This is a genomic window from Lunatibacter salilacus, from assembly GCF_009797935.1.
GTDB lineage: Bacteria > Bacteroidota > Bacteroidia > Cytophagales > Cyclobacteriaceae > Lunatibacter > Lunatibacter salilacus.
The window spans coordinates 59349-117019 of the sequence record NZ_VOLC01000011.1; the positions used below are offsets into that span (position 1 = coordinate 59349).

44 protein-coding genes and 1 pseudogene (2 of these 45 cut by a window edge) are annotated in these 57671 nt (G+C 42.1%); 18 read left to right on the top strand and 27 right to left on the bottom strand.

Features of this window, described 5'->3' with window-relative positions; translation table 11 throughout:
• Both FQ608_RS15495 and FQ608_RS15500 read left to right on the top strand, forming a co-directional pair.
• Window positions 1-63 carry the 3' end of an alanine racemase gene (locus FQ608_RS15495; RefSeq protein ID WP_158859149.1) on the top strand. 1008 nt of this gene lie to the left of the window's left edge, so only the last 63 of its 1071 coding nucleotides appear in the window; the start codon falls outside the window, past its left edge; the stop codon is at window positions 61-63.
• Window positions 64-292: 229 nt separating this feature from the next.
• Entirely contained in the window at window positions 293-1324 is a 1032-nt protein-coding gene (locus FQ608_RS15500) for a chemotaxis protein CheB (protein ID WP_158859150.1), read from the top strand.
• Between the two features lie 166 nt (window positions 1325-1490).
• Here the strand turns inward: FQ608_RS15500 and FQ608_RS15505 are convergent, their stop codons facing one another.
• Both FQ608_RS15505 and FQ608_RS15510 read right to left on the bottom strand, forming a co-directional pair.
• Window positions 1491-2531 (bottom strand): patatin-like phospholipase family protein, encoded by a 1041-nt coding sequence (locus tag FQ608_RS15505; RefSeq protein WP_158859151.1) that lies wholly within the window; start codon window positions 2529-2531, stop codon window positions 1491-1493.
• An 18-nt stretch (window positions 2532-2549) separates the two neighbouring features.
• Window positions 2550-3059: a hypothetical protein gene (locus FQ608_RS15510; RefSeq protein ID WP_158859152.1), complete on the bottom strand. Its 510-nt coding sequence runs from the start codon at window positions 3057-3059 to the stop codon at window positions 2550-2552.
• 431 nt (window positions 3060-3490) lie between these two features.
• Between FQ608_RS15510 and FQ608_RS15515 the strand changes: the two genes are divergently transcribed.
• Window positions 3491-4096, top strand: coding sequence for a porin family protein (locus tag FQ608_RS15515; protein ID WP_158859153.1), 606 nt, complete (start codon window positions 3491-3493; stop codon window positions 4094-4096).
• Window positions 4097-4147: 51 nt separating this feature from the next.
• Here the strand turns inward: FQ608_RS15515 and FQ608_RS15520 are convergent, their stop codons facing one another.
• The 9 genes from FQ608_RS15520 to FQ608_RS27790 all read right to left on the bottom strand — a co-directional run bounded on the left by FQ608_RS15520 (window position 4148) and on the right by FQ608_RS27790 (window position 13646).
• Complete coding sequence (locus tag FQ608_RS15520) at window positions 4148-5029, bottom strand: carbohydrate kinase family protein (RefSeq protein ID WP_158859154.1); 882 nt, start codon at window positions 5027-5029, stop codon at window positions 4148-4150.
• Window positions 5022-6365 (bottom strand): sugar porter family MFS transporter, encoded by a 1344-nt coding sequence (locus FQ608_RS15525; protein ID WP_158859155.1) that lies wholly within the window; start codon window positions 6363-6365, stop codon window positions 5022-5024. Before FQ608_RS15525 ends, FQ608_RS15520 begins: the two co-directional genes overlap by 8 nt.
• Window positions 6366-6772: 407 nt before the next feature.
• Window positions 6773-7459 (bottom strand): hypothetical protein, encoded by a 687-nt coding sequence (locus tag FQ608_RS15530; protein WP_158859156.1) that lies wholly within the window; start codon window positions 7457-7459, stop codon window positions 6773-6775.
• A gap of 261 nt (window positions 7460-7720) precedes the next feature.
• Window positions 7721-8215 carry a DUF4494 domain-containing protein gene (locus tag FQ608_RS15535; protein ID WP_158859157.1) on the bottom strand — a complete coding sequence of 165 codons (495 nt, stop codon included), beginning with the start codon at window positions 8213-8215 and terminating at the stop codon, window positions 7721-7723.
• A 126-nt stretch (window positions 8216-8341) separates the two neighbouring features.
• Entirely contained in the window at window positions 8342-9496 is a 1155-nt protein-coding gene (locus FQ608_RS15540) for a hypothetical protein (protein ID WP_158859158.1), read from the bottom strand.
• Window positions 9497-9617: 121 nt separating this feature from the next.
• Window positions 9618-10964, bottom strand: coding sequence for a CoA-disulfide reductase (locus FQ608_RS15545; RefSeq protein ID WP_158859159.1), 1347 nt, complete (start codon window positions 10962-10964; stop codon window positions 9618-9620).
• A gap of 47 nt (window positions 10965-11011) precedes the next feature.
• The gene (locus tag FQ608_RS15550) at window positions 11012-12478 is read right to left on the bottom strand and encodes a pyruvate kinase (RefSeq protein ID WP_158859160.1); all 1467 of its coding nucleotides are present in this window, start codon (window positions 12476-12478) and stop codon (window positions 11012-11014) included.
• A 156-nt stretch (window positions 12479-12634) separates the two neighbouring features.
• Window positions 12635-13303, bottom strand: coding sequence for a potassium channel family protein (locus FQ608_RS15555; protein WP_158859161.1), 669 nt, complete (start codon window positions 13301-13303; stop codon window positions 12635-12637).
• Between the two features lie 199 nt (window positions 13304-13502).
• Entirely contained in the window at window positions 13503-13646 is a 144-nt protein-coding gene (locus FQ608_RS27790; RefSeq protein ID WP_158859162.1) for a rhodanese-like domain-containing protein, read from the bottom strand.
• A gap of 146 nt (window positions 13647-13792) precedes the next feature.
• On the opposite strand from FQ608_RS27790, the gene FQ608_RS15565 reads away from it, so the two are divergent.
• From FQ608_RS15565 to FQ608_RS15580, 4 genes are all read left to right on the top strand, one after another.
• Complete coding sequence (locus tag FQ608_RS15565; protein ID WP_158859163.1) at window positions 13793-14362, top strand: uracil-DNA glycosylase family protein; 570 nt, start codon at window positions 13793-13795, stop codon at window positions 14360-14362.
• A gap of 303 nt (window positions 14363-14665) precedes the next feature.
• Window positions 14666-16018 carry an MFS transporter gene (locus FQ608_RS15570; RefSeq protein WP_158859164.1) on the top strand — a complete coding sequence of 451 codons (1353 nt, stop codon included), beginning with the start codon at window positions 14666-14668 and terminating at the stop codon, window positions 16016-16018.
• Between the two features lie 54 nt (window positions 16019-16072).
• Window positions 16073-19582: a nitrate reductase gene (locus tag FQ608_RS15575; protein WP_158859165.1), complete on the top strand. Its 3510-nt coding sequence runs from the start codon at window positions 16073-16075 to the stop codon at window positions 19580-19582.
• Window positions 19583-19610: 28 nt separating this feature from the next.
• A complete protein-coding gene (locus tag FQ608_RS15580; RefSeq protein WP_158859166.1) occupies window positions 19611-21089 on the top strand; it encodes a rubredoxin domain-containing protein in 1479 nt (492 codons plus the stop codon).
• A gap of 610 nt (window positions 21090-21699) precedes the next feature.
• Here FQ608_RS15580 and FQ608_RS27900 read toward each other — a convergent pair.
• The 3 genes and pseudogenes from FQ608_RS27900 to cobA form a co-directional block, all read right to left on the bottom strand.
• Window positions 21700-21933 (bottom strand): annotated as a pseudogene (locus FQ608_RS27900) (four helix bundle protein).
• Window positions 21934-22085: 152 nt separating this feature from the next.
• Window positions 22086-22679, bottom strand: a complete 594-nt coding sequence (locus FQ608_RS15590; RefSeq protein ID WP_158859167.1) for a DUF4202 domain-containing protein — start codon at window positions 22677-22679, stop codon at window positions 22086-22088.
• 49 nt (window positions 22680-22728) lie between these two features.
• On the bottom strand, window positions 22729-23499 hold the full coding sequence (cobA, locus tag FQ608_RS15595) for a uroporphyrinogen-III C-methyltransferase (protein ID WP_158859168.1): 771 nt from the start codon (window positions 23497-23499) through the stop codon (window positions 22729-22731).
• 176 nt (window positions 23500-23675) lie between these two features.
• Here cobA and nirB point away from each other — a divergent pair, with 176 nt between their 5' ends.
• From nirB to FQ608_RS15615, 4 genes are all read left to right on the top strand, one after another.
• Window positions 23676-26174: a nitrite reductase large subunit NirB gene (gene nirB / locus FQ608_RS15600; RefSeq protein ID WP_158859169.1), complete on the top strand. Its 2499-nt coding sequence runs from the start codon at window positions 23676-23678 to the stop codon at window positions 26172-26174.
• Between the two features lie 104 nt (window positions 26175-26278).
• Window positions 26279-26662: a nitrite reductase small subunit NirD gene (gene nirD / locus FQ608_RS15605; protein WP_158859170.1), complete on the top strand. Its 384-nt coding sequence runs from the start codon at window positions 26279-26281 to the stop codon at window positions 26660-26662.
• Window positions 26663-26808: 146 nt separating this feature from the next.
• Window positions 26809-28623, top strand: coding sequence for a sensor histidine kinase (locus FQ608_RS15610; protein ID WP_158859171.1), 1815 nt, complete (start codon window positions 26809-26811; stop codon window positions 28621-28623).
• A 9-nt stretch (window positions 28624-28632) separates the two neighbouring features.
• Entirely contained in the window at window positions 28633-29307 is a 675-nt protein-coding gene (locus FQ608_RS15615; RefSeq protein ID WP_158859282.1) for a response regulator transcription factor, read from the top strand.
• Window positions 29308-29396: 89 nt separating this feature from the next.
• Here FQ608_RS15615 and FQ608_RS15620 read toward each other — a convergent pair whose 3' ends face one another.
• Window positions 29397-31415 (bottom strand): cation:proton antiporter, encoded by a 2019-nt coding sequence (locus FQ608_RS15620; protein ID WP_158859172.1) that lies wholly within the window; start codon window positions 31413-31415, stop codon window positions 29397-29399.
• Window positions 31416-31709: 294 nt separating this feature from the next.
• Entirely contained in the window at window positions 31710-32189 is a 480-nt protein-coding gene (locus tag FQ608_RS15625; protein ID WP_158859173.1) for an Mpo1 family 2-hydroxy fatty acid dioxygenase, read from the bottom strand.
• Between the two features lie 479 nt (window positions 32190-32668).
• Between FQ608_RS15625 and nhaC the strand changes: the two genes are divergently transcribed.
• The 3 genes from nhaC (at window position 32669) to FQ608_RS15640 (ending at window position 36609) form a co-directional block, all read left to right on the top strand.
• The gene (gene nhaC / locus FQ608_RS15630) at window positions 32669-34150 is read left to right on the top strand and encodes a Na+/H+ antiporter NhaC (protein WP_158859174.1); all 1482 of its coding nucleotides are present in this window, start codon (window positions 32669-32671) and stop codon (window positions 34148-34150) included.
• Window positions 34147-34749 (top strand): 3'-5' exonuclease, encoded by a 603-nt coding sequence (locus FQ608_RS15635; RefSeq protein WP_158859175.1) that lies wholly within the window; start codon window positions 34147-34149, stop codon window positions 34747-34749. Before nhaC ends, FQ608_RS15635 begins: the two co-directional genes overlap by 4 nt.
• Before the next feature lie 696 nt (window positions 34750-35445).
• A complete protein-coding gene (locus tag FQ608_RS15640) occupies window positions 35446-36609 on the top strand; it encodes a hypothetical protein (protein WP_158859176.1) in 1164 nt (387 codons plus the stop codon).
• Here FQ608_RS15640 and FQ608_RS15645 read toward each other — a convergent pair whose 3' ends face one another.
• On the bottom strand, window positions 36610-37203 hold the full coding sequence (locus FQ608_RS15645) for an IMPACT family protein (protein WP_158859177.1): 594 nt from the start codon (window positions 37201-37203) through the stop codon (window positions 36610-36612).
• A 187-nt stretch (window positions 37204-37390) separates the two neighbouring features.
• Here FQ608_RS15645 and FQ608_RS15650 point away from each other — a divergent pair, with 187 nt between their 5' ends.
• Window positions 37391-38362, top strand: coding sequence for a glycosyltransferase family 2 protein (locus FQ608_RS15650; RefSeq protein ID WP_158859178.1), 972 nt, complete (start codon window positions 37391-37393; stop codon window positions 38360-38362).
• Here FQ608_RS15650 and FQ608_RS15655 read toward each other — a convergent pair.
• The 5 genes from FQ608_RS15655 to FQ608_RS15675 form a co-directional block, all read right to left on the bottom strand.
• A complete protein-coding gene (locus tag FQ608_RS15655; RefSeq protein ID WP_234364227.1) occupies window positions 38359-39486 on the bottom strand; it encodes a M16 family metallopeptidase in 1128 nt (375 codons plus the stop codon). The two genes, FQ608_RS15650 and FQ608_RS15655, sit on opposite strands and share 4 nt — an antisense overlap.
• Before the next feature lie 143 nt (window positions 39487-39629).
• Window positions 39630-40853 (bottom strand): type IX secretion system outer membrane channel protein PorV, encoded by a 1224-nt coding sequence (gene porV / locus FQ608_RS15660; RefSeq protein WP_158859180.1) that lies wholly within the window; start codon window positions 40851-40853, stop codon window positions 39630-39632.
• Window positions 40850-44149: a type IX secretion system sortase PorU gene (porU, locus tag FQ608_RS15665; RefSeq protein WP_158859181.1), complete on the bottom strand. Its 3300-nt coding sequence runs from the start codon at window positions 44147-44149 to the stop codon at window positions 40850-40852. The genes porV and porU overlap by 4 nt, the downstream gene beginning before the upstream one ends.
• The gene (gene pssA, locus FQ608_RS15670; protein WP_158859182.1) at window positions 44118-44822 is read right to left on the bottom strand and encodes a CDP-diacylglycerol--serine O-phosphatidyltransferase; all 705 of its coding nucleotides are present in this window, start codon (window positions 44820-44822) and stop codon (window positions 44118-44120) included. Before pssA ends, porU begins: the two co-directional genes overlap by 32 nt.
• On the bottom strand, window positions 44819-45469 hold the full coding sequence (locus tag FQ608_RS15675) for an MBL fold metallo-hydrolase (RefSeq protein ID WP_158859183.1): 651 nt from the start codon (window positions 45467-45469) through the stop codon (window positions 44819-44821). The genes pssA and FQ608_RS15675 overlap by 4 nt, the downstream gene beginning before the upstream one ends.
• A gap of 55 nt (window positions 45470-45524) precedes the next feature.
• On the opposite strand from FQ608_RS15675, the gene FQ608_RS15680 reads away from it, so the two are divergent.
• Genes FQ608_RS15680 through FQ608_RS15690 form a run of 3 tightly spaced genes read left to right on the top strand, consistent with a single transcriptional unit; the run spans window position 45525 to window position 51033 of the window.
• A complete protein-coding gene (locus tag FQ608_RS15680; protein ID WP_158859184.1) occupies window positions 45525-46580 on the top strand; it encodes an NAD(P)/FAD-dependent oxidoreductase in 1056 nt (351 codons plus the stop codon).
• Between the two features lie 28 nt (window positions 46581-46608).
• On the top strand, window positions 46609-50145 hold the full coding sequence (locus FQ608_RS15685; RefSeq protein WP_158859185.1) for a PD40 domain-containing protein: 3537 nt from the start codon (window positions 46609-46611) through the stop codon (window positions 50143-50145).
• A gap of 9 nt (window positions 50146-50154) precedes the next feature.
• Window positions 50155-51033 carry a YicC/YloC family endoribonuclease gene (locus FQ608_RS15690; protein ID WP_158859186.1) on the top strand — a complete coding sequence of 293 codons (879 nt, stop codon included), beginning with the start codon at window positions 50155-50157 and terminating at the stop codon, window positions 51031-51033.
• 2 nt (window positions 51034-51035) lie between these two features.
• Here FQ608_RS15690 and FQ608_RS15695 read toward each other — a convergent pair whose 3' ends face one another.
• From FQ608_RS15695 to sov, 5 genes are all read right to left on the bottom strand, one after another.
• Entirely contained in the window at window positions 51036-51410 is a 375-nt protein-coding gene (locus FQ608_RS15695; protein ID WP_158859187.1) for a DUF2237 family protein, read from the bottom strand.
• 161 nt (window positions 51411-51571) lie between these two features.
• Window positions 51572-52246 carry an energy transducer TonB gene (locus tag FQ608_RS15700; protein ID WP_158859188.1) on the bottom strand — a complete coding sequence of 225 codons (675 nt, stop codon included), beginning with the start codon at window positions 52244-52246 and terminating at the stop codon, window positions 51572-51574.
• A 70-nt stretch (window positions 52247-52316) separates the two neighbouring features.
• Window positions 52317-52694 carry a VanZ family protein gene (locus FQ608_RS15705; RefSeq protein ID WP_158859189.1) on the bottom strand — a complete coding sequence of 126 codons (378 nt, stop codon included), beginning with the start codon at window positions 52692-52694 and terminating at the stop codon, window positions 52317-52319.
• Window positions 52695-52696: 2 nt separating this feature from the next.
• On the bottom strand, window positions 52697-53077 hold the full coding sequence (gcvH, locus tag FQ608_RS15710; RefSeq protein ID WP_158859190.1) for a glycine cleavage system protein GcvH: 381 nt from the start codon (window positions 53075-53077) through the stop codon (window positions 52697-52699).
• Window positions 53078-53127: 50 nt separating this feature from the next.
• Window positions 53128-57671: the 3' portion of a T9SS outer membrane translocon Sov/SprA gene (gene sov / locus FQ608_RS15715; protein ID WP_158859191.1), read on the bottom strand. Its footprint extends 2569 nt past the window's final position; the window shows 4544 of its 7113 coding nt (coding positions 2570-7113); the start codon falls outside the window, past its right edge; its stop codon occupies window positions 53128-53130.

Consider the following 57671-nt stretch of genomic DNA (forward strand, 5'->3'; position numbering starts at 1 on the left):
CTGAAATATATGGGTGCCTTGGCTATTTTGAATTCCAGTTATATAGAGAAAAGGGTGGTTTAGGTTTTTTGTAAGTTTGGTAGTAACCGGTAGTTCTTTGGGTGTTTTTATCGGGGGAATTTTTTTTAGAACATTTTATTTGATTGGGCGCATTTTCTAATTTAGAATCACCACCTACACCCCCCCCCGGAAAGTTTTAATTACTGATCTTAGTCAGAATTTTTTTAAAAACGTTGAACCATTTAAAAGGTTTGTGACCCAATAGGAAATTAAAAATTGGTGAATTAAAAGAATGAAAAACAAGGAAAAGGATGATAAGCCTGAGAAAATTCCTCAGGTACTTGTAATAGGGACATCTGCTGGGGGGCTTCACGCATTGAAAAATCTAATAAGCCAACTGTCCAAAGACTTCCCACTGCCGGTATTGATAGTACGCCATATTTCTCCCGATGCTACGGGTCGTATACTTTTGGATGAGCTTAATAAGTTAGAAACGCTAAAATGTCAGCATGCTATAAGCGGAAAGGAATTAAAACCAGGGCATTTATATCTGGCCCCGTCCGATCATCACCTGTTGGTTGGGAAAAACCAAAAAATGCTGGTGACAAAAGGTGCCCATGAAAACAGGTCACGTCCTGCTATTGATCCGTTATTTCGGTCGGCAGCAGTAGCCTTTGGGGCTGGTGTTATCGGCATATTGCTTACCGGTTATCTTGATGATGGAACATCAGGGATGAAAGCCATACAAAAATGCGGCGGGATATGTATTGTGCAGGATCCAGAGGAAGCGGAGTATCCGGATATGCCAAGAAATGCGCTAAACAACGTCAAGGTAGACTATTGCCTCCCCATATCTGAAATGGGTACACTGCTATCTACGATTATTCCGCGCAACCCTCAAAAAAGCAAACCTGTTCCTGACGATGTTTTGACAGAGGCTAAAATTGCCGAACGGGTATTAAGCGACTTGTCCGCTGTAAATAAACTGGGAGATCAGGTTCCTTTTAACTGTCCAGGTTGCGGGGGTGTATTGTGGAAAGTAGGGACCGATAGTGACCTACGGTTTCGTTGCCATACCGGGCATGCGTATACGGCAGCCTACCTTTTAGCAGAACAGACAAGTAAAATTGAAGAAACGATGTGGACAGCACTTCGAATGTTTGAAGAGCGAAAAAACCTACTGACGGAAATGGCTCGGGGAAACAAAGGTGTGGGTTCTAAATCAGCTCTTGAACGGGCAGAAATGTCCCAGGTTCACATTGATCGGATAAGAGCAATTTTGAAATCGACTGAAATGGAAAATGGAGACGATTTGCCTACCTGATGTAAGCTGTAGTCCACCACAATCCTGAACACTAGTTCCTTTATTTGATTTGAGGAGGAATAAATAAGCTTTGCGGGTTAATGGAAAGACAAAAACATTCAAGATTAAAAATAATCAATGGGATAAATAAAATGTGGGATATTTGTTGATGAATCTGTTTTTAAGCTTACGCCAAATTAATATCGTCCGGCGTAAGGCCTGCAATAAATGTACTTGCTGCAATCTCTCCTTTCGACATCATGTTTTTCATTTCAGCAGGATCGAAAACTAACCCACCCGGACCGCCGCCAAGTGGTAATTCGGGCCGAATAATAAAAACTTTAAGCGGGTTTTTCCCTGTAAAAGGGTTATCCCTGCCTGGCATATTGAAAAAATTATCAATTTGATCTTGCGAGAGGCCGGCGGTACTCATCTTCTTTTTTACGTTATCGATATATTGTAAGGCTTCATTGTAAATAGCCGGAACCAACAGGTCATTCTTGCCCACATCAACCATGAAAATATCGATTGTTCGTTCTAGAATCCCGAATAAATTCCCATAGGTGTTTTGTGTAAAGTCTCCACCCTCGGGAGATAGCAGGATGGTGAAAATATGGGTTGCTCCGTTGTCTATCGCCATATTAACACCTGCATATTCCCGTACCCCACCGTCAACGTACTGAAGGTTTCTATCAGGATCACCAACAAGGTCTCTATTCACCTGTACGGGTGGCATAAACACTGGCATACAAGCAGATGCCAATACCGCCCTGCGAAAGTGCATGGGATCTTTAATCAATTTAACCTTGTAATACCTGCCATTTTTGGCTGTGATATCGTTGGTAAATACAACGAGTTCTCCGGTTTGCAGGCATGTGGTAGTAAGGTATAGTTTCTGGGCTCCTTCAAGTATTTCGATTATGAGGTCATCTGTATAGTATTTTTTCAGGAGATTCCAAAGTGGTCCAGCTTCAAATATGGAATCCTTCCCAAGCCGGTTGCCAATATTATCTTTTACAATAATATCCTCCGTTCTTACCGTTGTATACAATATCCGTAGCAAATTATACTTTCCTGCAATCGCTAAAGGTGCAATTAAGGCACCGGTACTTGTGCCTACTACGATGTCATAATTACCTATAGGTAATTCATCTAAAAGTTTCTCTATAGCTCCAACGGCAAACGCCCCCTTGGAACCTCCACCGCTTATAACCAATGCCTTATTCATAAGATATGATTTAATCAATTAAAATTCCCGTATGGTTTCTTTAGGTTTACTAAGCCTAATGGCAATAACGGATTGAATCCACCAATTTTTCCACTCATAATCATAATGTGACGTAAGCCCAAGTGCAATTCTATTGAGCACATCAGCATGAAGACCGCCGCCAACGAGCTTTTGTTTTTCCGAACCCCACAAATGTTCAAGGGATAAGTGTAGGTTGCCTACGGTTCCGTAATCTGCTGCTGCAAAGCTTTTTAGCAAAAGCGCGGCGGTTGGTCCGGCAAGTGCTTGGACCTTCTTACCGGTGTAGAAGCTACCTCCTGTCGCGCCAAGTCTAACCCGGCCAGGTACCACCCCATATTGCCAGGTGAGTTGCATTCCTCCGACGTATAAATCAGGTGCCACTGTAAGATCAGTAACCATTCCATTATGGATTTTTAGGTGGAGGATACCTTCATTTTTAAATTCCGTAACCTGTGCATGTGACTGTATGCACCAGAGTAACGCACCCAGCCAGATCAGTTTCTTCATAAATAAACTTTAGTAATCTAAAATACTCAGATAATCGCGGAAAATAAAATGATGATATAAAAATCCGCAAAAGATCCACCACGTTCGACTTTCTACAACCTCCAATTTTGGAGACATGTTTATGATTATTATGGGTATAATATACAAACACATCGTCGCATGGTGATCGAACTTGGAGTTGGTGGAATTTTGAAAGTGTAGGAAGCGGATTTTTGGAATGTCAAAATGAATATCAACTTCCGCTTTGCACCTGAAGAATTTGAAACGCCTTGTGCTCTTGTACTTCAACCAGTTAGGCTATTGAGGTATTTTAAACTGTATTTTAGCAATAGACTTAAACTGCGTGTATTCAAAATGAATTTTAGTTAAGGTATTTTATGGCATGCATTTGGTATAGGGGATACGTATTATAAACCAATTATTACTATATCATGAAAAAAATAACATTTGTAGTAGCTATTTTTCTTGGGTTTGCCATGCACGCCCAAGCTCAGATGAGTTCTCCGGCCAGTGAGCAAAACACCGGTTTTGGAGTAAGGGGAGGAGCCAATTTCTTTAACTGGGGAGGATCCGACATCAGCAGCAATGATTATACCAACCGGATAGGATTCCATGCGGGTATATTTGCGAACATGTTTGTCGTTGACAGGTTCTCAATCGAACCTGGAATTTATTATTCTGTAAAAGGAACTCAGAATGATGATTTTGTCGATTCGAGGGCAGTGTTGAATTACATCGACGTTCCAATTTTGCTTCGATTTTATGCCACGGAAGGATTGAATTTTTTCGCGGGTCCCCAAGGTTCCATATTAACAGGATCCAGTTTTGAGGCGGACGCACTGGGATCCACCTTCGACTGGCAAACAGATGCCATCAACGATATTGATGCCGGTCTTGTATTTGGAGTGGGATATAATTTGCCTGTTGGATTAAATTTGCAAGCAAGTTATGATTACGGCATGACGCCAATTTTCAAAGACTCTAATGCGGATGTGTTTAATCGAGGATTTAAACTTTCCTTAGGAGTTAGTTTCTAAACTCAAAGCTCAGACATAAAAAAGGCTTCCAATGAAAATTGGAGGCCTTTTTTATTCCTTTTTGATTTTTTCGATTTCATCCAACTCATATTTAGGTGTTCCACCGCTAAGCGTAGCAACCAATGCACCCAAGGCGCAGGCATAATCTAAGATATGTTCGGGAGATTGTTTTTCCAGGTATTTATAAATAAATCCGGCCAGAAATGCGTCCCCCGATCCTACCGTATCCACTACTGCTACCGGATAGCCTGGGTGGGAAACTATCTCATCATCAGTGAACAGTATAGCTCCTTTTGCTCCCAAAGTCACACAAATCATTTGAATGTCAAAAAGCTCCGTTAATTTTCCTAATGCTTGCGACATTTTATCAGGGAGGTTGTAATAATTGGCAAGAATGGTTAGTTCCTCTTCATTGATTTTAAGTATATCACATTTCAACAACAGCTGTTCCAACAGTTCCGGGGAATAATAGGGTTGTCTGAGATTGATGTCAAGGATCTTTAATATGTCTAAGGAAAGGAATTTGAATAGTGCCTCCCGGCTAGTAGTCTCCCGGGCAGCTAAACTCCCAAAAACTAATGCGTCAGCACGTTTCACTTGAAGAGCTGTTGCTTCGTTCCATTGAATATTGTCCCATGCCGCTGGTTTTACGATTTCATAGCGGATGTTTTCTGGATCACTGTCGTTCACCAAAACTGTTCCGGTCGGCAGGTCGGTATCAAGTTGGATAAGTTCTTGATTTAAGTGGTAGTTTCGCACGAATTTGAGCAGTTTTTTGCCCAATTTATCCTCTCCTACCCTGGAGATCATGGATACATCCAGTCCTAAGTGCCGGAGATGTAGCGCTACATTCATCGGTGCACCCCCCGCAATTTTCCCTTTGGGAAAAATATCCCAGAGCATTTCTCCAAAGCAGATTACTTTTTTAGTCATGACTTTTCATTAGATCTTGTTGAATCTCTTCCAAGGACCTTCCCTTGGTTTCGGGCATTTTTGTAGCCACCCAGATTAACTGAAGGACCATCATCACCGCAAAAAAGCCAAAAATAGAGACTGGTCCGATTTGGTTGGCAAAGAAAGGAAAAACATTTGCGATAACCGCCGCAAGAATCCAATGGGTAAAGCAGCCAATGGACTGCCCATAGGCCCGAAGTTCGTTGGGGAATACTTCTGAAATAAACACCCAAATCACTGCCCCCTGGCCGATGGCGTGGGACGCGATGAACATGAACACGAAAATTGGCAAAAGACTGACACTAATCTGACCTCCTGAGAAGGAATAAGCAATCAGAGATAAAGAAATGATATATCCCACAGACCCCATGTACATGAGTTTTTTACGGCCAATTCTATCTATCAAATATAGCCCCAGCATGGTAGCGACGAGGTTGATGGCTCCTATGCCCACAGTTGACAAAAGGGCTCCTTCCGCACTAATGCCTGCCATTTCAAATATCCTAGGGGCAAAATAGATAATGGCATTGATGCCGGAAAGTTGGTTGAACATCGCAATCACGATTGCCAGCAGGGTAATGTGCAAATACTTGGAGTTAAAGAGAGCGGAATACCCTACCTTTAACCTGTTTTGCTGCTTCTCCTCTAAAGCCATCCGAATGGCTTCTTTTACCCCATCTGGGTCAGTTCGTGTAAGGATGCGTTCTGCCTCCACAAAATCATCTTTTTTAGCTATCAACCAACGTGGGCTTTGCGGGACTTTGAATACCAACGCCGTATAAATTAGGGCAGGTATTGCCTCAACACCAAGCATCCAACGCCAACTTTCCACAGAAATAGCCATGTCGATGAGGTAATTGCTGAAATAGGCAACCAGGATTCCGAAAACAAGGTTAAACTGATAGAGGGCAACCAGTTGACCCCGATTTTTTGCGGGGGAAATTTCACTGATATACATGGGTGCCACCACCGAAGATGCGCCTACCCCCAATCCACCGATAAACCGAAAAAACATAAACGAATACACATCAGGAGCAACTGCCGAGCCCAATGCTGAAACGAAAAAGAGAATCCCTATCCAAATCAAAGATTTTTTTCTCCCGTACTTATCTGCCGGTATACCTCCAAAAAGTGCTCCGATGACAGTTCCATACAGTGCAATGGCAACCGCCAATCCATGGCTCCAGTCACTTAGATTCCATACTTGCTGTATAGCTCTTTCCGCTCCAGAGATCACCGCTGTGTCAAATCCAAAAAGAAATCCTCCCAGAGCGGCGACTAAGGAAAGAAACAGCACATACTTATTGATGTTCATAAGATAGTTAGGTTTTTTTCAGGTTATAAGCGATAAAACTAATCAGTTTGTAAGTTTTAAAAAAATATCCGTGGAAAATAACCGCTAAAATTTCAGGCCTATTTCGAAATTGGATTAAGGTCAGGGTTTTTACGGATATAACCCGGCCGGGTGTTTTTACCCACCCCATCCTGTGTAAGTATATCCAACGCCTGTCGTTATTGAAAAATATTAAAAAAAGATACAATAGAAAACCGTATCAGAAAACAGAGATTAATACCTTTTGTACAGGTTCAGCTAACGCTTGAAAATCCGATTAATCTGCAAATGTCCGGAGCCTTCATAGGCTGGTTGACCAACAATCCCATTAAATGAGAATGTTAGTCAACTATAATTTAGATATTTTGACCTGACTCCTGTTCGATTTATTAATTGCTTAAAGGAATCCGATAATAAAATTGAAATTGGGTTGCAATATCCATCTTAATCGTTCTAATGTTCAATTCATCTCCGTCAAATTCCCCGAACGGGCTAAACAGCATAGTACCTTCTAGCCCGATTTCCCCTGTATTCTTCTTTATGGACTTAAAGATACCTAGTCTAAATGGGATATAAAAGTGAGATCCTGAAGCAGAATAGGATTGATTTTCTCTACCTGAGTCATTAAATATGTATCGTTCATCGGTACGTTGAGAATGAAAAAATCCAAGTCCAATACCCGTATAAACTTTGATTAGGGAAGGGAGATATCCGCTTTGATCGGGGTTAAAATGATAAATTGGCATGATATCAGCAAAAAATAAATTACCTTTAAAACCGTAAGGAAATCCTCCCCGGGAAATCGTTTCTTTACGACCCTCATTGTAGTAGTCCCCACCGTCCATCATTTGCCAGCCCATTGTTGCCTTAATATCGAAAAATGGATGTAAAACATAACTAAAATCAACAGTAGCTACTGGCAATACATTAAATTTAAATTCGCGGTAAATTCCACCATTTCCATACAACACGGAAGGGCCCAATCCAAATCCCAACCTGTGTGATCGGTCATGCTGGGCGAAAGAATGTAGGGAAAATCCAAAAAATAGTATAACTAATACAAGAAAACTTTTCATATTTTTAACAACTGAATTGAATTCAAAGTTAAAAATAAAAACTTGTATTACAATAAAATGTCTATTTTCAACTTTTTTTATAATGTGATCGGCATTTTAAAATCAATATTGAAAACTCTAACTTATATAATACTGCCTTAGCTTAAGTGAAAATTAAACTAACCTAAAAACAACGCAGTAAAGGATTTGTTTATTAAATCATATTGGTTGTTATGAATTTTATTAGGAGCTGATTATTAGGTGTTTACCTCCCATATCCACCTACTCTTTACTTTCAGTTTCTTCCAATGGCCGTAAATTATCGGGAATTGGTGGGTTCAGGTCATCATCTTTTTCATAGGGAAAAATCTCCACTATTGGACTTTCAACAACTTCAGGGACGTTGAAAGATACCAGCATATTATTTAGACTCTCATAAATTCGGTCATACGCTTCTTTGACATTATGGGCTGTGACCAACATAAACTGGGTTACTTTTTTCTCCTTACCGCTATCTGCATCCGCCACGATATAGGTGATCTTGCACTTGTGCCAAACATCGATGTCTTCATAAAAAAACACATCGACAAAATTACTTTTGCTGATGTTGGTAACTTGAAAATCTCCACGGATCACCGACCCAAGCATGTCGTAAATCCTCGCTTCAGCTTCGGTAAAAGAAACGGCATCTACCAGATACTGCTCGGAAACATTTTTGAGCAATCCCTGCTCATTTTCTTTGGCGTATTTTACTTTACACAGAAACCAGATCCTCATGCTATTTTTTTGTTAAGATTTGCGGACACGCAAGGTACGGGTATTTCCGCAAAAGGGAAAATAGTTTAGTATATTGATTCTGTCGAATGGTTTTGCCCTTCTTTATATTTTATGGAGATTGAGGTATTATTCAGCAACGAGCTCTACCTCATAAATTATAACAAAGTCCTCCTCCTTTTCTTGGTTGAATTTTGACAGGAACCACATTTTTCCATCTTTGATCAAAAATTGACGATAATCAAGCTGTTTGGACAGCTCAAAGTCTGCCAGCGAATTTCCCTCCAAATCCATGACATGCAATCGAATGGGGTATTTCCCTTCGATCTTTTCAAAAAAGGCTCTGTAAGATTCATTGGTTAGATTTTTATATTCTTCCCTATCAGAAAAGTCAAACCCTGCGAAATAGGTAGCAATCAAATAATCTCCATATGTTTTCAACGCATGAGTTTTGCCTGCCGCGTGATCTAATGAAATTCCTCTTACATCTGCCTTTGCAGGCTCCTTTCCTTCACCGGCATAATAGTTAAGGTATGCTATTGGCTTTCTGTTAATCCTTTTAAACCCTTCATTTATGTCGTAAATGTTTAAATGCGGGTCCGTTCCTGAAATCACATATAATTTGTTGCTATGTGTGGTAAAGCTAGGCATCATCTCCGTCACATCATATGCCCTCCCATTTTTGAACAGGCTCTCTTGTTCCAAGTGAAGAAACCTTTCAAATTTCCCCTCTTGAGGTGAAATTTTAGCCAACTGAAGAAAGCTGTCATAATATTCCGGTTCTGCTTTATTGAACTCCCCCCATGCAGTTATAGCTCGGATTATAACTATGTCCTCGTGCATGGCGAACTCGTTATCGGCGGCAGCTCTTCCTCCTAAATTAGGTACATCTGTGGTTTGGTAAGGGATTTGTTTGACAAGTTCACCGTTTGGGAAAAATTCCTGATACCCTTTAAGGCCGATCATAAAGAAATTTCCATTTTCCAAAAAACGGGCTGGCAGCCAGGGGTAAGGTCCATAGCTGTCTTTGGAATCACCCCGCTTTTCCATTTCTTGTAAATGGTTACCCTCAAAATCCGTTAATAAAATAACTCCGTTTTGCATGTTATGAAATAAAATCCGCTCCTGATTGGGGGCAATATCCATCAAATCCAGCATGCCCACGTAATTGACCTGTATTGAATCATTTACTAAGAGGGTAAACGAACTATCGGCAGTCTGCTGCTGTGAGGCATTGCATGATAGCAAAATAAGGCATCCCCCTATTAGATAATTGGATTTCATAACTTCTAATTTTTGTTCCAAAAGCTATTATAGTAAAAATAACATCTGGAAAACTAAAAAGCTAAAGTTATTCTAATTTTTTCGTTTAAAGATCAATGTACTGACATCAAAATAGTTGGTGTTAGAGCAGTCTTCTTGCCGCAATCTGAACAGCGTCCCAAACACCCGAAAAAGGAGGCGCATAGGACAAATCCGAAAATGCCAAATCAAAGGGAGTAAGCTTGCCCATGATTGCTGCCGCAATGGTGTCAATACGCTTGGCTGAGCCTTCAAACCCCACTATCTGACAGCCAATTAGGCGTTTATTATCCTTTCTGGCGAGCAATTTGACATGAATGGGGGCACTTCCGGGATAGTAGCTGGCAAAATTGCTGCTTTTGATAGTTGTGGCCACATAATCCAGATTCATTTCTTTGGCCTCAGATTCTGAGAGGCCGGTTCGTGCAATTTCCAGGTCCTGGAATTTAGAAATAGCCGTACCGAGCACACCCGGGAATTCCATTTCCTTCCCACTTATATTGCTTCCGGCAAACAATCCTTGTTTGTTGGCGATGGTGCCCAAGGCACGAAAAGTTTCCGCTTCTTTTAAAATGTGGTAGGAAGTGGCACAATCTCCAGCAGCCCAGATGTGTTTTATAGATGTTTGCATCAGGCGATTAACCAAAATAGCTCCGGCTTCACCAAGTTCGATACCAGCCTCTTTAGCTAAATTAGATCGTGGAGTAATTCCAATGCCTAATATGACCACTTCTGCATCCAGATTTTTTTTATCGGTTCCAACCTTCATCACATTGCCTTTTTCGTCTGCGTAAATGTTGACCAGTGATTCGCCCACACGAACGATGACCCCTTTTTCCCGCATGTAATCTTCTAAAATTTTCGCCATTTCCGGGTCCAATGTCTGCATCAACTGACTCGATCTGTCGATTAACGTTACTTCCATATGACGGTCAAGCAGTGCTTCCGCCATCTCTATCCCCACATATCCCCCACCCACGATGATCGCTTTATTTGGTCTATTCTCGTCCATATAAGTCCTAGCTTCTATACCGCTTTGTAAGGTAGAGATGGAAAATACTCCTGCGGAATTTATTTTTGGTAAATCAGGACGAATGGGTGCGGCTCCAGTGGCTATCAATAGCTCGTCATAGATCTCCCAAAATTCGACACCATTCAAAAGGTTTCTTACTAAAATGCTGGATTTTTTCGGATCGATTTGGAGTACCTCGTGATTGACCTTTGCCTGTATATTATATTTTTTAATAAATGTTTCCGGGGTTCGGGCGATGAGTGAGTCGCTGTTTTTTACTTGGTCAGCAATATAGTATGGGATGCCACATGCCGCATATGAAGTATGAGGGCTTCTCTCAAAAACCACAATTTCCCAATCTGGGTTCTCCCTCCTAACCTTTGATGCTGCGCTCATTCCCGCGGCGTCGCCTCCGATTACTACTAGTTTTTTGTTCATAGAAAAGAATTATTTTAAGCGGAACTTTGATTCAAAATCCCGACCATTTAATTCACCAACTTCGAGAAAAACCTGCTTGCTATTTGCAGTTCGTGAAAGACAAAACGTTTCTTTATTCGCTGAGTTGCGGCTCGTTGGATTATTTCTTTTAAGATCCGCAGGACTTCTGCCGTGTTGGGGCCCTTATTGATCATAATACACTCAGCTAAAGCAGCCTGACCTGCATCAGTTATTTCTGAGCGGGTAGCAATGCCGGATTTGTGTAGGTTTTCAAGCACTTGGGTTGCCCAGATTACCGGAGTGTGTGCTGCCTCACAGATAGACAAAATTTCTTCCTGGATTTCCGCCATTTTTTCAAACCCCATTTCCACAGCCAAGTCTCCTCGGGCAATCATGACCCCAACCTGCGGATCTTTCATGCCCTCCAACAACAAGCCCGGTAGGTTTTGAAAAGAAAGCAATGTTTCTATTTTAAGTATGATGGGAAGAGGTTTGCTGGTGATTTTTGCCATTTCATCTCTCAGTTGTTGGATATCCTTTGGCTTGTTGACAAATGAATAACCTATCATGTCAGCATGCTCCAGAATAAATGGCAAAGCCAAAAGGTCATATTCCGTCAATGAAGAGATTTTAATCTTGCTGTCGGGGAAATTAATACCCTTATCAGTTTTTATCCGTTTTTTCTTTGAAAATATCTTGCGTACACGGACCCCAATACCCCTAGGTTCCGATGTTTCTATTATACCGTAAAGATTTCCATCATCAACAAAAACCCGTTCCCCTACTTTCAGGTAGGGAAGAATTGCCAATTCATTGGGACTGACAACCGTTTCATTTGAATTGAAGTTTTCCCGGGTGGCCGCCAAATAAAAAAGGTCATTTTCGGCAATGGAAATTTTTTTCTTCCCCATTTGCCTGCCTAAAAACTGTGTCCGAATTTTTGGTCCGGCCATATCCATGTAGATTTTGCATGCCAGCCCAGTAGCTATTTCAGCCACTTTGATTGTTTCTATGATCTTACTCCAGGACTTTTCCTCCTCATGAGCGCAATTGATGCGGGCCACATTCATTCCCGCCCGCAGAAAGTTCTTCATTTTTTCCGTATCAGCGGCTATTTCTGAGTCCAAGGTTACCATCAAATAGGGCATTTGTGGTAAGTCTTTTTGTGAGAATAGGTTTCGGCTGTTCTTGTCTAAAATGGCTTTTGAATTCAAGAGATTACAATCCGAAATTTCTTTTTCTGAATAATTGTGTCCCAATCGTTCACGCACGGCCTGAATCTGACGATGGATATGGCTCTCAGCATTGGACAGTGCCGAAAGTCCGTGGGTATGCAAAGCCAATTGCAGCTCACGCCTGTCGTTTTTTCTGAAGGCTAAATATTTTATCAAATTTGTGGCTGATGTCTGATGTGTCGGACGTACCTCAGCCAAAATATAATTAAGGTTTTCTGCGGCTGTTACTAGCTTGGATTCCATTGACTCCAGTTCCTTTCGGATATCATCCAATTCCATGGTGGCTTAAATAGGTTGAAATGAAAATTTTAAAGCACAGCAGATCGTTTTTGCACTGGCTAATTCAAATTACAATCTTTACGCCAATATAGCTAATATAACCTTCTATGAAAGTTCCAAATTTAATTTAGACAGATTGTTTTTTCATTCCAAAATTTAAGGGGCTTTGAAAGATATTAGCTTGGCAATGATTACTGCGGGATAGAGAATTCCAACAACCGAAAGAAAAACGGATAGCATTTTTGCCTGTATATTCACCGCATACAAATCTCCATATCCCACAGTACTTAAATTAGTAAGGCTGTAGTAGATATAATTACCATAATCCTGATCCCCTCCAAGTAATTCTATATTTCCTTCTATGGAACCACCAAGAATCAAATGGATAATCTCAAACCCAAAAGCCCCGGCCATGGCAACGGAAAGATAAACATTAATAGCTCCGATGATACGATGGGCATTCACCTGATAATCCCGAAATAAAAGTCGGATATTAATAAAGATAAAAAGCAGCAAATTGATTACTATGACAACTCGCTCCATTAAGTAATATTCATAGGGGCTGTCACTGAACCGAATAAGCCGTAGCCCAAGGTGAACAACCAGCATCGTAATGGAGGCGATGGTGATAGTGCGTTCTCTGGAAGAGAAAGTACCGATAAAAAAAAGGCCGATAAACATGAAGTTCAAAAAGAGGGTGTTTTCCCTCTCGCTATCAATCATAATCGGCAACACAAATACAGTTATAACCAACATAACCAGCAACGAAATGAAGGATGCGTCTGATTCCCAATAATTCTTGAATTTTTTAATATATGCCCTCATCTGCTTTTTCTCTTTACTTAAACTTATCTTCCCTGTGCAAAAAGAAGTTACAAGGTATATGCCCTTTTGCCCAAGTTAGGTTTAGGGTTTTGCTCATTCAAATGTCACCAAAAAAAATCGGCCTTTGTTTAAAACGCAGATTTTTCATATCAGTATTAGAATTATTATTGATCTAATGATATACTTCTACCGATTCACTTCAATCAACCCATCCGCCAGCAAAGCTTTTCACATTGTCGAAGCCATTGGCTATAAGGATGAAATGGGCTATTGCCGCCCTTGCCCCACTTTGACAATGCACAATCACAGGATTATTTTTGGAAATCTTATTCAAATTATCCATCAATTACTAATCACCGATCCTGAAAATTTAATTTGACTTTTTATCAATTAGGTAAGAGGTTTGCTGGATAAAAATATCAATTTCATCGGAACGGAAGATGTGCCGAAGGAAATTTATGATTTCTCCGTATTAATTAATTACTCTAAATGCGAGACCTGTTATCCCAAATCCGATCCTGTACCCTTTGCGCTTCCCATCTACCTCTGGGCCCCAAGCCTGTAATCCGGGTAAGTTCCGCAAGTAAAATATTGGTCGTCGGTCAAGCTCCCGGGACTAAGGTGCATGCTTCCGGAATTCCTTGGGACGACCTGAGTGGGAAAGAACTGAGAAGGTGGTTGGATGTGGGTGCAGATACTTTTTATGACACGGATTACTTCGGGATCATGCCCATGGGTTTATGCTATCCGGGAAGGGGAAAGAGTGGGGACCTCCCTCCTCGAATAGAATGTGCCCCAACTTGGCACGCACAGGTTTTGAATGAAATGCCTCAGATCGAACTGGTTTTATTAATTGGGCAATATGCCCAGAAGTACTATTTGGGGAAAGAAAAGGAACCAACCCTTACCGCTACAGTAAGGAAATATGAAGCCTTCTTACCTAGATTTTTCCCGCTAGTCCATCCATCCCCTAGAAATAAAATTTGGCAGAAGAAAAATCCGTGGTTTGAGGAGGTGGTAGTTCCCGAACTACGAAATCGAGTGCACGCTATTTTATAGTAATAGGATATGGATACACCGGATTCTTAGTATTTTTTTACCTTGTTAAGGTATTTGCGGGTTAATTTTTTGACCTTTTGCTCCAATATTTACGTAAAATCTCAACTGCTCATTTTAGATTAAATAATTGTTTTGACGGATTTTCGTGCCAATTTTCTAGGCAAACCGATTTTTAAAATTAAATAATAAGTAAAAATACGTATTTAAAATACGTAGTATCAAAAACTTTTACGTACATTTCGGGTGTTAACCAAAAAGCTTTAAACCCAAAGTAGCCTTCTTTCTACCAAAATCCTTCTTACTATGAAAAACTTGGCAAAAAAAGCAACTTCAATCGACCTATTTAATTTCAAAACACCACAGATGCGGGCTTTCCATATGTCTTGGATGGCGTTTTTCCTGTGTTTTTTCGGGTGGTTTGGCATTGCTCCGCTGATGGCAGTCGTCAGGGAGGAATTACTCCTTACCAAATCCCAAATTGGGAACATCATTATCGCCTCTGTGGCCATTACCGTAATTGCCCGTTTGGGCATCGGATGGCTGCTTGACAGAATCGGACCCCGTATCACATATACGTACTTGTTGATCTTGGGAGCCATTCCGGTTATGTTGATCGGATTAAGTAACAGCTACGAGTCCTTTTTGATTTTTAGACTCCTTATCGGTGCAATCGGTGCTGGCTTTGTGGTGACCCAATACCACACGTCATTGATGTTTGCCCCCAATGTTGTGGGGACTGCCAATGCAACAACAGCTGGATGGGGCAATCTGGGTGGAGGGGTTACCCAAATGGTAATGCCAATGCTTTTTGCTTTGTTCGTATCGCTGGGATTTTTGGAGAAAGAGGCTTGGAGATATGCCATGGTCATTCCGGGAATAGCCATGCTTATTTGCGGGGTCATGTATTATAAATTTACAACAGACCTACCTGAGGGGAATATGAAAGAATTAAAAGCCAAAGGGAAAGGTGAAGACAAGAAAAGCAAAGGTGCATTTAAAAAAGCGTTAAAAGACAAGCGGGTATGGGCACTGTTTCTGATTTACGGTGCATGCTTCGGCGTTGAGTTGACGATAAACAATGTGGCGGCGATTTATTTTCACGATTATTTTAGACTGGATGTAAAGACCGCAGGCCTGATTGCCGGATTGTTTGGTTTGATGAACCTTTTTGCCCGCTCACTTGGCGGTTTTTTTGGAGACAAAGCCGGATTAAAATGGGGCTTAAAAGGCCGGGTAATGCTGATGGGCGGTGTGTTATTTTTGGAAGGTATATCCTTGATGTGTTTTTCCCAAATCAGCCTATTGCCACTGGCAATAGGGGTAATGATTGTTTTTAGCCTCTTCGTTCAAATGGCGGAGGGAGCCACTTTTGCCGTAGTGCCATTTGTCAATAAGAAAGCCATGGGGACCGTTTCCGGTATTGTGGGAGCCGGAGGTAATGCCGGCGCCGTAATGGCCGGATTTCTTTTCAAAATGGAGAGCCTGAGCTATCCTCAGGCATTGGGTATTCTTGGAATTGCGGTTACTGTGGTTTCCGTTTCATCCTTACTGGTCCGCTTTTCTCCTGCCGACGAAAAATCCGCCGCCGCAGATCTTGAGGCCTCTTTGGAGGAAAAAAACCAAGCATTACAACCCGCTTACGTAATGGGAAAATAACTCCTTTGTCATTTAATCATTTCTCGACGCCCGAACCAAATTCCTGACGCAACTATGAAAGCACAAAAAGTAAAAAGTACCTGCTCTTACTGCGGTGTCGGATGTGGAATTCTTATTCACAGGGACACCAAGGGAAAGCTTACTGTGGAAGGGGACCCTGAACACCCGGTCAATAAAGGCATGCTTTGCTCTAAAGGGATGAACCTGCATTACGTTGTGGAGGATACCTCGGATCGTTTACTTTATCCTCAGATGCGTTGGGGAAAGGGCCACGAATTGGAAAAAGTCGATTGGGGAACGGCCTTGAAGCGGGCCGCTGCCGTCTTCAAAGCTATGAGTTCTAATTTCGGATCCGATTCCGTTGGGTTTTATGTATCCGGTCAATGCCTGACGGAGGAATATTACCTGGTGAATAAGTTGGTGAAAGGGTATTTGAAAACAAATAACCTGGACACGAATTCCAGGCTTTGCATGAGTTCTGCCGTAATGGGTTATACCCTCACCCTAGGAGAAGATGCGGTTCCTATTTCTTATGAGGATATTGAATTGGCGGATTGTTTTCTGGTTGCCGGTGCCAATCCGGCTTGGTGTCACCCCATTCTTTGGAGAAGGATAGAAAAGCATAAGGAGCTGAATCCTTCTGTCAAAATCGTAGTGGTGGACCCACGCAAAACCCAAACCTGTTCGGTGGCAGACCTTCATTTGCAGCTTCTGCCGGGAACGGATACCGTGTTGTATCAAGCCATAGGACGCTCTTTGATTGAGAATGGCGATATAGATGTGGAATTTATACAGGGCCATACGGATGGATTTGAAGCTTACCGGGACGAGGTTTTTGGTAAAACGATCCAAGAGGCAGCGCAGATTTGCGGGGTTAGGGAAGAGGATATCCGCTTAGCAGCCAGCTATATCGGCACCTCTAAGGGTTTTCTTAGCCTGTGGGCCATGGGCCTCAATCAGAGTGCGGATGGGGTTAACAAAAACCTAGCTTTGATAGATCTTAATCTGATTACCGGCCAAATTGGAAAACCGGGTGCCGGGCCATTTTCCCTGACAGGACAGCCCAATGCCATGGGGGGAAGGGAAGTGGGCGGCATGGCTACCATGCTATCCGCTCACCGCAAATTGTCCGACCCAGCCCAAAGAAAGGAAGTGGCGGATTTTTGGGGAGTGGAGGAACTGTCCGCAAAGCCAGGGCTTACGGCAACTCAAATGATCGAAGCCTTGGAAAGTGGTCGATTGAAAGCCATTTGGATAATTTGTACGAATCCATTGGTTAGCCTTCCAGATGCTTCACGGGTAAGAAGGGCCTTGAAGAACGCCAAATTTGTAGTCGTCCAAGACATATCTTCAAAAAATGAGGCAATCCCGTTTGCGGATTTGGTCCTTCCGGCTGCCGGATGGGCGGAAAAGGAAGGTACAATGACCAATTCGGAAAGAAGGATTTCGTACCTAAATAAAATTACTGACGCACCGGGAGAAGCCTTGCCCGATGCGGAAATATTGATCCAATTTGCTAGGGAGATGAATTTTTCGGGATTCGAGTACGAATCAATGAGCGAAGTGTTTGCCGAGCATGCCGCTTTGACTGCGGGGACTTCACTGGATATTTCCGGGTTGGATTATGCCCATTTGCAGTTCCAGGGTACGGTCCAATGGCCCTTTACCCAGCAAAATAAGCAATCAACACCAAGACTATTTACGGACAAAAAATTCTATACACCGAATCAACGTGCCCAAATCAAAACCTGTCAGGCTCAACTCTCCTCGGAGCAAACCTCCCCCGACTTCCCGCTGATTCTTACCACTGGAAGGGTTCGGGATCAATGGCATACGATGACCCGGACGGGGAAAGTCAGCAAGCTGGGCCAACATCTGCCCAAACCTTTTCTGGAAATACATCCTGATGATGCCATGGAACGGGATATTAATGATGGGGATACAGTTGTAGTTACAGGGTATCGAGGAGATGTAAAAGTTCATGCGAAATTAACCGATACGATTCGAAGAGGAGTTGTCTTCTTGCCCATGCACTGGGGGAGGATGCTAGGATCGGATTTTGCTAAGGCCAATAACCTTACCGGACATGCCATTGACCCCATATCCAAACAGCCCGACTTTAAGTTTTCGGCTGTCCAAGTTGCCAAATTTAAAAAGCCCCACCAAAAGGTCCTTATCATCGGCGCCGGAGCGGCTGCCTATCGGTTTATCCAAACATACAGGGAGCTCAATCAAACGGATGAAATTCAGGTATTTTCCAAAGAAAAACACCCTTTTTACAACCGGGTGCTCCTTCCTGACTATGTCTGCCAACACAAGACTTGGGAAGATTTGCAGAAATTCAAGGTTGGTGAAATGGAATTTTTGGATATCCAATTATCCGTGGAAAATGGCATTGCGGCCATTGACAGATCCACTAAACAAGTAGTGGATGACCACGGAAAAGTTCACCATTACGACATTTTAGTCATGGCAACCGGGAGCAGGGCCTTTATTCCCCCGGATGCCCCCATGCACCTTCCCGGCGTTTTTACCATGAGAAACAGGGACAACGCCGATGGTCTGGTTGACTATTTGGGTGGGAAGGGGCATGTGATGATTGTTGGTGGAGGTCTGCTGGGACTGGAACTCGCGGCCTCCTTAAGGGAAGTGGATATCCAAGTTACTGTAATTCAATTGGCCTCCCGCCTAATGGAAAGGCAACTTGACCCTGTCTCCAGTGCCTTGTTGCGCACCAAGATGGAAGAGATGGAGGTAAACCTTTATCTCAATAACCAAGTGGATCGGCTAATCCAAGATCCGGATGATTTGAAGATCACGGCCTATCTCAAAAGTGGAACAACAGTGGCCTGTAACGCCGTGGTCTATGCCATTGGTACCCGGCCTAACATCGAACTTGCAAAATCCGCAGGTGTGGAATGCGGAATGGGGGTAAAAGTAAACGATTACCTGCAAACTTCGGATTCCTCCATTTTTGCCATGGGTGAAATAGCGGAGTTCGATGGAAGGGTAAACGGAATCACCGCCGCCGCCGAGCAGCAAGCCGACATAGCGGCAAGGTATATCAACGGCGACCAACTTAGTGTCTACAAAGGAACGGTTTCCATGAATATTCTCAAATTCGCCGATTTGGATCTTTGTTCTATAGGCATGCCTGAAATTCCCGCCAATGCGGAGGGGTTTGAGGAGATCTTGCTGATGGATACTTCCCAGATGTTTTACAAAAAATGTATCGTACACAAGGATAAATTAGTTGGGGCCATTTTGATGGGGGACAAGACGGAGTTTGCAGAATTCAAAAATCTTATCGAAGAAAAGATAGAGTTATCGGATAAACGTCAGGAGCTGCTTCGCGGAAAATCCACGCAGGAGTCAGTTATGGGTCGGCTGGTATGTTCTTGCGGTAACGTAGGAATTGGTAACCTGGAAAAGCATATTGAAAAAGGAGTCACGGACTTCAGGGAACTATGTCAGCGGACCGGTGCAGGCTTGGGTTGTGGCAGTTGTAAACCCGAAATCAAACAGGTATTGACAGAAAGCTGTAAATTAGAACCGAGTTTGTAGTTTTACCAAGTGGGCTTTCGAAATAACTATGTCTCTTAAAAATTTATCCAACGAAATCCGTATGTCCGATTCACTCAATCTTCCTGTTCAAAAATCCGAACTCGTCAGGGTCTTCGTTAAGGGAGGGATCATTTCACCGGGCGACTTTCAGAAGATCATTCTTACCGCTTCCTCCCTAGGGACTACCTACCTGCATTTGGGTTCCAGACAGGATATTCTTTTTCCCCTTCGGGAAAAGAACACCGAAGTGCTTGAAGAGACGTTTTCCTCCATTCAGACAGCCTACGATACAGATGGGGAGTCTTACCAAAATATCGTAAGTTCTTATACCGCTTTGGATGTGATGCCCACTACGCATTGGCTGGCTTCGCATATTTACCATTATATGCTGGATACCTTTGACTATAAGCCCAAGTTGAAGATCAATATAGTGGATCCGGTCCAGAACTTGGTTCCACTCTTTACGGGAAACTTAAATTTTATAGCCTCTTCCCATGAAAACTATTGGTACCTTTTTCTCCGATTTTCTGAAATAGACCAAAAGCCTTGGTGTGCTCCCGAACTTATTTTTAGCTATGACTTTTCCAAGTTGGCCAAAGCAATAGAGCAGCTTGATCCGTTGAAATCCAATATAACTTATGCCGAAATATATCATCGGGCTATTGAAGGTCTTGAATTGAATACCCGGCCAAAAGATCAGGAATTGAAGTACCCTGAATCGACGTCGCCATACTATGAGGGGATGAATCGGGTAGCCGGCGGAAAATATTGGCTGGGATTGTATTGGAGAAATAATAAATTTACAGTGAATTTTCTAAAAGCCCTGTGTGCACTCTGCATCGATACCAATATCGGAAAGCTAAGTATTACTCCGTGGAAATCCCTAATCGTCAGGGGAATCGAAGAAAAGGATCGGATGAGCTGGGAGAAGCTGTTGGGAAAATATGGGATAAATATCCGACACAGTTCGCTGGAATTAAACTGGCACCTGCCTGTATTGGATGATGAAGCGCTGGAAATAAAAAATTATTTGGTTCGGGCACTGGACAAAATGGATATTAGTACCTATGGGCTTTCCTTCTCGGTCAAGACTTCGCATATGGTTCCCTTCACTTCAATTGTGGTTGAGCGGAATGCAAAAATGGAGACAAAAGACCCGGATAGTTTTAATATCCTGTACTCCAAAGACTTCAACCCCAACCTGTCCGAATATTTTTATTATGTTAAAGGAGTGGCTTTGGAGACCATTCCCACGCTACTTCTTCAGTTGAGTTACACCTACTATGATCAGTTGGCCGCAAAAAAAAAGGTTAACACCGGGAAAAAGGAACTGCCCGAGCGGAAATCCCTCAAGTACCAATGCTCTTCCTGCCTTACCATCTACGATGAAAAAATCGGAGATCCAGGTGCTGGGATCATGGCGGGCACGGAATTTTTGAGTTTGCCGGCTGATTATGCTTGTTCGGTTTGTGAAAGCCCGAAGTCGGGGTTTAGGAGGATCAATTAAAAATTAGAAATTACGACTGTATCAATTACGAATTACGAATTAAAAATTACGGCAGTATTAATTACGCGGTGTGCAATATATTAAGACAACGATAAAGCTTCTTGCGCTTCTATTTCTCATTTCATGTAAGACATCAGATGACAATTCAAGACTTAGAAAACTTTTACTTTGAAATTGCTTTGACTCAAGTGAGACCCGATGTACTAGTTGATATTGGGAATTAAATACGTTGCTACAGCACTTTAGAAACATGGGGCGCTTACAGATTGCGAGAAGGGTTATACTTTGGTTCAAACTTTTCCCAACCGAGCGAGATACGGTCTAAAATCCCCACGTTTCCTAGGTGAAGACCGTTCCGAACGATGAAATCACCGCTACCTCCATAATCCGTAATTCTCAATTTATTCTTGCCAATTCCGTAATTCGTAATTCGTAATTTTTAATTCTTGTTTTACTATTGCTAATTCCGTAATTAATCCTTCGTAGTTTGTAATTGTTTTTTCAGTGTGATTTGGATTTTAGCGAGGATTTTACAAATTTCTTCCGTATCCTGCAAAAGACTGGAAGCTTCTTCTTGTGATAGATATTCAGTAGCTTGAAGGAGTTTAAGCTAATAAATGGTTTCTCTTGCCTCTTTATAGGATATACTGATTTTGGCAAGGAAATCCTTTTTTGATTGACCCCCAATAGATTCCTCAATATTTGCTCAAATGCCTGTTCCCGAACGTAGTAGTTGTTTTGACATTACAAATTCTTTCTTCTCAGAAGTGAGCTGTTTATAGACATTCACTATTCTTATCGCAAGTGCAAAAGACTTCTGCTGAACCACATTGTCATTTTTCATCCGTAATTCGTAATTTCTAATTCGTAATTAACAACACCCCGTAATTCGTCATTTTTAATTCGTAATTTAAATCAGCCCCCGTAATTCGTGATTTTTCATTCCTAATTAACAAAGCCTCCGTAATTCGTAATTTTTAATTCGTAATTAATTTATCAGTCCACTAATGCTTTTCCAATCAATTTCAACGCCTTCCCGGAATGTTCCATCAACATCGCCGCCTCGTGGCCCTTTTTTGACATCTTACTCCAGGTCTTGCGGACGATTTCTACGATTTTTTCTTCCTCGTCCTTATGCTTTGCAATAAAGTCATCAAAGTAATATTTCAAAAAAACCAAGCAAACCACATCTTCCAAGCATTGGGCCTCGGGATCTGTTTTTAGCCTTCTTTTGTTGATTAGGTCGTCCACACGCTTTATATCTTCCTCAGGATACCTATTTTTTGCCATAAGTTCCCCGGTAAGTTGTCCATGAAACTTTTTCAAATCTGTGCGCCAAAGCAGATAGCCTTTTCTGTCCATGGGGTAACTTTCCCTTGGAACGCTCCATCGCTTGATATGCTGGGCCCGCACCGCTATGCGCAACACTTCTGAAGCCTGTGGCTCAAATTCCAACAGCATAGTAGACATGCGCTGTCCGTAAAGCAATTCTTTGGGTACTTCCGTGTCTCCCTTTTTCTCCAAATGGGGATCCTCGGCGTTTATTCGATCTATATCTTCCAATATCCGGTGAAATCTGTCCTTTTCCATGGCGTATCTTTAAGCTTAGATCAAATTTAGCGAATATTATCACAAATCATCAAAATGAACGCTGAAGGTCATCCGCCGATGACATCACTTTCGCAAGTAGTTGCCTTTCCCGGACTACCATTCCTATAATTATAATAGCTGGTGCATAAATGGGATCAGCTTTTAGTTTTTCCTTTATGTCAGACACAGTACCGACCAGGGTTTTCTCGTCGGCTCTAGATCCATTTTGAATCAGGGCTATAGGCTCTTCCGACCCCCTTTCCTTTTTAAAGATCTCCGTTATCGCATTCAGTTTTCGGGTTCCCATTAAAATCACTACTGTGGAATTTCCCCGAGCGGCCGTTTGAATTTCGTCTGAAAGGCTACCATTCTTTAAGGTTCCCGTAACAATTGTGACGCTTTCGTTGCAGCCTCTTTTTGTAAGTGGAAATCCGGCAAGACCTGGCACGGCGAAGGCACTGCTAATTCCGGGCACATATTCGCCGGGTACCCCATGACTGGCAGCATACTCCAATTCCTCATGCCCCCGGCCAAATACAAACGCATCGCCTCCTTTAAGGCGTACCACATGCCCCATTGTCTTGGCGTATCCTACGATCATCCGGTTGATTTCATCCTGCTGCTTTTCATGCATTCCCGCACGCTTTCCTACGTAAATACGTAAAGCAGTTTCTGGTGCATGTATCAGTAAATCGGGGTTGGCCAGCGCATCGTAAAGCACTACATCCGCACTTTCCAGTGCCTTGACGCCTTTTAGGGTTATTAATTCGGGATCTCCCGGTCCAGCGCCCACAAGTGTTAATCTTGAATAAGTATCCATTAATTTAATATTAAGTATTTTATTCAATAAAATTAAGTAAAAACACGTAATAATACGTACGTTATTAAAAAATAATTTTTAACTTGCGCCTATTAAATAAGTAATTGTACTCAAGAATATTGATTCTCTGACGAGAATATGTTCAGCGAGGAAAATATAAAAGAACGGGATATACTATGCAAAAGGTAATCGTAATCGGGAATGGAATGGTTGGCTATAAGTTTTGTGAGAAATTGATGGCTGCGGACCCAGATAGACGTTTTAAGGTAACTGTATTCGGGGAGGAACCTTGGCCGGCCTATGACCGGGTGCATTTGAGTGCTTATTTTTCAGGTTCGAAAGCTGCCGATTTGCTGATGGCACCGCTTTCTTGGTATACCGACAATGGAATCGATCTGAGGACCAAGGAATTGATCGTGCAAATAGATCGGGCTAAAAAATGTGTGCATAGTCATTTGGGAAACATAATGGAGTACGATTACCTGGTTTTAGCTACTGGTTCGTCGGCGTTTGTTCCCCAGATTGCTGGAGTGGAAAAGAAGGGCGTGTTTGTATATAGAACTTTAGAGGATCTGGATGCCATGAAAAGCTTCGGGAAGCAGGTCAGGTCAGCGGCCGTTTTAGGCGGGGGCTTGTTGGGTTTGGAAGCCGCCAAGGCCGTAATGGATATGGGTCTTCAGACCCATGTGGTAGAATTTGCCTCCCGGCTGATGCCCCGTCAACTGGATGAAAGTGGAGCGGGTATTTTGCAGGCGAAATTGGAAGAGCTGGGAATAACCATACACCTCAATAAGCAGACAAGCGCCATTAAGGGAAATGGTAAACTGGCTGGGTTGGAGTTTGTGGATGGAAACAGTTTGGATGTAGATATGCTTGTGATTTCCGCCGGAATCCGGTCGAGGGATGAATTGGGGGCTGGAGCAGGATTGGAAACCGCACCCAGGGGAGGTTTTGTCGTCAATGAATTCCTGCAAACCTGCGATCCTTCAATATTCGCCATAGGTGAAGCCGCATCATGTGCAGGCATGGTCTATGGGCTAGTTGCCCCAGGATATGAAATGGCGGCACAGGTAGTCAATCAATTGACTCAACAAAAGGCCAAACCCTTTATGGGCTTTGATATGTCCACCAAATTAAAATTAATAGGGGTGGAGGTTGCCAGCTTTGGGGATGCGCTCGGTGAGTTGGAGCCGTCTAGATCCATCGTCTATGAAAACAAAGATAAAGGCATCTATAAGCGGATCAATATTTCTTCAGATGGAAAGAGACTGCTGGGTGGTGTGTTGGTAGGTGATTCATCTACTTACAACATGCTGTTGCAGATGGTACAAAACGATATGCCCTTACCTCCAGAACCGGAAGACCTGATTTTAGGTGCCAGAGGAGATAAGGGCGGATCGAACGGCATGGGCGTTGAAAATCTTCCTGCGACCGCACAAGTATGCTCCTGCGAAAACGTGACCAAGGCCGATCTATGTGGCTCCATACAGGCAGGCGCAACGGAAATAGGTGCGTTGAAGACCTGTACTAAAGCGGGAACAGGCTGTGGGGGTTGCCTTCCCTTAATTAATGACCTGCTTATGGTGGAGTTAAAATCCATGGGTAAGGTGGTCAAAAATGTGATATGTGAACATTTTGACTACTCCCGACAAGAACTGCTGGATCTGGTAAAGATTAAGGGGATCAGAAGTTATGATTCGCTGTTGGATGAATTTGGGCATGGCGACGGGTGTGAAACCTGTAAGCCGCTGGTGGCTTCTATTTTGGCAAGTACATGGAATGAACTGATCACCAAACAAGATACCATCCAAGATACCAATGACCGTTTTCTGGCTAATATCCAGAAAGGCGGTACCTATTCAGTAGTTCCACGAATTCCTGGGGGTGAGATCACACCCGAAAAATTAATTGTAATCGGACAAGTTGCCCAAAAATATGGCTTGTACACCAAGATTACCGGAGGCCAGCGGATTGACTTGTTTGGAGCACGTGTGGATCATTTGCCGGATATATGGGAAGAGTTGATCAATGCAGGGTTTGAAAGTGGACATGCCTATGGAAAATCACTGCGTACCGTAAAAAGCTGCGTGGGTTCTACCTGGTGCCGATATGGGGTACAGGATTCGGTTTCTTTCGCCATCCAGGTAGAAGAGCGATATAGAGGCCTTCGCTCCCCACATAAGCTAAAAGGTGGGGTATCAGGATGCACCCGTGAATGTGCCGAAGCACAAAGCAAGGATTTTGGCATCATCGCCACCGAGAAGGGGTGGAACCTGTATGTCTGTGGCAATGGAGGATCCAAGCCCCAGCAAACCATTCTACTGGCCAATGACTTAGACACTGATACTTGCCTTAGTTATATCGACCGCTTTCTTATGTTTTACATCAAGACTGCTGAGCCTCTCAACCGGACCGCCACCTGGCTCAATAAAATGGAGGGGGGCATTGATTACCTGCGTGATGTTATAGTCAATGACTGTCTGGGCATAGGAGCGGAATTGGAAAGGGAAATGGCATTTATGATAGACACCTATGCCTGCGAATGGAAGGAAGTAGTAAATAATCCCGAACTACGTGCAAAGTTTAAGCATTTTGTAAATGTGGAGGAGCCGGATCCCCAGGTCGCTTTTGGACCCATGAGGGGACAAAAAATCCCGGTGGGTTGGGCTGGTTAAAACTGCGAAGCATACCCTTAGTATTAGAAAGAAGACCCGTGTATTTCAAATACCGACTAGAAAAGATTACTAACAAATCAATAGAATAATTCATCCAGCATCTTATGTTAGCAGAAATCGAAAAGTACAAAAAGGCCGAATTGTCATCAGATATCTTTTGGTTCAAAGCGGCAGCCACGAATGCTTTTCCGGAAAACGGGGGGGCTTGTGTCAAATACAAAGACTTGCAGATTGCCGTCTTTAATTTTACAAGAAGAGGAGAATGGTACGCCTGTCAAAATCTTTGTCCGCATAAGATGCAGATGATCTTATCTAGGGGCATGATCGGCTCTTGCGAAAATGAACCCAAAGTAGCCTGCCCGTTTCACAAAAAGACCTTTTCCCTAAAGGACGGAAAAAACCTAAACGGCGATGAATGTACCATCACCACCTATCCGGTGAAAGTAGAAGACGGTTTCGTCTTCGTTGGATTTGACAGCCATTATTAGCGAAATAAATAGAAATCGATTTTCCTCCTTTGGTAGGACTTACGGGTTGATCACCCTTCTATTTTTACGCTCCCAAACTAACTTGTTACGTAAATCGCTTTTTTTCTAAGTGGATTTACGTAACTTTATTTTCTTCACCTTAGGATATGTCTAATTCAACCACTGATTCCGGTATAAAGCGTTTTGAAGACCTTCGCTGGCGTTATCTTATTGCCCTGTCAGCCATTGCTTTAACCATAGTAATTAGTCAGGTACTGCTGCAATTTTACATTTCCCAACAGGAAAGTGACTCGATAGAGGTAAACCTCTCGGGCAGACAACGGATGTTAAGTCAGCGAATTACCAAATCGGCAATTCTTCTTACCCAATCCAATGATAGTCAATTAGTTGTTAGGTATAGGGAAGAACTAAGGGAAAGTTTGACAGCATGGACCCACGCCCACCGGGCACTTTTGGAAGGGGATGCTGAAATTGGAATCAAGGGCACCTTTAATTCTAAAATAAGGGGACTTTTTCAACAAATTCAAGGGGATTTTGAGGAGATAGTTGCTGGCGGAAACGCTCTTTTAACCTTTCCTGACGGGGTCCCTTCAAATCAATCAGATATAGCCTTAAACCGGATTTTAAGTCATGAATCTTCTTTTTTGGAAGGTATGGATCAGATAGTTGATGAATTTGACCGGGAAGCACAACTCAAAATTGCCCGTCTTCGGGAAATGGAACTGTTTCTTTTTGGGGTGGTGCTTATATTTATTTTTCTGGAGGTTCGGTTTTTCTTTTGGCCATCGGCCAAGTTGGTCATACAGAATTTTGAGGAGTTGGCGGCAAAGGAATCCAAGGCAAGATCCCTTGCCTTGGAGTTGTCTGCTTTATATGAGTCGCTGGAAAAATCATACTTGGATCTATCGGCAGTGGAGGTGGAATTGGAAGACTTAACCCTTTTTGCCTCCTGTACTCCCGAAGGGAATTTTACATTTTTTGCGGATAAATTCTCCCTAATCATGGAATTTGAATCGCAAAAGCCGGCTAATTTTTTCGACTGGCTGGAAAAGCAAGGATATGAGTCCAGATTTGTAAGCCAAATCAGACAGTTGGTGCTTGAAGGAAAAACCTGGCAGGGAGATTTGAAGCTTGTCAATGAGGAGGGAGATTTTGTTTGGCTCAAGTTACATTTGGTGCCAACATTGGGGCCATCCTCCGAAGTAGTCGGACTCTTGCTGATTTCAGTCGATGAGACAGAAGCAAAAGAAGCACAAGCCCGGTCCCAGGAAATTTACAAAGACAAGTTGGATAAGAAGCTGAAGGAGCAACAATATCGGTCTGCATTAATACTAGAGGGACAGGAGGAAGAGCGGAAACGCATATCAAGGGATCTTCACGACGGCATTGGGCAATATATGACCGCACTAAAATTCAGTCTGGAAGGAATAAAGGATGTAAAAACTTTCCAGGAAGAGAATAGGCTAAAGGTCTCAAAAAAGCTTGTGGCAGATGTGATCAAGGAAGTTAGAAGGGTTTCTTTTCACCTCACTCCTGTGGCACTGTCCGATTACGGGATTCCGGCGGTACTGCACAAATTCAGTGAAGAGATGGGGAAAATTTCTAAAATCCCGGTGGTTTTTGAAAACAAGACAGGGTTTATCTCCAGAATGGAACCGAAGATCGAAAACAATATTTACCGGATCGTTCAGGAGGCCGTAAACAACGCTGTGAAATATTCCGAGGCCGAAGAAATCCGAATCAGCCTTTCCCATAACTCCAAATTTTTGCTTTTGGAAATAATAGATGATGGGATAGGATTCGATATGCAGAAGTTAAAGGAGGAGGGGCATTTCAAAGCTTCTGGCCATGGTATTTTTAATATCAGAGAAAGGGTTAATTTTGTCAACGGGCAATTTGAGCTAAAAACGTCTCCGGGCGAAGGAACCCGGATGAGTATAGAGATTCCCTTGGATCAATAAGCTATGAGTATAGAAGAGATAAAGGTAGTATTGGCAGATGACCACATCGTGGTGCGTAACGGGATAAAGATGCTACTTGAAAACGAAACTGAAATTAAAGTAATCGGCGAAGCTTCTAATGGAATGCAGGCGTTAGAGATGGTGAGAGAAGTCGAGCCAGATGTGTTGATTATAGATATCCGCATGCCGATAATGAACGGACTGGAGGCCACCAAAAAGCTATCCGAATATTCCCAAAAGACAAAAGCCCTGATTCTGTCCATGCACAACGACGAAGCATATATCCTACAGGCCGTTGAGAGTGGTGCTTCTGGCTATTTGTTAAAGGATACCAATAAAGAGGAGTTTTTGAAAGCCATACGGACTGTTTTTCAGGGAGGGAAATATTTCAGTGGGGATATCAGCAATGTCATTGTAAATTCATACTTGCACGGAAAAAAGCCGTACACCCCAGAAGGGCAGGCCTCAGAGGCGACGTATGACCTAACCAAACGGGAAAAGGAGATTTTAAAATTAATTTACCAGGGCACTGGAAACAAAGAAATAGCGGAGCAATTGAACAAAAGTATACGGACCATTGAAACCCACCGGTTTAATATCATGAAAAAGCTGAAAGTTGGGAATGTTGTGGAATTGCTGAAAAAAGTGGAGGAGGATAGGGGGTTAAAGGAGATTTTAAATTAATAGTGAAAATTGTTACGGAGTTTACAGGGAGTTTATAAGAGATTATAGGTCGTATTTGGGGTGTTGTCTAAACTCATGATATTAACAATTTAATCCACACTAATCGTTTTCTCAAACGCCTCCAAAGCTTCTGTTCGTCCCACTAAATAAAGCACATCTCCCAATTTGAGCTTGGTATCCCCCGTTATTTCAGTTTGCGTGTTGCCTTCCCGTTTGATTGCCACCAAATTAACTCCTGCATTTTCCCGAAGATTTACATCTTTGATAGGCTTGCCTAGGTAGGGTCCGGAGTCTTTTTCAATTTTTATACTTACAAAATTTATCTCTGGAATGTCCAATGCAATACCGGTCGCATTATCTCGCGAAGCATGGCGAAACATCTCGTAATCATGGGAGCGCACATCCTCAGTGAATTCCTCGATGCTTTTACGGGGTACGAGATATTTACCTAACACCCGCGTGAAAATTTCTATGGATGTCTCAAACTCCTCTGGAATCACCTCATCTGCTCCCAACTGAAGGAGTGATTCGATCTCGTTAACATAGCGGGTACGGACAATAATGCAGTTGTTGTGGTTGTAATTGCGTACGTTTACCACTATGCCCCGGGTAGCATCGTTGTTCGAAATAGCGATCACGACTACCCGAGCTTTGTGGATATTCACGTGCTCCAGCACCGTCCCATTTGCGGCATCTCCGAAGATGATCGGTTCTCCATTTGCTGCTTCTGTGCGGACAGTCTCCGGATTCATCTCAATAATCGCATACGGTATGTGGGCACTCTTGGCTGCCTTGGATAAGTTGCGTCCGTTCAGTCCGTAGCCAATTATTACAAGGTGATCACTCAATGTTTCCTCTTCCAATTCTCCCATTGGCACTTCCACCTGGGGGTCCAACCTATCCTTGATTTTGGTTGGAAGAGGAGTATTGAGCACTCTGCCTGCCAGACTTTCCCGGCTTTTCAGCACAAAGGGTGTTACCGCCATTGTCAGGATAGAAATGGCAAGAAAATACTGGTAGGTGATTGGATCGAGCAACTCATATTTCAATCCTTCCTTGGCTAATAATAGAGAAAATTCACCCACCTGAAAGATAGAAAACCCGACGATAAATGATTCCTTAAAACTGGCTCCGATCGCCTTTACTGCCAATGCGGCCGCAATAAATTTTCCTGCGAAAGTAAGTAGGACTAACCCAAGAATGACAAAAATATGTTCGTAAAGAAAAGTAACATCAAACAACATGCCCACGGAGACAAAAAAGAAACTAAGGAAGATTTCTCTAAAGGGAAGGATTTTTCCGGTAGCCTGATGACTGTACTCTGATTCACTGATAATCAATCCGGCCAAAAAGGCACCCAATCCCAGGGACAATCCCAACAAGGAGGTGGCATAAGCTACCGCAAAACAAGTCACGATGATACTCAAAAGAAATAATTCCTCGTTTCTTGTCTTGGCAACCTTGTAGAGTAATTTGGGGATAAGGTATTTGGCACTTAAGATGGTAAGCACGATCACCAAACCTCCTTTTAATGCCAGATATAGCAATGAAAGCAGAATGTTGTCTGATTCACCTGCCAGCATAGGAGTGAACAGTACAAAAGGAACGATAATGATGTCTTGGAAAATCAATATGGCCAACGTCGTCCTTCCTGATATGGTATTCACTTGGCCCGCTTCTTGGAGGAGTTTCAATACGATGGCGGTACTACTTAACGCAAAAAGGAATCCAAAAAAAACAGCAATGTTCCATTCAAAGCCAAACAAATAACTGATAAGCGAAGTAAACCCTATAGTTAGCAATACCTGAAGAGACCCACCGATAAAAACAGCCTTTTTTATAGCCATTAAGCTCTTCAGCGAAAATTCCATCCCAATTACAAATAGCAACAGGATGACACCTATTTCAGAAAGAACTTCCACAGCTGTGGATGCTTCCACAAGGGACAAACCATATGGCCCTGCTATGGCTCCAGTGAGAAGATACCCGATAATGGTGGGCAATTTCAATCGCATAAATAGCAGGATAACCAGCATGGCCAAGCCAAAAATGACAACAATGTCAGACAATAGAGGGATTTCTACATTTGCTAAAATTAAATGCTCCATGGGAAATTCGATACGAGTTATCTCAATAAAGCCTTAAAATTACAAATATCAAATGGAATAGCAGGTTATTTTAATAACTTCAAGATAGGTTTTTAAAAAAAAGACAACCATTTCCGGAAATCTTTCTAAGATGAAATTTTAAGCCCTTAAAAATTAAAATTCACTTTACCTATTAAACTCGCATTAGGTTTGGCAACCTAATTCATTTGTTTACAGGTGAATATGAAGGTACAGTAACCAAAGTAATTGGGATTAGCCACAAATGGAGTAGATGGACCTAATCAGGTAATGACTTTAATAGGCGAAACCGAATTTTTTATAAATAAAATGCATTAACCATGCGGGCCCGATTAATAGAAACTGAACATCTTTAAAAAAGGATGGTTTTTTACCTTCAACTTTATGCCCATAAAATTGAAATATCCAAGCGACAATAAAGATAGACAGGCAAATTACCCATAGGGGTATGGGGGATACTATGGACAGAAAGTTAGCAATTGCAAGGCTCAAAGCCGAAAAAAGAAACATACCCAGGGTCAACGGAGGGGAAATTGTCCAATAATAAATCAAAACTAGGAGCAGCACGAAGGTAGCCCAGTTGGCAAAACTCCCCAATACAAAACCCAAACTCTGCATTGGACCAGGAGGGATACAGTAAATAAGACCCACGATGCTGAAAAAAATCGCAGGCACACAGATCCAATGGATGAGTTTGTTGAAAGGGTGGGTGTGACTAACCCCGTATTCAGCCAATAATTGATCGATTTTCCTCATTTTAAAAAGGATTAATGCCTTGGAGATATGTTATATCCATTTAAAATTAAGAATAAAAATGGAATTTGAAACATTGTTGAATAATTATTATTTAGGATTTGGATGTTTGAGCAAAAAAAGGCTAACCTATTCGACAGTCAAACTGGATTTGATTATCTGGGAAAACAGCAATTGAGATAGTTTGATGTCTTTCAGGAATATAAACCTTAAAATGCGCAAACCTTCTAGTTATTATTGATAATCAACTATTTGGTCAAATTCAACGTGTAAAAACCTGGAAGGTTTTTCTTCATAATGATCACTTAGTTATATCAAAATTCTGCGGATTTTAGGTAAAAAATATAAAATTGCTGATTGTTTCTCAGGAAGTGGCCCCGTCATTTTATACGGATAAACATCAGTCGTATTAGCGGCATAATATCTGGATAATCCGTATTTTTTTTTACTTTTAGGCCCACTTTATAACTCAACCAAACTGAATGTCACACACCACAAAGGAACCAACGATTGCTGAAGCGATTTTTCCAATCGGATTTTTGGTGATATTATTAGTAGTCAATATCAAAATTTTTCAGACAGATGGCCTAAGTGGTTCCAATCAAATTGTTTTAATACTCTCAGCGGCAGTTGCTGGACTCGTGGCGGTTTTTAGATTGGGTTATTCATGGGATAAGATTCAGGACGGTATGATTCACAGTATTTCTGCGGCCATGTCATCGATATTGATCCTGTTGCTAATCGGTTCCTTAGCCGGTACTTGGATGCTTAGTGGCATCGTACCCGCCATGATTTACTATGGACTTCAGGTTTTAAACCCCTCAATTTTTCTTGTTGCGGCTTGTTTGGTCAGTGCCATTGTATCGGTTGCTACAGGAAGCAGTTGGACTACCGTAGCTACGGTGGGTGTGGCATTGCTGGGAATTGGAAAAGCCCTGGGGTTTGATGAAGGCATAATTGCGGGAGCAATCATTTCGGGAGCTTATTTTGGAGATAAAATGTCACCACTTTCAGACACCACTAACTTGGCCCCCGCCATGGCGGGAACGGATTTGTTCACCCATATCCGCCACATGACCAAAACGACTGTTCCAACCATTCTGATTACTCTGCTAATATTCGGAATTATTGGATTGGTCAGGGAGTCAGAGGGATCAGTGGATCAAGTTTCCGAAATATCTGCGGTAATTTTAGAGCGGTTTACTATTTCAGGATGGTTGTTTGTGGTTCCGCTATTAGTACTTGTCCTAATTCTGAAAAAGGCCCCAGCGATTCCAACTTTGTTGTTTGGAGCACTGTTGGGGGGGATTTGGGCAATAATATTTCAGCCGGAGCTTATCAAGAGCTTGGCTTGGAACCCGGAAAGTAGTTTTGCGGTTAATTCTTTTCAGGTGGTGATGACATCGCTTTACGGTAACACTACCATTGTCACTTCCAATGATGTAGTCAATGAACTTCTTATAACCGGGGGAATGTTTGGAATGTTAAATACAGTTTGGCTTATCATTTGTGCCATGGTTTTTGGAGGTATTATGGAAGTCAGTGGGATGCTGCGGGTTTTGGCGGAAGCCGTTATGAGAAAAGTTACTACCGTAGGATCGCTGATAGCTGCCACAGCAGGAACGGGTGTGTTTTTCAACCTGACTACCTCTGACCAATATCTAGCTATTTTGGTTCCGGGGAGGATGTACGCTGATATTTATAGAAAAAAGGGACTTAAAGGAGAAAATCTAAGCAGAACATTGGAGGATAGTGCTACCGTAACTTCCGTGTTGGTACCATGGAATACTTGCGGTGCCACACAGGCATCTGTTTTGGGCGTGGCTACACTTACCTATGCGCCTTATTGTTTTTTCAATATTATTAGTCCATTTATGACTATTTTGTTTGGGTACCTGAAACTCGGCATCAACTATTATTCCAAGGAGGAAATGAAAGAAATTGAAGAAGAGATCGCTGTATGATACCGCTTAAGATTACAAAGGAGGAAGTCAATGGATTTGAACTGGGAGCCTTCGAGGGAAAGATTATCCTCATTGATGAGTTGGAGGGGTTACAAAAAATGTATGAGGACCTTAATTCCAAAAAATCCATCGGCTTCGACACAGAAACTAGACCTGCGTTTCGTAGAGGCGTGTCCTATGATGTGGCGTTAATTCAACTTGCAACGGATGATACGGCTTATTTGATCCGGATAAATAAAATCGGATTTCCAAGAGAGGTGAAGCGTATTTTGGAAAATCCCGATATTGTAAAAATTGGAGCGGCAGTGCGAGACGATCTAAAGGGGCTTAAAAAATTATCGCCTACTTTCAAACCGTCCAGTTTTTTTGATCTTAATGAGGAGTTGAAAAAAGTAGGCTTCTTAAATGTCGGGGTAAGAAATCTAAGTGCCATGGTATTGGGCATCAGGATTTCAAAATCCGAGCAGGTGTCTAACTGGGAAGCCGACCAATTGACAGATAAGCAGGAACTGTATGCTGCAACTGATGCGTGGGCCTGCCTTGCTATTTTTCAAAAACTTCTAGATAACGGAACGCTGGAACCGCTATTTCCATATTAGTAGAATACAATTATCGTTTTAAGCCTGCGGAATTTGCAACAAATTTTCCGCCAAAATTGAATTGGAATCCATATATTTTTAACAAATGAGACTAAATCTGGAAAGTGTCGTACTGCTTTCCGAATATTGGAAAGTCTGACTTTTTTCTCCGTCAAAATCATGGATTTTTAATCGGAAACCTAAATTGAGATTTTCCAAAACCACAGTAAATAAATTGATACCAATTTTTAAAGATATTGAGGGAAAAAAAATCGAATTTGGAAAGTTCCATTAGTCTCGTGTTGAAATTTTGGATGTTTAAGTAATATAAGGATTCACAGATTTTTGGCCAATGAAAGTGAATAACCCATTTCATAAAATCTAAAATTTCAGTTTCATAACAATTAAACGATTCTTTTATATTTTTAAATGTAGTTCATTAATTCGAAAATAGATTTAAGACATAAATGTACGCGAAAAACAAAAATAGGTATTCAAAAAGCGAAAGTATTTATTTTTGAATTTTTAAATATTAAATAATGTAGTTTGAAATTAAAAAAACGCTTTGGTTGTATTAGAAGTGAATTTCCCGTTTTATTGTTTTGAATCTAATATTTTTGAGTCTAGTTTTATGTATAAGGTTACAGAACGATTATAAACTAAAATCACAAAAATCAAAATTTTTTAACCAAATTAACTATTACAAGAAAAAATAGTATGCTTAAACGAACAATTAGAGAGCAGAGGGAGAGATTTTTTGGAAAGAATATTGACGACAAAATTGTTGTATTTCAATCTGACGGTTGGGGATCGGCTAGACTTCCAAACAAGCAGGTGTTTCAATCCCTTTTAGGAAAGGGAATAAAGCTCAGTTTTAAGGAAAATAAGGGATTTAGGACTGTTCTTGATGGGTTTGAAAGTCCCCAAGAACTTAATCAGCTTCTAGAAATTCTTTTGAAACACAAAGACGCTGAAGGAAAAAACCCTGTCTTTACTTTTAATGTAACAACCGGCAATCCGGATTTTAAAAAAATAGAAGAACATGGTTTTCGAGAGTATTTTTCTGAACCTTTTTACCTTACGATGGAGAAGGAGCGCCCAGGCGTTTTGAATCTCTGGAGAAGTGGAATTGAAAACGGGTTAATTTCTCCTCAATTTATGGGACATGATCCCGTAAATAAAAAGCGCTGGCTGGATGGCTTGGTTAAAAATAAACTTGATCTTCAAATTGCTTTTCAGTATGGCGTATATAACCTAAGCAGGACGAGATTTTCTTCTGATTATTATTCCATTGCTTATGAATATTTGTCTGGAGAAGAAGAGCAATATCTCAAGGACAATATTACACAGGGGTTGAATGCCTTTCAGGATTTTTTTCATAAAAGGCCTTGCTCATTTGTCGCCCCTTTTTATGTTACTTCAAGTTATTTTTTAAAAGAAATAAGGGAACAAGGTGTAACAGTTTTCCAAAGTAATGGTACGCATTTGTTACCTCGAAAGGTGAGAAATGGGGAAATGATTTACAATAGAAAACGTATCGTTTCCGGTTTTGATAACCACACCAATAGTATTCAACTTATCAGGAATTGCCGTTTCGAACCGGCATTTTACCCTACAGAAAATGAAACGGGTCGTTGTTTGGCAGAAGTGACCCAAGCGTTTAACCATAGGCGACCCGCCGTAATATGCAGCAGCAGATCGAATTATGTTGGTATATTCGATGAAAAGATCCCTGGAGAAAGTCTTGAACAATTGGACACCCTCTTGGAAGAGATTATCAGAAGATGGCCGGACGTCAAATTTTACACAACGGATCAAATTGTGGAATTATATGGACTGCAAGAAATACCCAGTTCCCGAAGCTTGGCAAGTGTATATTGATTATTTTTTCGAAAAGGAGGATATTTTTTCGAAGAGATGATAGGCTTTATTTAGACGAGACTTTTGGCACCGTAAAGAAATCTCGCAAATGGATTGAAAGCTTTGACTGATGATTTCCATTTCATACATCGCTATAATTCTCATTACCTCATTGGTATGGCGATATTCAAAGGAGAAATTCATTTCCGATGTTACCACTCCTTCCAGAATTTCGTTTGAATTGATAGCCTCCATGGCGGCTGTTTTATACGCTTTTATTAAACCTCCCACCCCCAGTTTGATGCCTCCAAAATACCTCACCACAACTATTAACACATTCGTAAGCCCATTAGACCGGATCTGACCCAAAATGGGATCTCCTGCCGAATGATTGGGTTCGCCGTCATCGTTTGATCTGAAAAGTTTCTGGTCCTTTCCCAGCATATAGGCATAGCAGTGATGGCGCGCGTCGTAGAATTCTTTTTTCAAGCTTTCTAAAATCGGTTTGATTTCTTCCTCAGCAGAAATAGGATAAGCAAAAGCCAAGAATTTGCTACCTTTTTCTTTGTAAACACCGGTAGACTTTTTTCCCAATGTCAGAAATTTATCCTCCATTCTTCTAATTTAGCATGTAAGTTTTATTTCATAGTTATTTTTCGATTCCTATATAGGCAATAAACTGCTATTTACTACGTATAGAAATAATTGGACAATATTTGTTACTTGTTTCAGAAAAATAAATAGCTTGGTATTTTTCTTGTAATTATTCCGGTAGTTACAGAAAACAGGAATGATTCCTATTGTGAAAAATTTACCTCTCATTCAGCAGCCACCATTGGTATCTGTTATTTGTACCTGTTTTAATCACGAGAATTATATTTTCGAGGCATTAAACAGTGTGGTCAATCAGACCTATACCAACATAGAACTTTTCATTATAGACAATGGGAGCAAAGACAATTCTGTGGAAGTTATCCAAAATTGGCTTTGGTTACACGATTATTTCACCTCGGTGAATATACACTATCATACGGTTACCCGCAATTATTGTCAGGTATTTAACGAAGCTCTCCGCAAGTGTACCGGCACCTTTGTTGTGGACCTGGCGGCAGATGATATGCTCTGCTCCACCCACCTGGAGACTGCCGTGTCCCATCTTGAAGAAAGGCATGCGGGAGTTTATTTTTCCAATGCAAAATTGGTGGATGAGAAAGGTCGTTCCAGAACATTCTATCCTTTAGATAAAAACGGCTCGCTGAAAGTCTCTGTACCTGAGGGTGACATGTATCAGCATCTTGTCGAGAGGTATATTGTATGCTCCGCCACTTTGGTTTTCAGAACCTTTACCCTGCTAAAGGAAAACGGTTATGATGAATCCCTTTCGTATGAAGATTTTGATATCATGGTTCGTTTGGGAAGAAAATATAAGTTTATATTCAGTAATTCTATCGGTGTGGAAAAGCGTCTGCTCCGCAATTCCTTTTCGGCAGGGCAATACCGCTCTAAGAATTCCATTATGTTGCCTTCAACGTATGAGGTTTTGAAAAAAATCAGGACAATGAATTGTACACCTAGAGAGAACAAAGCATTGATTAATCGATCCCTGCATGAAACAAAGCATGCACTGGCATCGGCAAATTTTGAAATTGCGGGGAAATTGTTATCCTTTGTTGACGGACTGGATGAAAGGCCTAGAAGGTTTTGGCTGTATTGGGGGTGGTGGAGGCTTAAATTAAATATTTCCTGGCTATATCTGGCATATACCCGGCACTAGGCTCCCACAATAATTTCTTTTATGGATTCCTCATCAAAATATTTTTTACCAATACGTAAAATGTCGCTCGGGTCAAAGCTTTTGATGTATCTCAATTGATCCTCATAATAGGTATAGTCCAAGCCTTGCAGGTGGATTTTTTTAAACCGGCCCATTAAGTCAAAAGGATTACTGAACTGGGATAAAAAATGGCCAATCATGTAGTTTCGGACAGTTTCAAGCTCCTCTTTTTCCAATACAACTTCTGCCAGCAACTTAATCTCTTTATACACTTCATCAATGGCAGCCTCTGCAAATCCCTTTTTCACATCAGCCAGTATCATCCAATAATCTGTTGATCTTAAGCTCCCAAGGAGACCGGAGATTCCATAAGTATACCCTTTTTCTTCCCGGATATTTTTGATCAAACGACTGCCAAAATATCCTCCAAGTGTTGTGTTGAATACCATTAACGCATTATAGTCCGAATGGGATTTTGGAATGAGAATCTTCCCTAATCGAATACTTGATTGTAAAGATTGTGGTCTTAAATCAGTTATCCGCTTTCCGTCAAATGTTTCGAAACTAGGAGAGGTACTCGTTTCTTCCCCAAAAGGGAGGTCATTAAACTGGTTTTCGATTTCCTGCATTTCCCTATCGGTAATATGACCCGTTACGAAAATTTCAGGGGCGACGCAAAAGTTAGTTGCGTAATAGCCTTTTATGGCATCACGGTTGACTGCATCCACGTGTGCTTCATCAGAAATATACCCGAAAGGATGCATTTCACCAAAAAGTGCTTTTCGGATAAGCTGATTGGCCCTTGCTCCCGTTTGCTCCTGTTGAATGGCAATGGTCAGTTTTTTCTGCGATTTTCTTTTTGCAAGTTCCTTTTCTGGAAACGTCGCTTCGGTAAATAAGGAGCGAAATACAGGCAACACTTCTCTGAAGTGTTTTTTGGTAGTCAAAAGTGAAAGCCCCTGTTGTTCGAAGCCGGAGACTATTTCAACCTCGGTGGCGTAGTAATCAAAAAAATCATCCAACTCATCAGATGTAAGTTCATGTGTTCCCTCGAGAAGCATATTTAGTGTGAAGAACGGAATCAACCCTCGCATTGGGGAGTAATCCGGATGATTATTCGGCATAATCACTTCTATCTTAACAACATCGAGGTGTGGAGTCGATATAAAATATAAAGGGACTCCGTTTTTCAGAGTCCTCTTTGTAGGTTGTGTGAAGGCTATTTGTTCCGGGATTTTGAACCCCGGAGCAATCGATCGGTTTACCATTATCTCGTAATATTATAGGCAAGGGAAAGCCGCAGTGTCTCAGCCAATGGATGGTTCTGAACTTGGGGCACCAAATAGGAAAAATCAAACGCAAGTCGTTGCTGTACTTTGAAACCGACGCCCATGGTAAAATACCTGCGACCGCCTTTTCGTGGGTTTTCATAAAAATAACCCATCCTGACAGCAAATTTGTCGTCGTAATCATATTCCACACCCAATGAAATCATAAGCTCATCTAATTCCTCTCTGAATCTTCCAGGCGTTGGGGCATCCGCAAAGGAACCAAACATACCACTTAGAAGCGGACGGTTAGGGTCCGTACCGGATAGGATTTTTGGCCTGTTGGTTTCTGGGTCTATGATGTACTGGCCGTTTTCATTTTCTTCGTAGATGGGCGGTGTAGGCACCATCAATTTATTGATATCCAACGCAAAGGTGATGTTGTTAAAATCATCCATAGGGATTTTCAACGCAGTTCCCAAGCGGAAATTGGTGGGCAGATAGTCAAGGTCGTCGGCACTGTTATAGGTGATTTTTGGTCCTATATTAGATATATGCGCTCCCCATGACCATTCGGCATCCTTGCCGGAAACCATTACATCAGTTCTGTAATATAACCCGACATCGGTACCCACACTTACGCCCGGTCGGCTTTCGTTTCCACCGGCAGAAGAAATATTTCCGGATAAATTTGAGTGGATAAACCGGGCTGAAATACCCAACCCAAGATTATCAGATAGCTTTCTGGAATAGGTGCCTCCTATGGCAATATCTCTGGGATTAAAATCTCCCAAAGGATTACCTGAACCGTCAGTAAGCTGTATGGAACCCATGTCAAAATACCGGAGATCAATACTGAAGGCAGATACATTGTCAATTCGTTTGTAGCCAGTCAAATAATTAACCGACATATCGGGTACCAACCTACCCAACCAAGGAGAATAGGAAAGTGAAAAACCCATATCCTCCTGTATAAATGCAAGCTTGCCGGCATTCCAATGTGCTGAATTTCCATCCGGAGAAGTAGCTACCCCTACATCTCCCATTCCAGAGTGACGGCTGTCGGGAGCGAAGTTTAGAAAAGGTACAGCTGTGGTAATCACGCGGCGATTTGGATCCTGACCATATAGGGTCACGGAGTTTTGGGCGGACAGGGAAAGAGACCACCCATAGACAAAAATTGCAAAAAATAGCTGTTTCATTACTTTAGTTGATATCTTCATTGAATAATAATTTTTCCTCCTAGTTGGTCAGCCGATCCATCTTCCTCAGAAAGCAGTTCTAAACGGTAAATATACGTTCCTTTTGCTGGATATTTTGTTTTGTTTCTCAAAAAAATCCAGTCCAGACCTTGGATCAAAGCATCGGCATTTGGGAAACGAGTTTCCGTTGAAATTATTTCGTGACCGCTGACAGAAAAAACAGTCAATTTTACTTGGATGTTTTCTCCAGGACGGTTGTGGCTGATTACAAAGTGACTCTGATCCGTTGCTGGGTTTGGATAGCTGAGAACTGCTGATATGCGAAGGGATTCAGATCCAATTACTTGGATGGTTTTGGTAAGCACGGAACGGTTGCCGTGGTTGTCAAACGCAATAATTTCTATCTGATTATTCCCCTCCTGAAGTCCGCGCAGGGTAAGGGGTACATATCCACGCATAAATCCACCGTCTACTGATCTGTAAAGGTTGTTTAGAATTATTTCTTCATTGCCATTTACCAATAGTCTTAAATTTTGGCCAATATTAACATCGGAAATGTTGATGCCGGATTCATCCTCAAACGTTAAGACCACAGGGAGCTGCCTGGCAGGAATCGTAGCCGGTAATGGCGACATGTCAGCAGAGAAAATTTCAATTTCCGGTCCGGCCCCATCAGGGGTCGGTTGGCGATAACTTCCCCCAATTAAAATCCTACTTGCACCCATTGCCTCTCTTAACTGGGTTAGGTCCGTAGCAAAAACTTTTATTGTACCCTGACCAACGTCATAATTGATGTTTTTGCCTATAATCAGCTCTCCTTCGAAGATACCTTCGGTCACATCTCCGGTTCCCAAATGGATGAAAACATTGGATTCCTCAAAGTTGGTAGGGGCACTCTCATCGCCCAATGTTTTTGAAATCTGGGGTTTGTCTGTAAGACTTACCGCGAAGTTGCCGTTAAAAGTAGGAATGAGGGAACCGGTAAATGAATCAGTAATATGACCCTGATACCTTATTCGTTGAAGAGCTTGAAGGGTATCGACATGGACATCAAGTTGGATATCCGTAAATGTTTTGTTTTCTGCTCCAAACTCAGGAAGACTCAGCGTTAGCGAAGGATCCCCAAGCAAACTGAAATTCCGGTTTAAAGGACCGTTCAAACTGTTGTTTTTGGTAAGACTGAAGATTTCTCCCAGTGTAAGATAGTTGCCTGCCGACCTTTCAAATACAGCGGCAAAGAATGCTTTGTTCAGTTCAAAATTTATACTGCTAAAAACGGGTCTTCCTGTAGTAAGCAGTGCAATTGCTCCTTTTCTCGAAGCGAAAAGGAGCTCCTCAGCCCCTGATCGGATAAATGGGCTGTCATGCCGCCCAAACTCACAAGTAGCTGTAACAAAAAGCGGTAGTCGTGTATTTTCAGGCCAATCAGCCAAGTCGCTGCTTACCCACAACCGCTCTGCCGCCAGCGTAGTTTCATTGCCATGCCCAATATAGTTGATGATCAAACCTGACTCTGAAACCCAATCGGATATGGCAGCCCTTGCGCCAGGGCTTGTCTGGGAATTCCCGGTATTGATCTGCTCATATTTATCCAGGTAAATTTTATCCAATGTAAATTCCGGATGGTTTTCCTGCAGGAAAGTGGCATGTGCCTCAGCGTCCCTCAGGTGTATATTGTTGTCTCCATCATCGGCAAGTAGCATAATCCGCCTTTTCCAATCTCCAAGAGTAGTTTCTGTAGTAGTGTATCGGATGATTTTATCTACTGCTTCTCCAGCTTCCCGGACGTTGGTGGCGGGAATCCTGCCTATGCCTATGCGGAGCTGATGATCACCGGCATTGTTTTCTTCCCATTCCCCAGTGCCAATATCCAAAAACCCAAAATAATCGTCAGAACTGTAGCTCGTCAGTGGGTTGAGGCTGCTTCTGGAACTGTAGGTAGGCACCAAATTTGGTTGCCCTTGAGTAATTTGCTTGTAGTCGTAGGTCCCTTTTCCGAAAAAAAGCACATTTTTGAGCACCTTTCCATGATGATATTGGCTGGCAAAAAAATTTCTAAACGCTGTAATATCCCGGTTACCATATCCATACGCATCGTACATTTGGGAAGGGGTCACCACCAACGTCGATATGCCCTTGCTTCTTTTGAAACTGGCAAGCCTGTTTGCCTGATTGAGAAATACAGTAGGGGATACAATTATAAATTCAGCGAAATCCGGCAAATCTCGCAGACTGATGTGAGTGAGCGATGTTTCGGAAATAAGGGGTACGGCTTCAGGGTCAAATACGGCCATTTTCCATGTCTCTGTCGATGCTATTTTAGAAAGGCTTCTATCAGTGGGATGTCCGGATAGGGTGACATCCCATAATTGCCTGCTATCAGGTATTGAAAGCCTTGCAGCTAATTCATTATCAGGAGATCGGTAAACTATCTGATTGGTGATTGCAGTTAAGTCTGCCGGAAATCCTGCGATAATGTGTTTCAAGTAGCCTGTACCGTTAGGATCTGTGCTGCTATATCTGAACAGAAGTGACAATTGGTTTGATAGACTTCCCGAATGATTGATTATAAAGGTTCCCTCCCGTCCTTTGATCCCGTAGGTACTATTGGGGATGGAAGGAAGGGATAGAGAAGCAGATGGATTGCCGTCAAAGCTTAGTTCAAACTCACTTTCACTAAGGGATTGGGCCATTACTTCCGCTTTTATCCAAGATGGATCGGATGAAAATCCGCTGGGTTTTGGAATAGTAACTGAAAATTGCCGGCCACCAAGAACCCGATGTCCGTACCAATTTCTTCCCGAACCCAGAAGGTTAAAAGCTTCCTGTTTGTAGGTTTGCATCATCAGCCAAGTATGATCTTCCCCAATTCGCCCAATATCTGGTACTGCTTCGTTAGCTTCCGGTGTGATCCGTCTCGGCTCGACTTGCCTGCCACGTAGTAGGTAATAGAGCGTATCAGTATAAATGTGGGGCTTAAGGCTATAACTCCTTTCTTCTGGCACAACCTGATCCGCCGTGGAAAGGAATAGGAACAAATCGCCATTGATTTCCATGGCAGGGATTTCCTTCCAATCCATGAACGATGAGTCCAATTTTTGGTCCAGCATCCCGGCTTTTCCAAATACACTTATCCCGGACACTGGACCTATACCCCAAGAACTAGCCTGAGCAGGGGTGATTTTATAAATCCCTTCCTTTATAATGGGAAACTTTAAGGTTTGACACTGCCCTTTTCCTGGAAAACACAAGCCAAGATAAATAGCAAGCAGATAGACCGATATATTATGCGAGATCCGCATTGCTGGATAGGGCATTGTCTACCAACGAAAGAAGAATGTAGGCGAGGATGGCAAATACGATCCCACCCAGCCCGAACAAAGCCAGGCTTAAGCCAGCAATTGCAAGGGTAAGGTACCTTAATCCATTTTCTTTTAGCTGGAAATTTTTAAACTTAAGTGCCAAGAGGGGAATTTCCGCGGTCAGCAACCACGAAAAGATCAGCGTTAGGGCAATTAACCCCATCGGGCTGGCCGTAATTTTTGCAGCCCATGGCTGGGAAATGGCCAAATGCGGTAGTGCAGAGAAGAAAAGGGCGTTCGCAGGAGTCGGAAGGCCAATAAACCTATCACTCTGTCGGGTATCAATATTGAATTTTGCCAACCGGAGCGCAGATTGCACTGCAATTAGAAATGCTATAAAGGGGAGATATGTAAAGTCCCCACCTAGCTGGATCAACTTGAAGACTAGAAAGGCCGGCAATACCCCGAATGTGACCATATCTGCCAGTGAATCCAGTTGCTTGCCCAACTCACTGTAGGCATTCATGACACGTGCCAAAAAACCATCCAAAAAATCAAACAAAGCCGCCAAGATTACCAAATAGGCAGCCCAAAGTACGTTTCCCTCCAAGACAAAATAAATGCCCACCATCCCACATACGAGGTTTAGGCAGGTGACTAAGTTTGGAATATGCTGTTTAATTTTCAAAATCTCGCGTTTTTTCCAACAAAAGGGTTAGTGTTTTTTTCTTCACCGATGCTGGTTTCTGGACCGTGACCGGGATAAACCACCACATCATCAGGTAAGGTAAACAATTTCTCCCGGATGGCACTCATCAGTGTTTGGGTATCCCCTCCGGGAAGGTCAGTTCTTCCAACACTCCCCTGAAACAACGTGTCGCCGCCAATACATGTTTTGGAGTCCTTGTGAAAAAAAACCAGATGACCAGGAGAATGCCCCGGAACTAATATGCTCATTAGCTCTTGGTTGCCAAATTTAACGACTTCGCCTTCAGAGATGTAATGGTCCGCTGTGGAGTCTTGATATTGGGGAAAGCCATAATTACTTGCATAGGAAGGGACCGCCCGCAGTATTGGTTCTTCCTGCTTATGAAACCAGAGTGGTATGTCATAGGTACTTTTAACAAAAGCGTTGCCAAGTACGTGGTCTATATGGCAATGGGTATTTAGTAGTTTGACAGGGGTTAACCCCTCTTCCTTAATGAAATCAAATAATTCGGTGCGTTCCTGTTTGTCATGACATCCGGGGTCTATGATGACGGCCTTTTTAGTCTCATCATAAAGCACATAGGTGTTTTCCATAAATGGATTAAAAGTAAAAGATTTAAGCTGCATATCTCTAAGGATTTAATTTTATATCAAAATAACGAATAATCATTTAATTTTGGACATGGAAGTAGATTTTTTACTTATTGGTCAAGGGCTGGCTGGAACCGTTTTGTCCCATCGCCTGCTGCAAAATGGATGCAGCGTTCACCTTTTGGATGACCCTGATCCAAAAAGCAGCTCCCGCGTTGCTGCGGGATTGTATAATCCAGTCACGGGAAGAAAAATGGTAAAGACTTGGGAAGCGGATACACTATTTGCTGAGATTGAACCGTTTTATTCTTCGTTAGAAGAATTGCTTGGTATCAGTTGCCTTTACCGGATACCCATCTACCGGCCTTTTCTGAATATAGAAGAGCAAAACGAATGGATGGGCAATAGTAGTAGACCCGAGTTTCTTTCGTATCTCGAATCCATTTATACCGAATCCCAATTTGACCGGGTAAATGATCCATTCGGGGGGGTATTGTTAAATAGATCAGGATATCTGGATATAAAATCAATGCTGAATGGGTATGCAAACTGGCTAAGAGAAAGGGAAATGTTGACCAACAAAGTATACGACGAAAATAAACTTAGGCTGGTTGAAGGTGGGGGTGTAGAGTATGAAGGGATAAATGCACGGGCGGTCGTTTATACAAATGGCATGGCTGCAAAAGAAAGTGCCTATTTCTCATGGCTTCCTTTTACTCCTGTTCGTGGTGAAATTCTTACTTTAAACATGGATTTTCAAACAAATGAAATTGTAAATAGGGGTGTTTTTGTTATTCAGTTACCAAGTGGACATTTCAAAGTGGGGTCTACCTATGATAACATAGACCTGACTTCCGGCGGGACAGAAAAGGGGAAACTGGAAATCTTGGATAAGTTGGCAAACCTTATAAATTTGTCGGGAAATTCCTTGGTTAAGCATGAGTGGGGAATCAGGCCAGCTACCCCGGATCGGAAACCTTTCTTGGGAAGGCATCCTGTTCACCGCCAAATTTATGTGTTCAATGGATTCGGGGCAAAAGGGGTTTCTCAAACCCCTTATTTTAGCGATGAAATGCAAAAATTATTGACATTAGGGAAGGAACCTCAAAAAGCGGTAAACATAAACCGTTTTTTTAAGTATATTTAAGAGTCGGTATTTACAATAAGGAAAGTAAATGAAAATTAAACTTCTAACCCTTAGTTGGTTTATCTTGTGTTTGGGCTGGATTAATTCAGCTGAGGCACAATTCGATCAGGAGAGATTCGGTAAGAACAGGATACAATACAAAAATAAGGAGTGGTATTTATTCAGTTCCAACAATTTCGAGGTCTATTATTACGATGGTGGCTTGGCCAATGCCAGGCTCACAATTGATTTTTTGGAAAGTGAGTTTGACAGGCTAACCCAGACTGCTGGATATGTGGCCTATACCAAGCCCAAAATTTTCATTTATAACTCCCATCAGGAGCTTTTGCAAAGCAACCTAAATATCAATAAAAACAATTACACCATAGATGGTCAAACCTTTTTTTCCAAGTTATTGGCAGAGGTTCCTTATACTGGTTCCTGGGAATCCTTCAAAAATGAACTTCTCTACCAAACCTCAAAAATTATCGTGGAAGAAATGTTGTACGGTTCAAGCATTTCAGACGCCTTCCAGTCAAACTTGATCAACAATTTCCCTGATTGGTTCATTGATGGAGCTGCCCGTTATATGGCATATGGCTGGGATTTGGAGATGGATGACTTTATCAGGCATTATCTAGATGATAATGAAAACCCGAAACTGCACAAGCTAAGCAAGGAAGAGGCCGCATTGGTAGGACAATCCATATGGAACTTCATAGTAGAGCGGTTTGGGAGAAGGTATATTTCCAGTGTACTCAATCTCAGTAGAATCAATAGAAACGAAGAGAACAGTATTGCCAATACCCTTGGAAGAAGATTCAAAGATTTCACCACTGAATGGAGAACATTTTATACAGAATTAAATAAGCCCGTACTGACAACATTTAAGGAGTACAATCAAAATAACGTAATTGCATCTACCTCGAAATCAAAATATGGAGCCATCACTTCAGTTAGGTTTAGTCCCGATGGGAAAAATTTGGCATACGTTGTCAATAACAACGGGAAGTATAGGGTTTTAATAAGGGAATTGTCCAGTAACCGGGAACGGGTCATATTTAAGGGTGGGTATTCCTCCTTTGATCAACGGGCCGATTTTTCCACACCTGCTATCGCATGGAAGGACACCTTAAATTTAGTGTTGGCAGGTTTTACCAGGGGGGTGACCACAATACGAATGAGGGCTATTGATGGCAGTAGTCAGGACAGGATCTTCCTCAGAAACCTTACCCAAATATTAGATCTTAATTTTGCTCCCAATGGTAACACGATGGTCTTGTCCGCTATTACCAACGGACGTACCGATATTTATAGTCTAAACATGAGAGGACAGGGTAGGCGGTTGACAAATGATATCTTTGACAACAGGACTCCTGTTTTTTTGAATGATTCGACCATTATCTATGCTTCCAATAAGACAGACCTGCCTGACAGCCTACTGACAGGAAATATAGATGTCAATAACCTACCTGATTATTATAATCTCTTTCAATTGGATTACGGTGATTCTATAGTTTTTACCAAGCTTACCAATGTAAACCATATCAATATACAGCCCAGAAGGCTGAATAGTACCACTGTTCTACATCTGAGTGAACAGAGTGGGATTATGAATGTGATGCGATTTAGTTTGGGAAATATGGTCAGTAGTCAGGTTTCTGCATTCAATAGAAGTTTGGAAACGTTTGACTACACGCTTAGTGGAAACAAATGGGCCTATGCCATTAGGGATGGAAGCCAGAGTAAGCTCATCTTGGAGACATTTCCCAACCTCGACCAGTTCACCCCAAGTACGCCTAGACTTCAAATCCAGCAAGCAAAACTGTTGAATGAGCGTATTTCTACGAGAAGAATTCAGCGGGAAATAGAAGATGATGATGAAACTGAAGAAGTTGTGCCTAGCGAAACTCCATTGGCAGCGCGAGACACCGTTACTATAGGGACGTCGTTGGAGGATATGATGATGGGTGAGGTGGCACAACAACCTTCCCAACCTACTGCTACGATCCCTGCTGTAACAACCCAACCTACTGAAACAGATACCACTATTACTGGGGTGGATTTGGAAAATCTGTTAATAGGCGGGGCAGCACGATCAGATGAACCAGACGCTGCTCCTTCAGCAACTAGCTCTGAAACAACAATTATAGCCCAAGATACGGTCCCAACAACACCGTTGACCGGTTCGATCAGTTTGGATCGGCTGAGGTTCGAAAGGGAAGGTGGTATAGATACTGACAATTACACCTTTGATACCGTCCCCAGTCCTCTATTGCAAATGCAGCAGGCTAGTCCACAACAACAGCAACAACAGGCAACGGGAAGAAGTAATATTTTGGATGCTTTCCGCCAACAGACCATGGTGAAGCGGGTCGTAGGGCCAGCGGAATACACACCGTTATTCACAACCACCAGTCTTAACACAACATTTGGCGTGGATCCATTACGCGGATTTGCAATCAATCTTACGGGAAAGATGAATGATTTGTTGGACAACCACTCGGTTAGAGGAGGAATTTTGGCGTCCTTGGATTTTAGGTCTGGAAGTGATATTTTCTTCGAATACGAATATTTGAAAAGTAGAATCGACATTAGTGGTAGGTTTGACCGAAGATCCATAACCAGAGAGGAAGAGGGGCGTCTTGTGTTTCAAAAATATGTGCTTACCAAAACTGAGTTGGGTATATCGTATCCATTAACGGTAAGCACTCGATTCAGTCTCCATCCATTCCTAGCGAAAACGCAATATTTTAATTTAAATCAGGATTCTGTATTGCGCGGAGAAGTTGAAAGCCAAAACAGGTTCGATGTTAACTACGCAGGTGGTAAAGCTGAACTTGTCATTGATAAAACCAGATTGCTTGGATTGTATATGGAGCAAGGCTTTAAAGGAAAAGTTGGTTTTGTTCACTATCAGGGGCTAAATGCTTCGGAACGTTCCTTTAGTAACTTCTTTTTGGATCTTCGTAACTACCAAAAAATCCACAAAAACATCACCTTGGCAACAAGGGTATTTGCAGGAAGTTTCTTTGGCAATAATCCACAAAGATATTTGGTAGGAGGGATGGACAATTGGTTATTTAACCAGTTTCATCAGCCTCCGAGCAATAGGCCCGAAGTTTCCCCGGTTCGAAACGCAGCAGGTGTGGAGAATTCCAACTTATTGTTTGCGGAATTTGTTGACTTGAGGGGCTATAATTATGACGAAATAAGAGGAAGCAATGTGATAACCTTTTCATCCGAGTTGCGCATTCCCTTATTTGCATACCTTTCCCGTGGGAACATTACTTCCAATTTTATCCGAAATTTCCAATTGGTGGGCTTTTATGACGCCGGTTCGTCTTGGTCCAATTCGGCTCCTTGGGAACGCGTAAATGATCAAAATACAGAGGTGATTCGTACCGAGGGGTCGCCGTTTGTCATTACTCTCAATAACTTCAACAACCCCTGGCTACAAAGTTATGGAGCAGGTGTAAGAACCGTCTTGCTAAATTACTATGTCAAGTTTGATGCGGCTAGACCAATCCGCAACTATTCTGTGGAAAAGACGAGGTTCTATGTGACTTTAGGATACAATTTTTGATATTGCGAAATGATAAAATCGATGACTGGCTATGGGGTAGCCAATTTGGAGAATGATGCATACATCATTCATGCAGAAGTTAAAACACTTAATTCCAAATTTCTGGATTTAAGCTTGAAATATCCTCGGCAGTTTGCTGATAAGGAAATCGAAATAAGGAATTTGATATCAGAACGACTCGAAAGGGGGAAAGTAAACCTTACGCTGGATTTTAGCACAAAATCCTATGACAACCTTCCCATAGAAATTAATGAAGTGCTTTTTAAAAAATATGTCGAAAAGTATAAATCGTTGGCCAACCAAGTGGGGGAGACAATTCCTGATCTTGTCAAATTAGCCCTGCAGTCCCCCAGTGTATCCACTAGCGTTACTGAGAAATCCCAGCAACCTGAAGAATGGGAAGCCGCCAAGAAGGTTTTGCTAGAGGCGGTAGATAAGTGTATGGGATATCGGGAAGACGAGGGAGCAGCTCTTCTGGAAAAATTTGGAGAAAATATTCAAGTAATAGCCGATGGATTAGATCGAATCAAAGAGGAAGAGCCCCGCAGGAAGCAAAGAATTAAAGATAAAATCAGAAACCATTTTTCAGAGTGGTTGGAAGAACGTGATTTTGACCAAAATAGGTTTGAACAGGAGCTTATCTACTATTTCGAAAAGCTGGATATTACCGAGGAAATCGTAAGGCTAGAAACTCACCTTAACTATTTCCGGAAAATATTGCTTTCCGGGGAATCTCAGGGCAAGAAGTTAGGCTTTATAAGCCAGGAACTAGGCCGTGAGATTAACACAATTGGCTCCAAGGCCAATGATGTCGTCATTCAGCAGCTGGTCATACAGATGAAAGATGAGTTGGAAAAAATTAAGGAACAAGCTCTCAATATTTTGTAACCTTAGCCTCCCGGTTGGGTGGTGTATGCAAATTTAACTATTTCTTCAAGAGGCAAAAGGTCCAGCGTTTTTTCGTGTGTAGCCTCCAATAATATCAGTGGGGCGACTCCTGCATGGTATGCCTGTATCCAACGGTTAGCACATAAACACCATCTGTCATCGGCCCGAAGTCCGGGAAATTGAAGTTCCGGGCGTGGGGTGGATAAGTCATTCCCCATCTTAAGACTGAACGAAAGAAACTCTTCGGTCATTATCGCACAAACTGTATGGGTGCCGAGGTCTTGTTCGTCTGTTTCGCAACACCCTGTTCTGAAAAATCCGGTAAGGGGATCCCTACTGCATGTGATTAATGTTTCTCCAAATACATTCTTAGCCATGGTCAAAATTATTTAGTCCGAAATGTTTCCGGCTGGGTTTCGCTCTAGCGTATACTGCTTTTCCCATGAATTTACTATTGATTAATTAGAAAAATCAACCACGCAAAAAAAAAGAGCCATGGATTTCCATAGCTCTTTTTTAAAACTTGCAAGTTTTTCTACTAGCTAAGTTTAAATCTAATTGGTAGTCTCATTTTAACCCTTACTGGTCTTCCGCGTTGTCTACCCGGTTCCCAAGCTGGAGCTTCTCTTACTACCCTCATTGCTTCTTCATCACATCCTCCACCGATACCTCTTAAGATATCAACGTCTTGAATAGAACCATCTGTATTCACAACGAATACTACATATACTGTACCTTCAATACCCATTCTTCGCGCTTGCGTTGGATACTTTAGATTCTTCTGTAAGTATTTATTCCAACCTTCCATTCCTCCCGGAGGAGTAGGCATGTTTTCCACAACGTCGAAAATTTCATCTGCTTTCTCGACTACAGGGGCATCTGCGATAACCACCTCTTTGATGACAGTTTCTTCTTGCACATCAACATCAAAATTCACCTCGATTTTCTCCTCGATTTCTATTTCATCAGGGATTTCCTTGATCTCAGGCTGCTCAATTGGTGGTGGTGGTGGCGGCGGTTGCTCCGTAATCGGAATGTCTAATAACTCTTCAAAATCATCGTTGATTGAGCCTAAATCTTTGAGCAAACCATCTCCATATGATTTGTACTCAAAAGCAAATAGGACAAGACCAACGCTAATCATCAGACCAAGGTTCAGGAACATGCCTGTCTTCTTGGTCAAGTCAGCTTTTGGCGTCTTTTTGGCTTCCATGATTGATTATTTTTTTATGGTTGTTAAATTTAATTAATTGCAAGTAACAATTTTACTGATAATATTTAACTTATACAAGCTTGCTTTGCTTCTTAGTCAAATAAACATACAATATGGTCCCTATAGTTCCTCCAGATACATTTGCAACTATATCCCAACTATCAAAAGACCTGCCCGGCACGTTCATTTGTAATAACTCTGTAAATATAGCGAAAATAATTCCAAAAACTAAATAATTAAGAGATATTTTTTTTAAATTATTTTTGCTGTTTTTCTCTCCTACCCAAACCCTGTTCCACAAAAATACCAATCCGAAGAATAGGGTAAAATGAATTACTTTGTCAAATCCCGGAAATTTGGGTAATTCAGGCACATTGCTTCCGGGAGTTAAGATGGCATAAGCTACTCCAGAGGTCCAAACCAAGGCTGGGATAATCCGGTATCGCATGATTAGGCTTGACCGATGAGTTCGCTATAGGCATTATGTGACATCAAATCAGCCGGTGGTTCACCGGATAACTTCACTTTTATCATCCAACCTTCTTCATAAGGCGATTCATTAACCAACTCAGGAGCTGCTTCTAGTGCCTCGTTTAATTCTATTATTTCTCCGCTGACGGGCATAAATAAATCGGACACTGTCTTTACCGCCTCTACAGTTCCGAATACTTCTCCTACACTAAATGTCTCTCCTACTGTTTCTACTTCTACGTAGACAATATCCCCCAATTCTTTTTGGGCAAATTCAGTGATGCCAATTGTAGCAATGTCTCCCTCAATTTTAACCCATTCGTGGTCTTTCGTGTACTTTAGTTCTTCTGGAAAATTCATAGTTGTTAGATTGATTGGTCAAAAATACATGGTTTACCTGATTGATAAAATTATTGGCTTAAATTAAATGTCAACTGACCGCCAAATGCGGTAGAACTTCTTCTAAATGCGGTAGAAACCTTAGGATCATTTATGGTTCGGTCAAAATAAAACTGAACATTTAATTTTTGATTGACCACATAGCCAATACTTGGCCGCAGTTGTACATTCAGGTTTCCGTTGGTTAGGGTATTTATTTCCTCTATTTTTCGCTGTATGGTGTGTGTATCCACTATACGTGTTGATATGCGTATGGTTAGGTCATTGCTGAGCACTTCCTGTCTTCCCTGAATCTTAAAGGGTACTTTAACTCCTGCTTTGGTATAGCCTAAATCAAACCTGAAATCCTGGCTTTTTTGCTCTGTTACTTGGGCATTTGAAAAATTTAGGCCTATGTTTCTTTCCGTATTGTACTCAAAGCTGATATTCATGCGGTCCTTTGTCAAGAGGTCAACTCCTATCAGGGGTGAAAATCGTTCAGAAACAACAACTTGATTCAGGATAAAAATGGGGATATACGCTCCAAATTCATCCGTCAAGCTCGCATTTGGAATTTGTTGTAGCCTGTTATACAATTCCAATCCGTCCTGATACTGGAGTGAATTTGAGAAATTACTTGCGTCATAGGATGAGGTATAGTTGTGGGTCAGGTTAATGGAAGAGAAATATTCCTGTAAGGCAGGCAATTTGGACAATCCCCGGTATTCCAGCCGCCAGTTGGGAAGTGGGATGCGAGGAAAAGGGTTTAGGGAAACATCCCCAGGTGCTTGCCCTGAATAGGCAGCTAAGAAAGCAGGAATGAGTACATCCTGTCCGTTAATATTATAAGCTCCGCCGGGATTGCTTGATTCTAGTCTGCTTTGGATAATTTGACGGTAATTCTCAAAATTCTGGAATAAGGGTGAATTATTCTGCGAGTCATCTTTGGCGGAAATGGTTCTAATCATGTTGTAGCTTATGCTATAGGCACCCATCCGGTTTGGATTGATGGATGTATAGTTTTCAGAACCGGGACTTTCTCTTCGGAAAATTTCGCTGTATTCTCCGTTTTCCCGTTTTCTTACTTCCAATGTAATTCTAAAGTCCCTTATGGGCTCTACCAAAGAAGATATTTGTAAGTTTTCTACCCGGTTTTGCCTAAAGCTTTGTGTTAGTTGCGTGCTCGCTGCCAGCATTCCCCGGTTTGCCAGATCAAATCTAATCTGATCACTTTGGCTTCCAAGAATAAAGTCGAGGCCTGGGTTCATAAAGCTTCGGTCCATTCCCAGCAAACCTGAATTTTCCAAATATCCCGGCAAGAATGTCCCCTGAGTCACTTGGTATCTGAAGTTTACTTCTTTGATCATCATCATAAAACGAAGGATACTAGAGACGGCCCCCTCAGTATTGGGCTGTCTATCTTCCTCTGCCCCTGGTTGAGGTTGAGTTTGTGGTCGCCCCGGAATTGTCGGACGTTTTGGTGCATTCAAGGCATTTAAGCGCTTGTTTTTATTATAGAGACGGATAAAATCTAATTTGCCGTTTAATGATCTGTCCCGGGTATTTTGAATTACATTTCCCAATGTGTCCCTTTGTCCAAGTGCTCCAGTAATCCACCCATAGGCGACCTCGTAGCGGGCATCTACTTTGATCCAATCGGTCAATGGGATTTTATCCAAGGGTACGGAGTAATTAACCACGCCCTGATGATTGTAATTTGTTGTTCTACCCAATGACCTGATATTGGCTCTAAGTGAGTCTAACTTCGCCTCCGAATCCAAGTCCCCTTCCGGTTCATCAACGATGGCATTCACGCTGGAGTTAAAATCTACCGATAAGTTTTGGGTTAAATCCCAGTTTACACTATAGAAACGATTAATATAGAAGCTCTTTTGAAACAATGGTTCTACACCTACTGTGGTTAATTGGTCATTCCGGTTTTGTGTACGCATAAATCTCCTGTCAAGATCAATACGAGCAGACAAGAGGGAAGGAGCAAAATTGAAATTTAGATCTTTGACCAGCTGAAAGTATTTACCATCCAAGAACCCAACATTTTTAAATGGCTCTACCTCTAATGGATCGGGTTGAAAACTATAGGCAGCGCTTCCTCTATAGGTCTCAAAAGTATAATCTGCCAACTGTATATTACTTTGCTTTACTGATCCAAAAGCATAGGAGAGTGCGAAGTTTTCCAAATCATACACCCGGTTGGTCTCTTTTTCAGGCTTTCGGATTTTTCGCAAATTGTTTACACTAAAATTACGGCGACTGGATTGATCCAGAACTAGGTCTCGATAATTATCCCGCTCGGCTCCCGTATTGAATTTTTGCAATGCTACCTCAAAAGGGACATCAGGGTTTAATGGGTCGAATTCAGGGCGTGTGCTCGAATTCTCAATACTCATATAAACGGGAATACTTAAACCCAATCCTTTCGGTAAAATTTTATCCACATTGACATTTGCGGACACATCGTACTGGGTAGTGGATTCTCTTGCCCTTTCGGACAATCTTGTCTCCAATCCTCCAAATCCAAAGGTGTTGTGGCGAATCGATGAAGAAATTACAGCTACATCAGCAATCTGTGCATTTAGCCGGGCATTTGCCGCCCAACCTGAGGATTTGTTGAAATCTGTTACCCGTAGTTCATTTGCCCAGACACAGACGGACTTGCTTGCGCCACCCGAGCTCCCTGGATTTCGGATTCCAATCATCATACCTTGGATAAAGCTGAGCTCGGGCCTTCCAACTACTGTAACCCTATACTGCCGGACTTGTACCGAATAGGCCAAGTTTTGGGGACGTTGGTTATTGTCCCGTTCTGATTTCACCCCTACAATTTCATCAAGCGCGATATCAATCTCGTTTTCCAAGGGCCAAATCTGTCTTGGATCACGGGCTCCACGCGGTGTCATGTTTAAGGGTACTTCAATTTCATAGTAATTGTCGGTATAATCCGTACCCATTCGAATAAAGGCGGTAAGTTCACCATCTTGGGTGTCGATACTATTGGCATGAAAAAACATTTTCAGGCGGCCATACTGAACCAAGTCCTGACTAACATTTTTAAAGACCGCTCTGGAATCCCTGGCCTGAAGGTTATCCACGCAAAGCCGCAAAGATTGTTCGTTGAGCTGTCTTTCTACCGTGGAAGTATTATCTCTATCGCGGAAGATGCCGGGAGGAAGGACATAGGGGCTTTGATTTTCGCCGCCTTGACCGTTTTCTTCGATGTTCACTACACCGACTGTAAAGTTTGAATTATCCGGTTCGGGGATTTCAGCAAAACCCCGCTCGAAAAGTGATTCTTGAAAAATCCGCCACTGACTTCCCACCAACCGGAAATTTCCCATTCGCAGTACTACCGGTTGTTGAAAATCAGTCAAGTAGGTTCGCATAAACCGGATGGATTTAAATCCGGTAATATTGCCGTAGCTTCTGTCAGGTTGCCGAACGGGGATACGGAACAAATACCAATTCACCTCTTCACCATTACTCACATCGGTAGTTTGATCTACAATATAATTTTGCCCCACGCGCATGCCGGAGGGCCTTAGGTCTACTTCATATTCATAATAACTCTCAATTTCATTGATGGTATTATCGTTGTTTAGGTCTTCGTTATCGGGAATATTAGATCCAGATGGAGTATAAGGAAGGTTGGTATTGGAGGTAATGGGGGTATTGCCCTCCATGCCGTTGAAGCGTTTGTATCGCTCTAGGGTCTTGATGTTATTTTGGTCAAATTCAGGGTCCAAGTAATATTGAAAGTCGTCTTCGGACGGGTCTGCCTCTATGCGTTGCAGTGCTTGGGGATTTACATTCAGCCTGTTTATAAATCTGTCAGCAAAGTATTCCCTCTCATCATCACTGCTTAATCCGTCAAGACCCACATCTTGGTTTTCCCTTGCTTCCGGTGAATTATCAAATGCAGGGGTCAAAAACTGCTGCGTTGTCACTCGACCCCATTCATTTTCGCTGGTCCGGTCTGTTGATCCGTCGGCTGGGAGCCCGTTCTCGAAGGCGTGCCGCCCGTCTTTCATGATGTCCTCGGAAACTTCCCCTAAGTTGAACAGCAATTTTCCACCCGTGGTATTGTTCTCATTAAAGACCCCGTCGAGTACCCGGCCATTTTCGCCAGTAAGGAAGGGATCCATCATCCAAAACTCTATATACTCAATATTGGTACGGTCAAAATCTACTTCGGAAGTGATAGCTCGGGTAACTCCTCCGTAATTTTGCCGGGGATTGGGCAGCAGGCCGTTGGGGTTGAGGCTTGGATTATAGTTATACATTCCCCTTTCATGGGGGTAAAAAGCCAAATCAAAAAGGGGTTCCGGCGTTAAAAGAACGTCCCTGTTTCTGCCTTGATAAATTTCTTGTGGTAAAACCCGTCGGACGTAGTGGTTTCTCCGATCGTCATTGGTGATGTTGGGAGGAACACCGGTTCCAGAAGGACGAAAAAACACATTATCGATAGTATACCATGCGAGTTTTGCCCTTCTGTAAGCATTGCCTAAACGATCCTCTGTTTGCATGCTGAGGTCAAATTTGTTGTCATTAGTGGCCGGTG

Bases quoted from the DNA above. Each gene is read 5' to 3' on its own strand.
- FQ608_RS15510 (WP_158859152.1), bottom strand. From the start codon at position 3,059: ATGAAGAAACTGATCTGGCTGGGTGCGTTACTCTGGTGCATACAGTCA.
- FQ608_RS15520 (WP_158859154.1), bottom strand. From the start codon at position 5,029: ATGACTAAAAAAGTAATCTGCTTTGGAGAAATGCTCTGGGATATTTTT.
- FQ608_RS15620 (WP_158859172.1), bottom strand. From the start codon at position 31,415: ATGGAGCATTTAATTTTAGCAAATGTAGAAATCCCTCTATTGTCTGAC.
- FQ608_RS15645 (WP_158859177.1), bottom strand. From the start codon at position 37,203: ATGGAGGATAAATTTCTGACATTGGGAAAAAAGTCTACCGGTGTTTAC.
- FQ608_RS15675 (WP_158859183.1), bottom strand. From the start codon at position 45,469: ATGCAGCTTAAATCTTTTACTTTTAATCCATTTATGGAAAACACCTAT.
- gcvH (WP_158859190.1), bottom strand. From the start codon at position 53,077: ATGAATTTTCCAGAAGAACTAAAGTACACGAAAGACCACGAATGGGTT.
- FQ608_RS15655 (WP_234364227.1), bottom strand. From the start codon at position 39,486: ATGCCGAATAATCATCCGGATTACTCCCCAATGCGAGGGTTGATTCCG.
- FQ608_RS15500 (WP_158859150.1), top strand. From the start codon at position 293: ATGAAAAACAAGGAAAAGGATGATAAGCCTGAGAAAATTCCTCAGGTA.
- cobA (WP_158859168.1), bottom strand. From the start codon at position 23,499: ATGGATACTTATTCAAGATTAACACTTGTGGGCGCTGGACCGGGAGAT.
- nirB (WP_158859169.1), top strand. From the start codon at position 23,676: ATGCAAAAGGTAATCGTAATCGGGAATGGAATGGTTGGCTATAAGTTT.
- FQ608_RS15565 (WP_158859163.1), top strand. From the start codon at position 13,793: ATGCGAGACCTGTTATCCCAAATCCGATCCTGTACCCTTTGCGCTTCC.
- nhaC (WP_158859174.1), top strand. From the start codon at position 32,669: ATGTCACACACCACAAAGGAACCAACGATTGCTGAAGCGATTTTTCCA.
- FQ608_RS15685 (WP_158859185.1), top strand. From the start codon at position 46,609: ATGAAAATTAAACTTCTAACCCTTAGTTGGTTTATCTTGTGTTTGGGC.
- FQ608_RS15515 (WP_158859153.1), top strand. From the start codon at position 3,491: ATGAAAAAAATAACATTTGTAGTAGCTATTTTTCTTGGGTTTGCCATG.
- FQ608_RS15625 (WP_158859173.1), bottom strand. From the start codon at position 32,189: ATGAGGAAAATCGATCAATTATTGGCTGAATACGGGGTTAGTCACACC.
- FQ608_RS15610 (WP_158859171.1), top strand. From the start codon at position 26,809: ATGTCTAATTCAACCACTGATTCCGGTATAAAGCGTTTTGAAGACCTT.
- FQ608_RS15535 (WP_158859157.1), bottom strand. From the start codon at position 8,215: ATGAGGATCTGGTTTCTGTGTAAAGTAAAATACGCCAAAGAAAATGAG.
- FQ608_RS15640 (WP_158859176.1), top strand. From the start codon at position 35,446: ATGCTTAAACGAACAATTAGAGAGCAGAGGGAGAGATTTTTTGGAAAG.
- porV (WP_158859180.1), bottom strand. From the start codon at position 40,853: ATGAAGATATCAACTAAAGTAATGAAACAGCTATTTTTTGCAATTTTT.
- FQ608_RS15540 (WP_158859158.1), bottom strand. From the start codon at position 9,496: ATGAAATCCAATTATCTAATAGGGGGATGCCTTATTTTGCTATCATGC.
- FQ608_RS15555 (WP_158859161.1), bottom strand. From the start codon at position 13,303: ATGAGGGCATATATTAAAAAATTCAAGAATTATTGGGAATCAGACGCA.
- FQ608_RS15705 (WP_158859189.1), bottom strand. From the start codon at position 52,694: ATGCGATACCGGATTATCCCAGCCTTGGTTTGGACCTCTGGAGTAGCT.
- FQ608_RS15700 (WP_158859188.1), bottom strand. From the start codon at position 52,246: ATGGAAGCCAAAAAGACGCCAAAAGCTGACTTGACCAAGAAGACAGGC.
- FQ608_RS15550 (WP_158859160.1), bottom strand. From the start codon at position 12,478: ATGGAATTGGATGATATCCGAAAGGAACTGGAGTCAATGGAATCCAAG.
- FQ608_RS15590 (WP_158859167.1), bottom strand. From the start codon at position 22,679: ATGGAAAAGGACAGATTTCACCGGATATTGGAAGATATAGATCGAATA.
- FQ608_RS15690 (WP_158859186.1), top strand. From the start codon at position 50,155: ATGATAAAATCGATGACTGGCTATGGGGTAGCCAATTTGGAGAATGAT.
- FQ608_RS15530 (WP_158859156.1), bottom strand. From the start codon at position 7,459: ATGAAAAGTTTTCTTGTATTAGTTATACTATTTTTTGGATTTTCCCTA.
- FQ608_RS15525 (WP_158859155.1), bottom strand. From the start codon at position 6,365: ATGAACATCAATAAGTATGTGCTGTTTCTTTCCTTAGTCGCCGCTCTG.
- FQ608_RS15635 (WP_158859175.1), top strand. From the start codon at position 34,147: ATGATACCGCTTAAGATTACAAAGGAGGAAGTCAATGGATTTGAACTG.
- FQ608_RS15545 (WP_158859159.1), bottom strand. From the start codon at position 10,964: ATGAACAAAAAACTAGTAGTAATCGGAGGCGACGCCGCGGGAATGAGC.
- FQ608_RS15505 (WP_158859151.1), bottom strand. From the start codon at position 2,531: ATGAATAAGGCATTGGTTATAAGCGGTGGAGGTTCCAAGGGGGCGTTT.
- FQ608_RS27790 (WP_158859162.1), bottom strand. From the start codon at position 13,646: ATGGATAATTTGAATAAGATTTCCAAAAATAATCCTGTGATTGTGCAT.
- FQ608_RS15570 (WP_158859164.1), top strand. From the start codon at position 14,666: ATGAAAAACTTGGCAAAAAAAGCAACTTCAATCGACCTATTTAATTTC.
- nirD (WP_158859170.1), top strand. From the start codon at position 26,279: ATGTTAGCAGAAATCGAAAAGTACAAAAAGGCCGAATTGTCATCAGAT.
- FQ608_RS15580 (WP_158859166.1), top strand. From the start codon at position 19,611: ATGTCTCTTAAAAATTTATCCAACGAAATCCGTATGTCCGATTCACTC.
- FQ608_RS15695 (WP_158859187.1), bottom strand. From the start codon at position 51,410: ATGGCTAAGAATGTATTTGGAGAAACATTAATCACATGCAGTAGGGAT.
- FQ608_RS15575 (WP_158859165.1), top strand. From the start codon at position 16,073: ATGAAAGCACAAAAAGTAAAAAGTACCTGCTCTTACTGCGGTGTCGGA.
- FQ608_RS15680 (WP_158859184.1), top strand. From the start codon at position 45,525: ATGGAAGTAGATTTTTTACTTATTGGTCAAGGGCTGGCTGGAACCGTT.
- porU (WP_158859181.1), bottom strand. From the start codon at position 44,149: ATGCCCTATCCAGCAATGCGGATCTCGCATAATATATCGGTCTATCTG.